The organism is Bacillus sp. RC252, assembly GCF_044909215.1.
GTDB classification, from domain to species: domain Bacteria; phylum Bacillota; class Bacilli; order Bacillales; family Bacillaceae_G; genus Bacillus_A; species Bacillus_A mycoides.
The window spans coordinates 115,343-173,013 of record NZ_JBIYDV010000009.1 but is presented as its reverse complement, the minus strand read 5'-3'; the positions used below and the strand labels follow the sequence as shown (position 1 = coordinate 173,013).

Below are 57,671 nucleotides of genomic sequence, written 5' to 3'. Positions count from 1 at the left end.
AAACAGGCGCGGGATCTTACGGAACAAGAAATGATATCGCAATTATTTGGCCACCAAATAAAAAGCCGATTGTTCTTGCTATACTTTCTAATCATGATAAAGAAGATGCTAAATACGATGATAAACTTATTGCAGACGCAACCAAAGTCGTGTTAAATACCTTAAAAGCTACGGAATAAATGATAATAGGTTAAAAGTTTTCTATTTTAGGCGGGTGTTTTCATCAAATAAAAATTTGATAGTGTCCCTAAAACATCTGGACTTTAATAGCCAACTAAAAAATGCAAACAAAAAGACCTTTAATCAGTCGTTTTGTTTGCATTCCCTTTTTCTAAAACCACAGAAAAGATAAGTACTATAGTTAACACCATAATAAACCTTACTTCACTTCCATCACTTACAAAAAATGAATACAAAGTATAAATTAAAATTAATATCCCATAAATAACTTTGTGCAATGAACTCCCCCCTTTTTGCCCTATATATTTTAGTGTAAAAATTTAATTCAAGCCCTATATCAAAATGAAAATAAAAAGCACCTGTGATATACACAAAGTGCTTTTCTCTTGTCAATTTATCTATTTTCACTATATTTATCTATTTTCTTTTTATAACTCAAAGTTCTTCGAATCGTACTTTTCTAGAATATGCTTATCTGTCTGTACATCTTCAACATTTGCTCCACCTGCTAATAATCTCCTATACTTAAAAGAGTGCCCTGTTAATACTGTTGTAATCATTTTGTATTGCCCTCCTTTTGTTTGATTACTTGTATCATAAAACAAGTATCTGAAGTTGATATGTAGTCTATCTAGAGTGTATGTAAATTTAAAAAATCTCTAATAAAATGCTTATGTTGTAACGTTACCACCAAAACTAGTGCTTCAAACACCATGATTTGAAGAGATAGTCCCTCATGTTCTAGCCTCAATTCCTCCTACAGTTCTATATTCAGTAAAACTAGTTAATCCCTATAATATAAAAAGAGCACCACTTTTTGGATGCTCTTCGTCATAACTATATATTATTTAATTTCCTTCTTTTGTTGGTACCATTTTTCCTTCTTGAGAGTCTGTGCCCTCTGTTCTTTCAACAGTTTTTGCATGTTCTGGTTTTTCAGGGGCTCCCATTTCAAATCCAGATTGAGAATCTGTACCTTCTTTTGTTGGTACCATTTTTCCTTCTTGAGAGTCTGTACCCTCTGTTCTTTCAACAGTTTTTGCATGCTCTGGTTTTTCAGGGGCTCCCATTTCAAATCCAGATTGAGAATCTGCACCTTCTTTTGCTGGTACCATTTTTCCTTCCTGAGAACCTGTACCTTCTGTTCTTTCAACAGTTTTTACATCTCCTTTAGGAGTTGCTGGCACTGCATCTTTAGATAAATCAAAGTTTTGTGAGAAAGACGTTGTTCCATCTGCACTTTGTGTAATTACTTGATTTGAACTATCTTCATTTGACTTTAAATTGTCCATTTTCGCATCATCTGCACCTACTGCACCTCCCGCTACCAATCCTGTACTTAAAAGTGCTCCTGCTAATAATGTTTTAATCATTTTTCATTACCTCCTGTTTATTTGTAATATTCATCAAAAAAGTATCTAGAGTTAATGTTTTAGTCATTATCTTTATCTACTTGCTTTTTGATTACATTTAGCATAAGACAAGAATCTATAGTTGATATGGACTGTATCTGGAGATTATGTAAAGAAAAATAGATGATCAATTGTATATCCTAATGGATGCTTAGACAAGATTGAAACTTTATATGAGTTTGAACAATTGAGTTCCCCTTTGTTTTTTGGTGTGAGGTTTTTAACTGGAGTGAAGTGAGGGACTAACCTTTTCTAATATGAAAGCAAACTTTTTATTATTACATTCAAAACACTGTAAATAAAGATGTTAAAAATAAATGAACAAAAAACTACATCTCATTGATGTCCACCCCCCTCAGAAGTATGGAAGGGAATTAAATATAATCCTCCCCTGTCTTTATGCATTAAGATAGAAAAAATTATAAAGTGAAACTTTAATCAGTGGGGGTTTTGTTCATCCCCCACTGATTATTAGCCTTCACCAATCGGGCGTTTACGGGCAGTCGATCTCCCACCTAAATTCTTTGCTCCACCTGAATTTTGAGGTGGGAGTTTTACTGCCCGGCAAATAGCGGGATAAATATAGACTTAAATATTTTTTTGAAAGGATATTGTTTAACAAACATAAAAAAGAGCTAAGGCTGTATGAGAACCTTAGCTCTTTTTTATGTTTATTGTTTATTATATAAATTATTTAACGCTACAAGTCATAACCAGCTATCATATTACCAACTGAAATACCACCAGGTCCCCCGGGTGCTCTCCCTCTAAAACAAATGACAAGCCACCTCATGCCCCTTCGCAATCTCGACCATCTTCGGTACTTCCTGGGCGCATTTTTCAGTGGCGAATTTACACCTCGTTCTGAATTTGCAGCCGGATGGTGAGTTGAGTGGGCTTGGTACTTCACCTTGCAGAATGATCCGTTCTTTTCCTGTGTTTGTTGGATCTGGTTCTGGCATGGATGAGAGTAATGCTTGTGTGTATGGATGTGCCGGTTTTGTGTATAGGTCTTCGCTGTCGGCAATTTCTACTATGTTTCCTAAGTACATGACTCCGATTCGGTCTGATATGTGTCTTACCATGGATAGGTCATGTGCGATGAATAAGTATGTGACGCCTGTTTCTTCTTGGATGTCTTGCAGCATGTTTACGACTTGTGCTTGGACTGAGACATCTAGCGCTGAGATTGGTTCGTCACATAGGATGAAGTCAGGTTTTACAGATAGTGCGCGTGCGATGCTAATACGCTGTCTTTGGCCTCCGCTAAATTCGTGCGGGTAGCGATATAGGTGTTCTTCTTTTAGGCCTACTTTTTTGAGCAGGTCTAGAATGATTTCTTTTCTTTCTTCCGCTGTGTAAGATCCGTGAATGTTCATCGGTTCGCTAATAATTTGGAATACATTCATTGTCGGGTTTAATGATGCGTATGGATCTTGGAAAATGATTTGCATTCTTTTTCTATATTCTTTTAGTTCACTTTCTTTTAGATCTGCGATATCTTTTCCATCGAATAGGATGTTACCTGACGTTACATCGTGTAAGCGAATGATACTTCTTCCTGTCGTTGATTTTCCGCAGCCTGATTCTCCTACTAGTCCGAATGTTTCACCCTTTTTTATTGTGAAGCTAAGATCATCGACTGCTTTTAATTGCTCTGTTTTTCTACCGAATAGTCCTTTTTTAATAGGAAAATACTTTTTTAAGTTCCGAACTTCAATTAAGTTTTCTTCATGCATGGGAATCACCTACTATTTCATCGTTTAGCCAGCACATAGAGCGTCTTCCGTTTCCGATTTCAAAATATGGTGGACGTTCTGTTTCACAAATGTCCATTTTATGTGGACAACGCTCTGCGAATGGGCAACCTTTCGGCGGGTGTAGTAAGTTTGGCGTTACACCTTGAATTGGCGCTAGTCTTTCTTTTACGCCGTTCGATATTTTTGGCAGAGAGTTTAATAGCCCTTTCGTATATGGATGATTCGGTGATTGGAAAATATCAAGTACATGTCCTTCTTCCATAATAAGCCCGCCGTACATAACGATGACGCGTGTACAGTTTTGCGCAACAATTCCAAGATCATGCGTGATGAGCAATAACGACATATTCGTTTCGTTTTTTAAGTTTTTCATTAAGTCTAGTATTTGCGCTTGTATCGTTACATCAAGCGCTGTCGTCGGTTCGTCCGCAATGAGAAGGTCCGGATTACAAGACATCGCCATCGCAATCATAACCCGTTGTTTCATACCACCACTTAGTTCATGTGGATATTGTTTTACCCTTTCTTCCGGTGAAGAAAGACCAACTTGTTTTAACAAGCTGACCGCGATATTTTGTGCTTCTTTCTTTTTCACTTTTTGATGCCGAATAATTACTTCCGTCATTTGCTTTCCAATTTTCACAACTGGGTTTAATGCCGACATTGGATCTTGAGAGATAAGTGAAATTTGATTTCCTCTAATAGAGCGTAATTCTTTCTCCGATTTAGAAAGCACGTTTTCATTTTGAAAAAGAATCTCTCCTTCTTTCACTTTCCCTGGCGACGTAACAAGAGCCATAACGGATTTCGCCATAACGCTCTTTCCGCTCCCCGATTCGCCAACAATCCCGACGACTTCACCCTTTTTCAAACTAAATGAAACGCCGCGAACCGCTTCTACTTCGCCGTCTTCTATGAAAAAAGAAGTCTTTAAGTTTTTTACTTCTAATAGTTTTTCAGACACGCTTTTCACTCCCCCTCACTTAAAGCATTAGTTCTCATGATGAGCCCCTTTTGGTGCGAAAGCTTTTTTCAACGCTTCACCGATTACGTTAAAACTTAGTACTGTTAATAAAATAAGGAACCCTGGGAAGAGTGTTAAATACCAAGCTTCACCTATATACCCTTGCGCATTATTTAGCATGCTGCCCCAAGAAGAATCTGGTTCTCTAATACCTAAACCTAAGAAGCTAAGTGATGATTCCATTAAAATCGATGTCGCAATTGTTAATGTCGCTGCGATTATAATGGTTGATAAAATGTTAGGAATGATGTGTCTTACAATAATCATCAATGATTTTTGTCCAGATACTTTTGCATATAAAACGTACTCACGCTCTTTTACAGATAACGTTTCTGCCCTTACAATACGTGCGGTGTCCATCCACGTTAATAATCCGATAATAAGAACAAGCGTTGTAATTCCTGGTTTTAAATACGCATTTAATAACAGCATTAAAAAGAATGATGGAATTGACATTAAAACTTCAACAATTCGCATTAAGAAGTTGTCTAACTTTCCACCAAAATATCCACTTATTGTTCCTACTGCGGTCCCTATTGTAATGGAAACAACCATCGCTAGAAAACCAACCGCAAGGGAAACTCTTCCGCCATATAACGCTCTCGTTAAATAATCCCTTCCGTAATCATCCGTGCCGAACGGATGACTCATACTCGGTTCTTGTAAACGATCTGGAATCGACATTTTACTAGGATCGTACGGTGATACGAATGCGAAAAGAGACGCGATTGTTAAAACACCCAGTATAATAACTCCCATTACTACAAACTTATTTTTCGTAAAACTATTTTTTATCGTTTGAAATCTCCTATTGTTCATTCCATCACCCCCTCATTCGAATGCGCGGATCTACTACGCCATATAAAATATCAGCAATTAAATTACCGAGAATTAACATGAACGATGATAATAATGTGATTGCCATAATAATTGGATAATCAAATCTAAAAATAGCATTTACCCCGAGTGAACCAAGTCCCGGCCATGAGAATACTGTTTCCGTAATGAACGCTCCGCCTACTAAACTTGGAATGGATAATCCGAAAATTGTAATGATCGGTATTAATACGTTCCGAAGTACGTGATTAAATAAAACTGTTTTCTGTGAAGCACCGTACGCATATTGAATTTGTACGTAATCTTCCTCTAATTGCTGAATTGTACTTGAGCGAATATATCTCATATAAACAGAGATGTTTTGGAACGCTAGCACCATGCAAGGTAAAATGCCGTGCTGGACAATATCCCAGAAGGAATCTTGACCGACTGTGCGCATACCCATACTCGGAAGCATGTTCAATTTTAAAGAGAATAAATAGATTAATAGTAACGCGAACCAAAAGACTGGCATTGAGATTCCCACATAGGAGATGAAGTTCACAATGCGGTCAAAGAACGAGTTCTTTTTCACACCTGTAAATAATCCAAGCGGTATTGCGATTACAAATGAGACGAGTAAAGATGATCCCATTAACCCGATTGTTGCGGGTAATCTTTCTGTAATAAGTTCTAAAACAGGACGATGGTTTTGAAGTGAGTATCCAAAATTCCCTGTTAAAATATTTTTTAACCATAAAAAATATTGCACGTAAATCGGCTGATCTAGTCCTAAACTTTTGCGAATACGTTCAACGTCAATCGGACTCATATTCGGCGTTACAAAGTTTCGAACGGGATCGCCCGGCGCTAGTTTTATTAATAGAAAAGAAATAATAGAAATAACAAATAAAAGCGGAATCGCATTTAAAAGCCTCTTTGCAATTACTTTATACACAAACTTCCCCCCTCAAGATAAAGTGAAACTTTAATCAGTGGGGAGGTTCATCCCCACTGATTATTAGCCCGAACCAATCGGGCATTTACAGGCAGTTGATCTCCCACCTCACTTCTTTGCCTCAGTTGACTTTCGAGGTGGGAGTCTTACTGCCCGTTAAAGCGGGATAAAGAAGCTGATTTTCACCAGCTTCTTTACAGTTTCTTATTTCACTTCATAAATCTTCGATAGATCTTCAAACATTGTAACTGGAATTGCTTTTGCTTCTTTTAATCCATCAAACTTTTTATCTACTGCAATAACTGCTTTCGGATATGCGATTGGAAGATAAGGTAAGTCTTCTCTAGCTGTATCTTGGATTTTATGGTATAGCTCTGCGCGTTTCGTTTTATCTGTTTCAACCGCAGCTTCTTCCCATAACTTATCGAAGTCAGCATTTTTATAACGTGCATAATTGTATTCTGCATTACTTAAGAATAAGCTCTTATATGAATCAGGCTCTGGTCCCATTATGTAACCACCGAATGTAATGTCATATTCTTTATTCTCTTTATCTAAGCCTTTTTCACTTGCTGCACTAGCATCTAATGCATTCAGTTCAACTTTTAAACCAACTTCTTGTAATTTTTGCTGTGTATATAGCGCTAAGCTTTCCATAATTTTATTATTCGTTACATACATAACGCGTACTTTTTCTTTATCTTTTACACCAGCTTTTGCTAATAAATCTTTCGCTTCTTTCTGATCATACTTATACTCTTTAATATCTTTTGCATAATACATAGCGTCTGGCGTTAAGATTGAATTTGCCGGTTCTGCAAATTGACTAGAAACGAACGCTGAGTTAATCATTTCTTTCTTATCTAATGCATGCGCAATTGCTTGGCGCACTTCTTTTTTCTTCATAAGGTCTGTATTAAAGTTATAAGCTAAGTAGAATAATCTACCTTCAGGGAATGTGACCATTGAGAAGTTCCCAGTGCTATCTAATTTCTTAAAGTCTTGCGGCTCAATCATTTTCATATTGATTTGACCATTTTGTAGTGAAACGTTTGCCGTATTACGGTCTTTTACAACGCGGTACACGACAGAATCTAATTTCGCTTTCCCAGCAAAATAATCATCGAATCGCTCTAAAGCAACATATTCATCTGATTTAAACTCTTTTAATTTAAATGGACCTGATCCTACAGGTTGTAGGTTTTTCTTACTCTTCACTAAATCCGCCTCACCTTCAAATACATGTTTCGGAATTGGGAAGAAGTCATTCATAACCCCTTCGAAAGATGCACTTACTTGTGGTAAAACGAATTGAGTCGTTAGCTCATCCACTTTTTTCACCTCAAGCGGCTTTCCTTTAAAAATAAAGTTTTCACGGCTTGAACTATTTTGCTTCTCATCTAGAATAGATTTGAATGTAAATACAATATCATCTGATGTAATTTTCTTACCATCATGCCATTTCAAATTATCTTTTAGTTTTAACGTCCATGTTAATTGATCCTCTGAAGGCGTAAAGCTCTCAGCAAGAACAAATTTTTTCTTACCGTCTTCCATATGATACAGCGGTGCATATAAAGCTTGCTGTATCGTTAATGACACTCGATCATTCGCATAAAGCGGGTTCATCGTATCTGGATTATCACTAACACCAACTGTTAACGTTCCTCCATCTTTCGGAGTCCCTGATTTACTAGTTCCTGCTTGCTTCGAAGAATCTTTCTCCCCTGAGCAAGCCGCTAATGCAATAAGTAATAGTAGGACAAATGGTAATGCAAACAACTTCTTCTTCATATTTCGACCCCTCTCGACTATTTACACCTATAAGAAAACTCGGAATTAATACCGAGTTTTCTTATAGGTTTTAAATTACCACTACCCGTATGTATTGTCAAACTTTTTCGCAAAGATAGACAGTTTGAAATCTATTAATGAATTCTTGCGATAAAGTGAAACTTTAATCAGTGGGGGTTTGTCCATCCCCCACTGATTATTAGCCTTCACCAATCGGGCTTTTACGGGCAGTTGATCTCCCACCTAACTCCTCCGCATTCGCCGAATTTTGAGGTGGGAGTCTTACTGCCCGTTAATGCGGGATAAAATATATTTATGCGGATGATAAAATAAAAAGACCACGAATAGATGGCCTCGTAAAATGCGTTGAAAAACTAGCAGCCTATAGGAAATTCCTCTGAAATGGTTGTTATATATAATTGAAAATGTAGAATGAGATTAAAGATAAAAAAACATTTTTAGGAGGTTATCATGACATTTGATGAATTGAAAAAAAACAAACCAACAACCCCATGGGTTGAGCATGATGAAGATGGGGAGTTTTTCACTGAAGAAAATATAAGTGCAACAAATAAAGTTCTCGACACTTACATTAACAATTTAGAGCTATTGGGTGAGAATCCAACCGAAGTCGAAATAATGCAAGTCGTTAAAGAGGTAGTTATTAAAATAAACGAATTAAATATCGAACATGACTATTTTATCGAAACAATGGAAAGAGAGGATCTCTATGAATTTATCGATGCAGCTGCACGAATAGCTGGCTTAGAATCTGAAGAAGACATAACAGAAGAATGGCGAGAATGGTAAAAAAGCTGCATACTTGATGTCTAAATTTACTCCTTCATAAAACTTTGTCCCTTATTCTCCAATTGGAAAATAAGGGACAAACAAAGACAACTCCAATAGAATCCAATACTGCTATTTTTCTAAGTTCTTCTTCTCTAACTAAAATTAATCTATTTTCCAAACTCATTTCTCTAATCAATTACCAAGGTGTTTTGAACATAAATATCTTATACCCTTTAACATCTGTACATTCAGAGTATTAAATAAACAGAAAAACAGCCGACTATTTGTATAAAAGTCGGCTGTTTTCTTATAATTCGAGCTCTCCAATGCGAAGAAGCTCAACAACTGCTTGTGAACGTCCTTTAACCCTAGCTTTTGCATTGCATTTGAGATGCAAAAGCGTATTATAAGCAAAAAGAACACCACAATCTCAACACACTTTCATATACAAAAATATTTGAATCGCCAAACAGAGTAACTTATCCCCCAAATTAAAAAGACCACCAAAAGGCAGTCTCACAACTCAATCCTAGTACCAACTCCACACTCCACCGCTTTTTCATACAAATACTTCGCAACGATAATATCCACTACCGCCAAACCAACTGATTTAAAAACAGTAATCTCTTCATCGTTCTCTCTACCAGCTTTTTCCCCGCTTATAATTTGACCAAGTTCGGCGTGGATGTCGCTCGCTTCAAATAAGCCTTCTTTTATAGGAACTTGAAGGTCACCCGTTTCTTCTAGTGCTGCCTCTTTTGATTCGACTACTACTTTGTTTGCGTTCGCGATGGCATGGGATGGTAGTTCTTGCATGCTCGGTCTAAATGAACCGACAGCGTTTATGTGGACGCCTTTTTGTAGTTTTTCTGAGAAGACTGGTGTGGATGCATTCGTTGTTGTGACGATGATGTCTGCTTCGCTTATTGCTTCATTTGGATTTGTGTAAACGTAAGCCGGTTTGCTGAATTTTTCTTGTATATATTGCGCAAATGTATACGCTTTTTCTTCTGTTCGGTTGTATAGGATGATTTTTTCAATATCCCTAACGGCGAGTACAGCTTCTGCAATTCCTTTCGCTTGTTCACCTGTTCCGATAATACATAAGGTTTTTGCGTTATGGCGGGCTAAATGTTTTGTCGCTACTCCTGATAAGGCGCCTGTTCGAATCATCGTTAAGTACGATCCTTCTAAAAGTGCGAGTGGTTCTCCCGTTTGAAAGTCTGATAGCATAACGATCCCGTTTATCGTTTTCTTTCCTATCTTTTTATTATGCGGAGCTACCGTTACTACTTTTAAACCGAGCGCTTCGAGTCCTTCCGCTACTGAAGGCATAATTAATGCGGTATTTTGCTCGTTCGCAAATGGTAATGAGCCGCGAATTGGTGTGATCGTTCTTTCTGCTGAAAATTCTTTTAAAGCAAGCGCCGCGTATTCAATGACTTCCTTCATATTTACTAAGTTTCGTTGTTCGTTCGCGCTTATGACTAGCATATCTTTCCACCTCCTCCTCTTATCCCGCATTAACGAGCAGTAAGACTCCCACCTCAAAATTCAGCTTGAGCAAAGAAGTTAGGCGGGAGATCAACTGCCCGTAAACGCCCGATTGGTTCAACTAATAATCAGTGGGGATGGACAAAACCCCCACTGATTAAAGTTTCACTTTATCCTAACAAAAATCCCCGATTCAAATCATCTCTCGGGTCTACAACGAACTGATGAAACCCTGTAATAAATGCATTCCCCGTTACTTTCGGAATGACAGCTTCATATGTATCTACTGCGGTTACCGACAATACTTCTCCTTCGAATTTCCCGTCAGTAATGCATTCGTGGATGAACATCTCTCTTTTTTGTAAGGCATCTTTTTCAAAAAGAGTTGCGATTCTTGCGGATGTTCCTGTACCGCAAGGGGAACGGTCTACTTGCCCATCAGCAAAGATCGTTACATTTCGTAAAGTGGCATCTTTTCCTTTCGGTTCATCTGAGAAAATAACGCCGTATATTCCTTTTAAACCTTCTTCAAGTGGATGTTTTACTTCCATTTGACTTTCAATATAATGTTTAATTTTACCGCCCCACGTTTGAATTGCAGCTAAATCTTTGAAATCGACTTTCAAACCAAGCTCTTTACTATCCACTACAGCGTAGAATGCTCCGCCAAACGCAATATCTACTTGGAATTCATAGTCATCTATTTTGATAGGAACGTCTTTCTTATATACGAACGAAGGAACGTTTTCAAATGATACTGACTCTACTTCGCTCCCGTTAAATTTTGCGTACGCAATGACTTCCCCGGCAGGGCTATCAATAATAAATTTTTGTTTTTCACCTGTCACTTCAAACATACCTGTTTCAATTCCAACTGTAATAACAGCGATAATTCCGTGACCACACATCGTACTCCAGCCTTCATTGTGCATAAATAATACGCCAAAATCAGCATGAGGACTTGCGGGCGGAGTAATGATACAACCGTACATGCCGTGATGTCCTCTCGGTTCATACATAAGAACCTCGCGAAGATGATCCAAATGTTCCATGCAGTATGCGCGTCTTTCTAATTGCGTTTCTCCCTTTATCTCTGGCACTCCGCCCGTAATGATTCGAAGTGGTTCCCCAGCTACGTGAGCATCAATTGTCGTGTACACTTTACTAACCTTCATTTCTATCTCTCCCCTATATGTTAATACTATTTTCATTGCAAGTATCATGCCAACGCATAGAGTATAAAGTGAAACTTTAATCAGTGGGGGGGCTTCATCCCCACTGATTATTAGCCCACACCAATCGGGCTTTTACGGGCAGCCCGACCCACACCTAGATCCTTTGCTTTCGCTGAATTTTGAGGTGGGGGTCTTACTGCCCACAAATAGCGGGATAAATCTGTATAAATTTTAAAAAAAAGCATACACTACTGTCTACTTTTTTATACAGTAGACAGTTAGCGACCATTAAGCTACAACCAGCCCCGCCCGGGCATCCAAAACTAAAAAAATCCCCCAAAAACCTCGGGGGACCCATCAAACCCTAACCGCCACCACATCCGGCACTTGCCTTACAATCTCCTCACCAATCTTTATGCTAGCCGTTGCAGCCGGAGACGGTGCGTTGCAAATATGCAGGGAATTGATGCCAGGGATAATGCAGAAGTCATCAACCATATTTCCGTTTGATAAAATGGCTTGTGCTCTTACACCTGCATGTGTTGGCACGATATCTTTCTCTGTAAGTTCTGGTATTAAGCGCTGTAAGCTTTTTAGGAATGATTGTTTACTAAATGAGCGCACCATTTCTTTTATGCCTTCTTTCATATTTGGCATCGCCATTTTCCAAAAGCCTGTGTATGTCATTGTTTCCATGAAGTCTTTTATATCAAAGTCTGTTTTCGTATAGCCTTCGCGTTTGAAGCTTAATACGGCATTTGGTCCTGCATGTACGTCTCCGTTTATCATTCTTGTGAAATGAACACCTAGAAATGGGAATTCTGGATTTGGAACTGGATAGATTAAATGTTTTACGAGATGGCGTTTTTCTGGAACAAGTTCGTAATATTCACCACGGAACGGAACAATTTTCATATCCGTTAATATGCCTGTCTTTTTCGCAATACGGTCACTATGTAAGCCGGCGCAATTAATGAGAAATTTCGTTTTAAATACACCTTGATTCGTTTCAATTGTTACAGCGTCTTTCTTCTCAGTAATACGCCCCGCCGCTGTTCCTAAATGTACTTCTCTCCCACTTTCCTGAATTAAGCGAGCAAATGCATAACTTACGCCTTTATAATCAGCAATTCCGCAAGAAGGAACACGGATTGCCCCAAGTCCCTTTACATGAGGTTCAATTTCAGCTAATTCTTCCTTGCCTATTTTTTCAATATGTAAATCGTTTTGTAAGCCTCTTTCATATAAGTTATGTAAAAGAGGAAGTTCGTCCTTTTCTGTAGCGACAATTACTTTCCCGCACATGTCATAAGCGATGTCATTTTCTTTACAAAATTGAACCATAGCTGCGTTTCCTTCTTTGGCAAACTTCGCTTTATAACTCCCTGGTTTATAATAAATTCCAGAGTGAATTACTCCGCTATTATGTCCAGTTTGATGATGTGCAAGTTCCTTTTCTTTTTCAATGATCGCGATTTTCGCACGAGGGAATTTTTTCGTTAAAGCCATTCCCGTTGAAAGCCCAACAATTCCTCCGCCAATAATTATAAAGTCATACATCCTACTTCCCCCTTAATATGATGAAAGGCAGGCCTTTTTTAAGACCCGCCGTACAAACTTATTTAGAAAAACAACCACGTTGACGCATTAGTTCTCTATATAAATCTTTATTTTTTTCAAATGCAGCTCTTCCGTGCATCCAAAATAAGTTGTTTAAAAGAACTAAGTCACCAATTGGTAATTTCAATGCATGTGTTGCTGGTGAGTTTTCAACAGAATATGATAAGTCTTTCAGATAGTTTGCTTGTTCAATATTATCTGGATAAGCGAACTGATCAATAAAGCAAATACACGGTGCGTTATTTACATCAAAAAATGTTTCACGATAGACGATTTCTTGCGCATTTTTACTTGGTGGTGCTTTATACGTAACTTTAACAGATGCGAGTGAATGATTTCTAAACTTTTGAAGGTCTTCCCAATCGTCTAAATGTAGTAAACGTGATTCCCCTCCTACTGCATTTTGCTCTTCAATTTTCATCATAAGAAGCCAATCTGTCGGCTCATCAACGAATGTACCGTCTGTATGCAGTGTAAACAATCGGTACGCTTGACGAAGGTAAGAATCACTACTATCCGTATCTTTCACATTAAATCTAGCATAATACGTTCCTGTCATTGCATCAAAGTTTGGCTCCCCGATTAAATGTGTTAATGCTGTTGCAAATTTCACGTAGTCTGCTGGATCTGACGTTTCACCTTGTACCCCAATCGTAAATCCACCCGTTTCACGGTCATGAATAATACCGCGAATGTTATCCATAAATGATTGCCCAAAAATCTTTCTCATTCCATCCGCAAGATTAAATCGAGAATAAGGAATATATTGCAGTGACTGCTCTGAATGCTCTTTTACCTCTTCAAAAAACTGCTTAAGCAATTGCTGGTTTAGCGTAATATGATATAAACGTTTATGCTCTGGATGAGGAGCAATTTCATACCCCTCATATTTCTTTGCAAATTTCATCTTCGCATTTTGTTCTGTAATAATCGACATTTCAATTCCTCCCTAATTTAAATATGAAGAACTTATTGACGTTTTTTACAGACAGTTATCCTTATCTTCTTATGCTGAGATTCGGTCTTACTGCCCTAACATCGAAAAAGCCAGTCATACGTATCCACGACATAAAATCGTAGAAACGTACAACTGGCTCATAATTACGAGTGTTCTTTAATCTCTTAAAGTACAATAATAATAGACAGTTTGTATGAAAATATTTGTAAAACAGGAAAGCAAGATCGAATATAGAGAAGGCTAATTTCTCGTATGGATCTTATCAATTAAATAATAATTCAAAATATTCTAACTGTCAATTCGTTTTTTATTATTTTCTCTACATACTTTATACATTTTAAAAATCCCCTTACTTTCTACGCACCCTCTTTTTTTCATCTCTTGTTTTACAACTTACACTTCATTTAACTTTTTCATAGTTCTTGCCTCCTCAATAAAATAAGCGAGTCGTATCTCTTTAAAAGAAATACAACTGGCTCTCGTTTATGGTTGTAAACTAGATAGTTTTTATGGTGTTGTTTCCTCGTACTCTCCCCTGGGCTGTTCATCATTTAAATAACTTACATATTGGCGATGTAAATCTTTCACCGCACTGACGATAGCATTTTGCGCTTTTCCTTGATAATGGTCCGTAATATTTTGAACGATTTCTTCAATACCATCTTGCAAACTATGCCCTCTCAACATTTGAGCGACGAAGTCTCTACCGTGCTCTGTCGCAAGCGTACATGACGCTTCAATAATAACGTGATATTTATGATCTGCCTCAATTGTAATCGTTAATGTTTCATACATACTGCGAACAGCCATCCCTTTCGGAAGTCTCGAATGTCCTGCCATAAAAAATGTCCCTTTACGCATATTTCATCCTCCGTTACTATGTTAAGAGCCAGAAAAACAATGTACACATTTGCATTGAATTTTACTACCCTTATCCTTATAGCTCGTACTTCTGCTAAAGAAGCTCAAGTGGAAAGAAGTTACTCTTTTCATTTTCAAACATAAATCCGGGCTTACAGCGAGGCTAATCACTGTCATCCGATAATAAGTTAATCATATTAAAAATAAACTGAATATTCAATATTGAATTCCGCAAATTTCATGAATAAAAAAAGAAAATTCTCTCGCCCCGGCACATATACTGTTCAAAAGAAAAAAGGAAGTGGTCTCATGTATTACGGAACGAAAGGCTGGTACGTAGCTGAGCTAAAAAAATTAGGTGTTCGCTATCATGAAGGACGAAAACTAGAAAGTTACCGCGCACACGTATTACGCAATTTATTAATCGCACAACAAGAGACAACGAAAGAAGAGTAATTTGATATCGGTTGATTCTCTGAATATATCAGCGATTCGACATAAAATATCGACTTATCAACAAATCCCGCCAAATCATCCCTCCATTCCACCAACCAATCACACATCAATACAAACCAAAAAAAGGTCACCCAAACGGGTGACCTTTCTTTCTTATTCACAAACAAGAATTTGTCTAGAAAATGATCCTTTTCTTGTGATACAGCGATCTGTAATTTCAAATCCTGCTTCATGGATCATGTCGTCCATTGTTTCCATCGTGACAACGACTACCTTTTTTGCAATGCGGCGCGCACTTGAGAGAATGGAGAACTGGTCTTCTGGTGTTGCGTGCGTAAATAGGTCGTACGGCATATCGATAATTGCAACGTCGTAGTTCTCAGTAATTTCTTCAATTGGACCTTTTGTTACTGTTCCTTCAAACCCGAAATGTACGATGTTTTTTCTCGTTCCAAGAACTACAAGTGGATTAATATCTCTACCAACGATGTTAATTCCCATAGAAAGTGCTTCTACTACTACTGTTCCTATTCCGCAGCACGGGTCAATCGCTCGTACTCCATCTGGGTTTGGTACAGCGATATTTGCGACAGCTCTAGCAACACGTGTGCTCAGTGATGTCGAATAGCTATGTGGTTTTTTTATGTGATGATACCAAACCGGATCACTTTCTACATAGTGTCCGAAGTACCAGCGTCCTCCAAGAGGAACAATCCCGAATACACGCTCTGGATTACGAACATCCGCTTCTCCTTCAATATGCATACCGAGGTCTCGTTCAATAAGGCGTCTTTCTCCATATTCAATTTTATTTTCTTTACCAAGATCATTGATTTTAACGAAGATAACTTTGAATGTCGCTCCTGCTAAATCAATTTGTTCCACTTGTTCTAAAATGCTTTCTAAGTCGTCCCCTTCATACATAACCTCGACGCGCTCTTTAATAAACGGACTTCTACTCGGAGCAATCTTGACTTCACTTTTTAAAATATTAACGTGAGACTCCATCCCAAAGAACGAGCGCATTTCCAAGTAACATAAAGCACGCTCCTCTTCGCGAAATGCATACGTATATATACATGCAGGTGTTTTACTATGATTACTCAATCTATTATCATCCTTTATCGTTTAAAATTGTTATGATCACAATTACTCGAATACTTTTTTACGTAAAATTAAATGATATCATATGCTCGAAATAAAGAGAAACCTTTATAATTCATTTAATAAATAAAAGAGACTGCATCTCAGCAATCTCTTCTATCATTCTCTCTATTTATTAACGGTACGAAGATACGTCATTACCCATTGCTTCGTAGTAATCTAAAATACCTTGATAAATAGCTTCTGCTGCACTTTGTCTCTGTTCTGGTGTAGCAATTTTATCTGCATCGTTTTTATTATCTACAAATGCTAATTCTGCTAATACAGCTGGCATCGTGTTTTCTCTAATTACATATAAATCGCCTTTCTTCACACCGCGATCTTTTGTTCCAAGTGCATCTACAAGACGCTCTTGAATTTTCTCTGCTAATAAACGACTTTCTGATACATTCGGGTTTGTCCCTCTTGCTGTCGCTGATTCATAGTAGAATGTTTCTGTACCTTGTCCATTTTTACTTTCCGTACCATTACCATGGATACTTACAAAGATATCCCCATTATTTTTTTGAGCAAATTCTACACGTTTCTTTAAAGAATCAGAAGCACTTGTTCCTGGACGTGTATCATCTGTACGAGTGAATAACGCAGTAAACGGTGTCTTTTTCTCAAATATTTTCTGTAATCGTAATGATACATCTAATACGGTTTGACTTTCTTTCTCATAATAACCAGGATTCCCTGAGTCAATTCCCCCATGACCTGGATCAATAATAATCGCTTTACCTTCTAGGAAGTTACCTTGCTTCACTGGGTTTAATTGATTTTTATCCACCCATTGGAAGCCAGCTCCCATACGGATACGAATCCAGCTATCTTTCTCTTCAATAACAGTTACTTGTTGTGCTTTATGTGTGCCTGCCACTGTAGACGTATGTGAAGCTTCTTGATATGTAGTGAATTCTTGATTAATAGACTCTGTTTTTTCTTGTAATGGTGTCCACTTCTCACCTTTACTTGTTACAACTTTCAACCAACCATCCGCTCTTTGCTCTTTCACTTCAAGCATTTGTGGCTTATGTTGAGTGTCAGTAATACCAGATGATAACGATGCCTGATGATATGTAATAAAGTTTCTGTTCATATACATTCTTTTCGATGTATTTGTTTTATTTTTATCTGCCATCGCGATGAACTGAGCTGCTTCAGCACGACTTACAGTACCGTCAGGCTTCCAACCATTTCCTGTACCCATTGAAATCTCTAAAGCTACTAAAATATTAGCTTGTTTCTTACCCCAATGAGGTTCTAAATCATTAAACTGTGTTGGAAGTTCTCCAATAATTTTCTTGTCTAATGAATATGCTTGTACAAGCATAGATGCCATAGATGCACGGTTAATTTGGCTTGATGGATTGAATTTTCCAGTACCATCTCCACTAATTACACCTGCTTTTTCTACCGCAGCAATATATGGTGCTGCCCAATGATCTTGCGAATCTTTAAAAGATGGTTTCGCTTTTGGATCAATTGGTAAACCAAGAACTACCGCTAATATTTTTGCAGCTGATCCTTTATCTACTGCTTCAGATGGAGAAAACGTTCCATCTGGTTTTCCATCAAGTGCTTTTTTCCCTACTAAATAGTCAACCGATTCCTGCGCCCATGTAGGAACATCCGAAAACTTTTTCCCTGCTGCGAAACTACTAACTGGAGACGATAATAAACTTGCGGCTAAAATACCAGCCGCGACTGCACGATACTTCATAAAAAATAATACTCCTCTCAAAAATCATTTACAATAACACGTAATCTTAATATACAAATTATAACAAATTCGAGCAAAAAAAAATTAGTGCTCCTCTATCATTCTATAATACTAGAATTCTGTAGTAAACCTACTTTCTTAATATTGTACAATAAAATACAATTAAAGTATTTTTTATGCACAAAAAAGTGGCTGATTCATAGAATCAACCACCCTCTCACTATTCTACTATCATTTCTGATAACGCATATGCATAAACAAGTGCTTCTGTATGTGCAATCGAGCTTTCATGCGTACGCTCAAATGCGTGAGAAGAATCAATACCAGCTCCAATTAATGCATGTTTCACATCAAATCCAGCGTGAATCGCAGCTGATGCGTCTGATCCGTAGTAGGGATAAATATCCACTTTATATTCAATAGCATTCGCTTTCGCCAATTCAACTAAATGCTTACGTAAAGCGTAATGGTATGGACCGCTAGAGTCTTTCGCACAAATGGATACTGTATATTCATCAGATGTTTGTCCATCACCTAACGCTCCCATATCAACTGCTAAATATTCTACCGTTTCTTCTGGAATATTTGAGTTTCCACCGTATCCAATTTCTTCATTATTAGAAATTAAGAAATGTGTTGTATATGGCAATGTTACCTTTTCATCTTGCAATCTTTTAATTAATTTTAATAGAATTGCTACACTTACTTTATCGTCTAAATGACGTGATTTTATGTATCCACTCTCTGTAATTTGAACGCGTGGATCAAATGAAACGAAGTCTCCTACTTCAATTCCTAACTCACGTACTGCATCTGCTGAAAAGACACGCTCATCAATACGCACTTCAATATTTTTCTCATCACGCTTCGCTTCCCCTGCATCTTTGTACACATGGACAGAAGTTTGATGCATTAAAATTGTGCCTGTATATTTCTTACCGCTTGACGTTTCAATTTCGCAATATTCTCCTTCTACAGAGTTCCAGCGAAATCCACCAATCATAGATAGACGAAGACGACCGTCAGGCTTAATTTCTTTCACCATTGCCCCTAACGTATCAACGTGTGCAGTTAATAAACGATGCTGCTCATCATTCTTTCCTTTAACCGTTAAAATAAGAGCACCTTTATTATTACGCTTCGTCTCTACATTCCACTCACTTACATAGTTTTCAATAAAATTAATAATTTTCGCCGTGTTTCCAGATGGACTTGGAATAGAGACAAGCTCCTTAATAAGTTCCATCGTTTCTTTCGTATGATGTGCCATTGTCGTTTCCTCCTCATTCTCTCTACTATTTAGTATAGCGAAATTACGATAAAACCTCTACTCATATAGTTTAATTTTCTAAATTATAGTAAAATTTAGTTTAGTAAGTAAAAAGGAGATAACAAAAATGAATGTAACGAAAAAACATGTACATATTGCACTTATTTGGTTTTTATCATCATTACTATGTTTACAAGTTTCTTATGTCTTTCACACTACTACTTCTATTGCAATCGGCTGGACATTAACAGCTATCTTCTTAATCGTTAGCCTAATTGCAGGAAAAAAGCACAGTGCTACTGAGTAAGCTGTGCTTTTTCTATAAAACTACTCTTCCGAAACGTCCATCAAATAAATCCCTCTTGTAAATCCGCCGCGCTCTTCTTCTTTTTTCTTACGAAGACGCTCTATATCTTCAATTGTTGCACCTTCTGCGCGAGCTAATGAAATAATAACTTCAAGTGCATCTGCAAGTGAATCTAGCGCATGTTCACGCTCTTTCATTGAAGCAAATTCACGAATTTCTTCTGTACCAATTTTCGCTAATGCTTGTATGTAAGCTTGTCCTGTTAATTTTTGTGCTGTATATGTTTTTCCAGACATTAAAATTTTCTCCGGGACACGGTCTCTTACTAATTTGTTATAAGTTGACATCACTGTTCCTCCTATTTTTAATAACACCCAAGCTCTGCCTTATAGAAAAACCACTCTTTTTCCACACAAGCACTTAACATATCAATTCCTGATCCGTGCGCCTTTACTACCGGAAAGAAGTAATGCTCTGGTTCTTCTTTCTTATCGCCGTATAAGGTCCCGTACTCATCAGGAATCGCCTCTTTTTTCACATCCCGTTCTTTCTTCACTTCACCAGAGAAAGCAACAGCTGGATGTCCCTCAAAGAATAATGCAGTCCGTACCGCAAGAGATGGTGTACTATGCAAAGCATAATATATAAGTAAAATAATAACGATAACACCGATAATTTTCTTCATTTATTACTCCTAAAAAAAGTGCTAACACAATTATACTAAAATGTGTTAGCACTTTCTTCCCTTTATCTCGAATTAACGGGCAGTAAGACTAATAATCCGCGGGGGATAAACAGATCCCCACGGATTAAAGTTTCACTTTATTCCCCTTTAAATGCTGGTAAACGTTTTTCTAGAAAAGCAGCAATACCTTCTTTATGGTCCGCTGTTTGTCTCATCGCATATTGACCACGCTTTTCGAGCTGAAGCGTTTGTTCTAAATTAGAACGATTTACTTCACATAAAATTTGTTTCGTTTGAATCATTGCCTTGATTGGTTTTTGTAACCATTCATTAATTTTTTGCTTCACAGCCGTTTGGAAATCCTCACCGATTACTTCGTCAATTAAACCGATATCTAGCGCTTCTGTCGCTGATAATTTCTTCCCTTCCCAAATGATTTTCTTCGTCATATTTTCACCGACGCGCTTTTGAAGGAAGAAATGGCCACCACCATCTGGAATTAAAGCGATTCCAATAAAGTTCATCGCAATAACTGATGATATATCTGCCATGACATAATCAGCCGTTAATGCGATACTTAATCCAAGTCCAGCAGTCGGCCCATGAATTGCACTAATAACAAGCTTCGGCATCGTATATAACGTCACAACGATTTCAGAAATTGTATTCATGATGCCTTCAAACTTACTTTCATCATTACTTGAAAGCATTGATTTAATATCTCCACCCGCAGAAAAACCACGGCCACTTCCACACAACACAACAACGTGAACAGAACTTTCCGCCACTTCTTTCAACTTTTGTAATAACTCTTTTAACGTTGGTTCATCTAATGCATTTAAAACCTCTGGACGATTAACCATAACCGTTGCTACGCGCCCTTCATATTTCACAACAACAGATTCTGTTTTACTTGTTACTTCCATTATATATACCCCTCTTTTCCACATAAAGATTATACTTATATAATTATAGAAAGCATGTTGAAAATCCTTCTTTTTTCTTAATTTTCTGTCTAATATTCTCGTAATTTGTATATATCTCCGTATAAAACATACAATTTCGTTAAAAAATATAGAAATTAAAGTCGGTTTATCCATGCTTTTCGTCTATTTACCATTACAATGAAATGGTGTATTCTTAAGTTTGATTCAAAAAAAACAAATATTGAAATTCATTCGCCTTATTATGTAAATAAGGCTTTTATCCCCATCTCTTGGGTATTGAACTAAAGGAATGAAGAAATGGAGGAATATATGGTTAATAAGTTGAAACAAACGGATAACTACTTCCCGCATTTCCTATTGCTATTCATTGTGTTTCAACCAATTTTAGATTTATTAACGTCTTTTTCAATCTATGTATTACACATGAGCGCAACAGTTGGAATCGTAGTCCGTTTCGCCTTTATGCTTCTTGCATTAGGTTATCTACTTCTTCATAGAAAACAACATGGGGCGAAAAAGTACATTCTCTATTTATGCCTACTCGGGATCGTACTAGCAATTGGTCTTGTAAATAATATGATGATTAAATATCCAGTTTCATTTGGCGAAGAAGTGAAATTTATTTTAAAGAGCATATATCCAATTGTGCTACTGTTTGGATATATTATCGCCTTTAAAGAATTAAAAAATAAAGAATATGCATTTCATAAAATCATTACATATTTCTTATATGCAACTTTAATTTTAAGCATCACACTAATTGTTGCGATGCAAACTAGTACAGATTTCCCAAGCTACCCTCACTCAAAGATTGGTTCAAGAGGTTGGTTCTTTGCTGGGAATGATTTAAGTTCTATTTTTGCAATTATGTTCCCAATCGTAGTGTTATATTCGATTCATAAAACAACTTCTTTCTCGAAAATCTATTACTGGATTCCAACAATACTCGCGATGTATGCAAGTATTATGGTCGGAACTAAAGTAGGATATGGTGCAATTGTTCTAACGCTTGGCGTGGCACTTTTATTCTCATTCATTGAATATATGGTTCATCGCAAAAAAGAAGGAAAAGGATTCACATATCTCGTAAATACAGTTGTTGCCGCTATTATACTAGGAGGTTTAATTGCCCTTACACCGCATACTCCTATCGCAAAAAATATGGGCATCCACATGCAAATATACGAATACAAAAAATCAGTACAAGAAGAAAAGGATAGAAAAGAAGGAAAAATAATTAAAGAAGATCCTGACGCAGAGAAAAAACATGCAAAAGGTGAACTAACAGACTCTGAGGTCAAAAGTTTAATTTACAGTGATCGCGATAAGTTTTTAAAAGTATACAAACAATACTATAAAGACGCACCACTATCACAAAAATTATTCGGAATGGGCTATGCTGGTAACTATACGGTTAAAATTAAATTAATCGAAATGGACTTCCATGACATATTCTTTGCATTCGGAATCATCGGTTCTCTTATTTACTTCATACCATTCCTTTACTTCGGTATTAAATTATTACTCAGCATCATAACAAACTTTAAGAAAATATTAACTGTGAAATATATGCTACTAGCTAGTGCCGTTATACTATCACTTGGAATTGCCTTTATGTCCGGTCACGTACTAACAGCGCCGGCCGTTAGTATTTTCTTCGTTGTTATACTCGCTTACTTAATTGTTGATTTAGAGGTAGAATAAAGTGAAGCAGCCATCAGATCTCGGTGGCTGCTTCATTTTGGTATACAGTCTACTCGGCAAAGAATAGACCACATTTATGATCTATTTTTTATTGAAAAGACGCCTGAATCCCCTCCAACACCTCATCAATATTATCCTTCGTAATAACAATACCGAAGTCTTTCGGGACGTTGCTATCTTCCTCATTTACAACTTTATGCGCAATCAACTTTCCAACTTCCGGTCTGAAATGATGCCCATCCATATAGTTATCTAAATTCGTTGTAACGGAATTAAGATACATGAAATGGTGCACTTCTCCAAATACATCTACAGCGTCATGAAGCCATTTTTTATAATCTTCCCATCGCCCTGATTGAATCATCGTACGGAACAGAGGCTCTGAAACAGGCGTTGTAAAAATATAAAACTTCGTGTTCGGATTATGAGCCTTTACTGTTCCTAATATTTCTTTCATATTTTGATACTCATAATTCCCGCCGTAAATCTCTTTACTAAACTTATCTACTTGCGCCGCTATTTGCGCATCACGTTCTTCTTTCGTATAATCGCGCATCGATTTTATATTCTCTCGATTGTACCGGTCAAGATTCGTAATATGATGGGTGGAATTTGCAATTGTATTCTTTGAATAAGTAATCCCGTCCATACTTATATACGATTTAATCGGATACAATAAACTTTGCGCCTGATTAATATACGCTTCTGGTTTATCAAAACCAATTTCCCTATTTTTGTTCGTTCCAAGGAAATCTAAACCAAGTACAATAGACTCGAGTCCACTACCTTTTTGTTCTTTTGCATATTCAATATATGCATCATACTCACGCGGATCTGTACTGCTTACCGCATAATTAAATGCGTTTAACCCGGTGAAGTCATTCTCGTTAATAAAAGTCGTTCTACTACTTCCAAGTATAACTCCATCATATGTAAACGGACGGTACGTTATATAATTTGTTTTCTGTTGTCTCTCGTTAAACCCGTACTGAACATCATTCCACTTATTTTTATGCGGGAATAACCAAAGTGAATCTATATAGCTATTAAATATCCCGACACCTGCCAGAGGAACAAAAACACATACAAAAACGAAAATAAGCCAATGTTTGTTTTTCATATTCTCCACCTAGAAATTAAAGTATAAAAACTCACTAATACTCGTTAAATGTAACACGCTATATACGAGCAATACTGCAGTAAATAAAGCAGTCCATACATTCGGACGGAATGAATCCTTTAACTGAATTGAATTTTTTAAGAAGAAACTAATACATAACGCTCCGAAAATATACGCTACCATTTTTGGATCTAATAAAGAGACATGGTACCCTTCACTAAATGAAACACCGTACTCTTTTAAAAATTGCAGCTTCTCTATTATAAATGCCGGGAATACGCTATTTGCTAATTCGATTCCATTTAGTCCGAACATTCCTTTTAACACTTTCACCGCATCATGCATCGATGTTGCCCTAAAGAATACCCACGTTATATTAATGAAGAAAAACGTAACGAACCAACCAGCAAAGGCTGGCATGCGCCCTCCTGCTTTACTCCATAAGCGATGAATAACAGAAGCCAAACCGTGCAAGAATCCCCAAAAAACAAATGTCCAACCAGCTCCATGCCAAAGTCCACTTATTAAAAATACAATCATAATATTTACGTATGTACGCGTAATTCCTTTTCGATTTCCTCCTAGAGAAATGTATACGTACTTCGTTAAAAACTGGCTAAGCGTCATATGCCAACGATGCCAAAAATCTTGTATATTCACTGCTTTATACGGTGAATTAAAATTTTGAGGTAATTTAATATTAAACATTAAAGCGATTCCAATTGCCATATCACTATATCCACTAAAATCAAAATACAATTGGAACGTAAACGCTAACGACGAAAGCCATGCTTCGACAAATGTTAATGATTGCTGCACATCAAACCCTTCATGTACAAGGGGTGATAATACATCTGCAATACCTACCTTTTTGAAAATACCAACTGCAAATACAAATATACCAAGAACAATATACTTCGATTGCCAGCGCTTTTTGCTACTATCCGCAAACTGCGGCATAATTTGTGCATGATGTACAATCGGCCCTGCAATAAGCTGCGGGAAAAACGTTACAAACAATGCGTAATCAAGAAAATGACATGCCTTCGTTTCCCCGCGATACGTATCTACTAAAAATGCAATCTTTTGAAACGTATAGAAACTAATCGCGAGCGGTAACGTTAATGATAATAATGTAAAATGAGTTCCAATTAATGCATTAACATTTTGCAAGAAAAAATCATAATACTTGAAATAACTAAGCATTCCTATATTAAATATTAACCCTACCGTTAAAAGAAGTTTACTCTTATGTTTTACGAGCCTCATTCCGATAAAGTAGTTCACAATGAGCGACACTAACATAAGCGGTAAATATTTCACATTCCAATAACTATAGAAAAATAAAGAGGCCGCAACGAGCCAAGCTTTCGCTAATGTAGCATGTCCAAATTTATTTAATAGAAAATATAAAAGAAATGCTATCGGTAAAAATAAAAAAATAAACTCAAATGAGTTAAATAACACACCATCTCTTCCCTTCTAAACAAATCACAACTTATTCATCTTATCTTATCCAAATAGTGAGTGTCAAAAGGATTCCGCTCCCCTTTTCTTCTATTATATAGGATAATCATTTCAATCGAATTATTAACATGATAAAATATTAAAGGCACTTTTATTTAAAAGAATATATAATAAAAATGTCGGTTTTTTGCACGAAATGTATTTTGAAAAAAGTGAGGAGAGTCCTTTGGTATTTAGTAGTTCTGTTTTCTTATTTATCTTTTTACCTCTCGTATTATTTTTCTATTTTATAGTGCGTGCCGAGCTACGTAATTTCGTATTACTTGCATTTAGTTTAATTTTCTATGCATGGGGAGAACCACGATTCGTCCTCTTAATGCTCTTTTCTATTCTTTTAAACTACTGCTTCGGCCTACTCGTGCATCATTATGATAAACGAAAAAATATGAAAGTCACATTTTTAATTATGGCTGTGGTCGGAAATATTTTATTACTTTCTTATTTTAAATATATTTCCTTTTTCACAGATATTTTGAATCAAACTTTACATTTATCTATTCATGTGGAACCTATTCCACTACCAATTGGAATTTCATTCTATACGTTCCAAGCGATGTCATACGTCATCGATATATACCGTAAAGATGGCGCAGTTCAAAAGAATCCACTTAACTTAGCACTATATATATCAATTTTCCCGCAGCTTATTGCCGGACCAATCGTTCGTTACAATATCGTTGCTGATCAAATTAAAACGCGCATCCATTCTTTTGAACGATTTACAGAAGGTCTCCAAATTTTCATTCTAGGACTAGCGAAAAAAATGTTAATCGCCAATCAAGTTGGATTTGTCGCAGATAAAATCTTTGCCTTACCACCGTCTGAAATGAGCGCTGGAACGGCTTGGATTGGTATTATTGCCTATACACTTCAAATCTATTTCGATTTCTCAGGATACTCTGATATGGCAATTGGACTTGGAAAAATGTTCGGATTTGATTTCCCGAAAAACTTCAATTATCCGTACATCTCAAAATCCATTTCAGAATTTTGGAGAAGATGGCACATTACACTAGGCTCTTGGTTCCGCGACTATATATACATTCCGCTCGGCGGAAATCGTGTTTCCAAACTAGCAAACTACCGTAACCTCTTCATCGTATGGGGATTAACCGGTTTATGGCACGGAGCAAGCTGGACATTTATCGCCTGGGGATTATATTACGGCTTTATTATCTCGATTGAAAAAGCTGGATTCGAGAAAATATTAAATAAGCTATGGAAGCCGCTGCAACATGCATATGTACTAATCATCGTTATGATCGGTTGGGTCTTCTTCCGAGCTGATAACTTCGCATACTCGTTCCAATATTTAAAAGCGATGTTTGGCATAGAGAGACAATCTTTCATCGATGACAACACCATGCTATATATACATGAATACATTATCATATTTATCATTGCCTTTATCGCAGCGACACCAATTTTGAAACGTGTTAAAAACATATTAGAACTTGCACCCAAAACGTATATATTCACGATGCAAGTTGTACGTCCTATATTATTACTAACATTATTTATGGTTTCGATTATGTATTTAATTAATTCGACGTATAATCCATTTATTTACTTCAGGTTTTAACTTATCCCGCTATTTTCCGGGCAGTAAGACCCCCACCTCAAAATTCAGCGAAAGCAAAGAAGTTAGGTGGGGGGCGGGCTGCCTGTAAAAGCCCGATTGGTTAAGGCTGATAATCAGTGGGGATGAACAAAAACCCCCCCACTAATTAAAGTTTCACTTTATGTAGGAAGGAAAAGTTATTATGAAAAAATTGGGGAACATCGTCCTATTTATCGGTTTTCTCACCATTATCTTTTCATTTGGCATATTATCGCTTCTCAAAACTGACCGAGCAGTTTCGCCCGTTGAAAATCGTCCGCTCGCTCAAAAACCAGCTCTTACAAAAGAAGCTGCCTTAAATGGTAGTTTCTTTAAAGACTTTGAGACATATACAAACGATCAATTAATCGGAAGAGATGATCTCATAAAAAATTATACACTTACCCAAATTAAAATGGGCAAGTCTCTCATTAACGATATTATTCTAACAGATGATAAATGGCTTCTAAAAAACCCTGCTTGGGCTACAAAATATAATGAGATTGACCAAGCTATGCCAGCTGTAAACGACTTATCTCAGTTTTTAAAAGAACAAAATATTGAGTTTTACTTTGCTTTACCACCGTCCAAAACGAATGCTTTATCATTTAAATTACCTTCTCATATTCACACATATGCACAGGAAAATTTAAATTACTTTCTAAATAAACTTCCTGCAGACGTAAAGCCAATTAAACTCATGGATTATTTTAAGAAAAACTATACAAATGAAGAAATACAAAGTATGTACTTTAAAACAGACCATCACTGGAATATGGATGGTGCCTTCTTAGGCTATCAATATATAATGAACACAATCGCAGAGCAATCTTCTATATATAAAGGAAAAGAAATAAAAAAAGAAGATTACACTCGTACGTGTGCTCCAAATAAACATCTAGTCGGAAGCTTTAACAACCAGCTTTACCAACTGATCGATGCGACTGGAGAAAAACTATGCTACTACACACCGAAAGACGGTTTCAACTTTACGAGCGTAGCTGCAAAAGATGTAAATGACACAGTATATCGCACATTAGATGAACTATACGGCGTAGAAAAACAAAAAGACACCATATCATACGCAGGCTATTACACAAACGACTATCCAGAAATCGTTATCGAAAACAACAATGCACCAAATGATGTACGAGCTTTAGTCCTAAAAGACTCATTCGCAAACGCAATCGTGCCTCACTTAGCACAAAGCTTCAAACACACATCTATCCTCGACCTTCGTCACTATCACGAAAAGGATGTATATCAATACATTAAAGACAACAATATTAACATGGTATTGTTTGTGTATAGTGATTCGAACTTGAGCGGTGAGATGTTTAAGTTTAAACAATAAAAAAAGCCTCTTGTAATTTTTTACAAGAGGCTTCTTTATATTATTTCCGCTATTTGCCGGCAGTAACAACTTAAACCATTATAGATTTCGACATTGTTATTATTTCACTTGTACCTTCTCTTTTTTAATCACTACCTTCAAATACAAAAAGGAGAAAGAGATAGGAAATTTCCCTCTATCTCTTTTTATTTAATGACAACGTACTAAATAAAAAGAGGATGTCCTCTAAAACTAAGATTCCATTCCTCTTTTTATAGACTCTTTTGCATGTAAGTCATTAATAATATATTTGGACGCTATGGAAATTTGCTCTCGCAATTCCTCTACTCTTTGTCCTAACGTTTCCTGTACATATTCTGTCTGCTCTAATTGTTTAATCGCCATACTGTGTAATGTTTCTGTCGTCCAGCCTCCATCCACATTCCCAATAATCGGCTGATTTACTTGTTGTAAAAACGAATCAATCTTCGGATCATATGAAATTCCAATCATAGGCGTGTTTGCAACTGCCGATAATATAAGAGCATGTAGTCTCATCCCTATTAAAAGAGAGCACTCTGATAAAATAGAGATTTTCTCGTGAATATCCATTTTATAAGGGAGCATGTGCGCTTCTTCTCCCATCAAATTAATGATATCCCTTGATGCATTTTGATCAAATGGTCCATGCATCGGTACAAATAAAATATGGTATCCCTCTTGCTTAAGCTTTTTAAGCGTATCTGCTAACTTCTTCATATAATCTTCTTTTGCATCCCAGTACCTTACACTAACCGCAACGACTTTTCCTTGCAGCGAATGTTTTTGAAGCCAATCGGATTTCTTTTCTTCTGGCTGACAAGCTAATACTGGATCTGGAACAAGTTCGATGTCTTTCTTAATACCAATTTCTTTTAAGTACAAAAAAGAGTCTTCATCACGTACTGATATATATTCAGCCTTTGATACATGCCATTTCACTAATAAACGATTTTGCTTCTTCGTAATAGGTCCGATTCCTTGGGCGTAAATATAATACGGCTTTTTCAAAAAACGAGCAAGCCGCATAATACCTGTATAATATAGAATACTCTTAATACTCGTCTTATCTTGTAAGAGACTTCCGCCTCCGCTAATTAAACCATTACTTCTCTTTATTTCTCGGTAAATCGCTCTTATATCCCAGCGGTTTACTGCTTCTACACCGTACATTTTCCTTGTATAGTTGGGGTCATTTGAAAGTACAACAAGCTCAAGAGTAGGATCCTCTTCATGTAGCGCTTTAATAATTGATTGCAAAATTGCTTCGTCCCCAACATTATAAAAACCATAATATCCTGATAAAACTAACCGCACTCTTAATCTCCTCCAACATTTCGCAATCAACTCTTTTTGTAATTAAACAAATTGTTATCCATTCCTTTCCGAGAAAGGCTTGATAACTTCAAATTGATTTCTTTCACAAACATCTAACAAGTCATACCTATTTATAATATTGTTCATTTTCTATAATAAACGATTTTATTTACGTAAAAATGGAATTTGTTCTTTCGATATCCAGTTTAGTTTAAGTGCACATATGCCATATAACACTGAAGCTATACTTAGCGCTACAGCACTATATATCATTGCTAAAATCCTGGAATCTGTCACATTGATTAATGTGGACACAAAGTATAATACTATACCTAAAATACTAGATACTCCAATCACAGCTAAAAATTTCCCTATAGCTATTGAATAGGAAAGATCTTTTCTAATATAAATATGATTTGCGATACAAATCATTATATAAATAATTAGAGTACTATACGCTGCTCCATTTATACCGAATTGGTTTACTAGCGCTATATTTAATATAATTTTCACGAAACTTGCACCGATGACAATCCATGCTGCTCGCATCGAACGATTAATCCCTTGCAAGATTCCTATTGATAATACCATAAGTGATGTGAAATACGAGCTACCAATTAAAATAGCTAACATGCCACTTCCTTTTGTATCTGTAAATAATGCAACATTAAGCGGTACTGCAAGCGCCATAAGCCATATCGTTATCGGCATTGTTAAAACGTGCGCAAATTCATTTGTACGTTTTACCGTCAGTTTAGCTAAAGCTATATCTTTTTTTGTTAAAGCAGCTGTTAATAATGGAATTAGCGGAAATACTATCGCACTTGCAAATACAACAATTAATTGCGTAAATGCAAAACCACGGCTATATATACCAAATTGTTCCTGAATCGTTGTAGAAGATTCATGTAATACATGTGGAATTGTTACAGAATCAACTAAATTTAAAACAGGCATCGATAACGCTCCAATTGCAATTGGAATTGAAACGCGGAGTATGTTTTTTGCGTTTGTCTTAAAATCTTGTAATGAATATGTTTCGCTCTTATAGCGATACGTGCTTTTTACATATTTCATTCGCAAATATATGAGTGACGTAATAACACCAAAACAAGAACCGATCATCGCTCCGCCTGTTATGATATCACTACCTTTATTCCAATATACAAATATATAAGCAATTGTTAGCATAAAGAATACGCGAATCAACTGTTCAATTACTTGCGATACACCAGTAGGTATCATATCTCCAAACCCTTGGAAATATCCACGGTACACTGCCATATATGGTGCAATTAATAAAGCAAACGAAGTAACAATTAATGCTAGCCTCGTCTCTTGCCCACCAAGCATATTTGCAATGCTACTCGATCCAATGATAATAATTAAAAATCCGAGCACCCCAAATATAACACCGATAATAGATGCTGACGTAAACAATTTAGCTATTCCGTCACGATCATTCTTTTCATGAAGATCAGCTATTAACTGGGATATTGCTAGCGGAACCCCCGCTACTGATAAAGTTAAGGCTATCATATATACAGGAAAAACGAGACGAAAAATCCCAAGCACTTCATCTCCCGCTATATTTTGCAATGGAATTTGAAAAAAACTCCCCACCACTTTCGATAGGAACGTTGTAATGGTTAAAATTGCAGCGCCTTTTACAAACTTTTTATTCATCTTCTATCTCTTTTCTTTCAAATATGATCTAAATAAATATCAAGTCAGTATTCTTGCTTAATCTAGAGAAACTTCACTCTATTTCATTTAGTTATCATACCAAATTTCTTATATATTGAATACTCTCGTTCCAAATATAATATGTACAAAATAAGATTATTTCCATCCTGTTTTCCCTTTAATTTACTACTTTTACTTATTCAAGATAAACCTGTAATATAATGTAGCTCTTGTCAGTAAGAGGAGGGTTTACAACATGATAAATTTAGTAAAAAATTCTCGAATTTCCCTTTCTTTAGAAAACGAGATACTAAAGCGCTTTGCATACGAAGAAGTTGAGAAAGTCGAAAAATCAGACGAAATAGGGCTTATTCAACCATCTTAAGTTTATGATTTCGTTAACCGTACACAATTAATTTGTGAAGGTAGCCATTTCTCAACGCGTGAATATAATTTGAAGTTAGACGATGTAATTGATGCTCAACGGATTTACAACATCCAGATATAAGAGTTTCTCACATAAACAACACATATCCAAATAAAAAGAGCCCTCACACTCTACAATACAGTTCATGTGAAGGTTCCTATTCCTATATTGTCCCAGCTTTCAAAAACTGCAGTTTCTCTTTTTGCTCATCATTCGCCATCATTACTATCGTCTTTTCAACATGCGGATGTACATGTTCAAGTGTCACACTCGCTCCTGCTTTATTCGATTGCTCAACAAAGTTTAATAACGCCATAGCTCCTGATACATCCATATAATGTACATCTTTCATACGCAAACTAACTGGTGACTTCACATCTTGTAAAGAAGCAAAAATACGATCTACTGATAGAAATGAAAGTGGTCCCTGAATCGTATACGTCGCTTCTTTTTCTTTTATAATAGAAGCTTTACGTTCTTTACACTTCACCATGTATATAATGAAAGAAAGAATAATACCAAACGCAACAGCAACCATTAAATCGAATTTCACTGTCACAACCATCGTCACGAACATAACAATCACATCACCTCTTGGTGCTACATGTGCTTTCTTCATGCTTTCCCAATCAAACATCCCGATGCCAGTTAAAATTAAAATACCTGATAATACAGCAAGCGGAATATATTGTACCACTGAACCGAGTCCCATAATGAAAATAAATAATATGACACTATGCATACAAGCCGACAGTGCCGTCTTCCCCCCGCTTCTTATATTGACGATAGATCTAACAGTTGCACCTGCTCCTGCTAATCCACCGAACAAACCACTCGCAATATTGCCAATACCTTGTCCGATTAACTCTTTATTACTTTTATGACGTGTCCCCGTCACATTATCCATTACGACAGACGTTAATAACGAGTCAATTGATCCTAGTAAAGCAATACTAAGTGCTGGTAATACAAGTGCTAGCATGCCATTTGCGTCTAAAGTCGGTACGTGAAGAGATGGCATCGCCTCTGGAATTGCACCTATCTTTTCAATCATCTTATTTAAAGACAGAGTTCCTACAACTGGTAAGTTTACCGTAATTCCTTGTAGCATAGAAGAAAATAACGGCAACGTTACTGTAACACCTACTAATGCTACTAAACTTGATGGAATGGCCTTAATCCATTTTCCAGAAACAATCATTACAATGATCGTTAATAACACAAGCAGAAAGCTATTTTGTACGTGCTTCATTTCACCTAAAATAATAATCAGTGCAATTCCGTTCATAAACCCTGAAACAACAGGATACGGAATGTAACGAACGTAAGAGCCGAGCTTACATACACCAAATAAGATTTGAAATAACCCTGCCATCATAAATGCAATAAAGCTTGCTTCTAATCCGTGAGTTGCAATAACGCCTGTTGCAATAACTGTAATCGGCCCAGTAGGACCCGTTACTTGCCCCGGTGTACCGCCAAATAACGCCGCAAACAAACCTGCAAAAATTGCACCATACAATCCGACCAGTGCTCCCTCAGACGTTCCCGTTGCAGCAATACCAAATGCAATCGCTAGCGGCAAGGCAACAATCGCAACAGTAAACCCTGCTAAACATTCCTTTGCTATTTTTTGAAACATATAAATAACCACCTTCTTATAAAGTCCATGTTCCATTGTACATCTAAAACAAATCATTCGTTAGCGTATTTCTAAAAAACTCTTTACAGTCTCGTGAAGTAAACGTCTACATTTACAAATAGCCTTCCAAAGTCAAACTAAAAAACAGCAATATGACGAATCTACCTTTGGAAACAAACTTGACTATGCTATAATGAACAAATTAAATCTTTTACTATATACTTGGAGGCACTATGCTAACTTTTGAAGAAAAATTATCAATTATTGAATCTTTCCCGGAATTAGAAAGAAAGAACGTATCATTAAAACGCGTAAACTTTCACTTTGAAGAAAGTCGTTTAGATAAAAAGAACGTTGTATATCATTTACACCCAAACGGAAACGGATTTGTATATGCATACTTCATTAAAGGTTATAAAACAGATGCTAAAGGTATGATTAACATCCGTGAGTTTTCAGAAGAAGAACTGCGTTCATTAATTGAAAAAGTAATTGAACGTCTATCACAGGAGCCAGAGGAAATTATAGCACCAATGGAACCTGCTGCCGAAGAGGAATGGCGTAACGAAGACGGTCATATCCTAACTCTTATTCAAGAGGATGACATGTGGAATGTTTACGCTGGCGTAAACTTAGACGGTACATTCAACTCTTATCCAGAAGCTGCGGAATACCTTGATGAAGAAGGTTTCTCACGCAAGTAATAAAAATGCCTTTCCAAATTTGGAAAGGCATTTTTTCATTATTTTTTCATACCTTTTAACGACTCTCTCAGCACAAATTTTTGCAACTTCCCGCTCGCATTACGAGGAAGTTCATCTACAAATAAGTAATGACGCGGACGTTTATAGTCGGCTAATTCATCACTTTCTTTGCAATACATTTCTAAATCAGCTTCTGAAATATTTTTATCTTTCTTTACAACGACCGCAACGACACGCTCTCCCCATAGTTCATCTGGCTCACCAAGTACTGCAACATCTAATACACCAGGATGACTATGAAGGAAATCTTCAATTTCACGTGGATAAATATTAACGCCTCCGCTAATTACCATATCATCCACACGATCTGCGACGAATAAATAGCCATCTTTATCGAAATAACCTAAATCACCCGAGTGATACCATCCTTTATACATCGATTTTGCATTTGCTTCTTCTCGGTTATGATAACCAGCCATCATAGTTGGACCGCGCAAAATAATCTCCCCAACTTCATAAGGAGGCAATACATCATCTGGCTCTGCTGGTGCATCTTCGTTCGGTTTAACAATTCGAATTTCATGGCTAAAGCACGGCGTTCCTGCTGAACCAGCTTTCGTAATTTGATCCTCTTCTACGAGAAACGCAACAACTGGTCCCATTTCTGTCATTCCGTAAATTTGAACAAGATCAATATAAAGGCGCTCTTTACATTCCTTCACTAGCGCCGGTGCCATTGCAGCTCCACCGTATACACCGATTTTCATTGAAGTTAAATCATACTTAGTTAGATCTTTTTGCAGTAACATATTCCACATCGTCGGTGCTGCAAAAAACGTCGTAATCTTCTCTTCTTGAATGGTATGTAATACTCTATCCGTATCAAAATGATGTAAAATAACATTCTTTCCGCCAACTTGAATGCGCGGTATGATTCCAGCATTTAACTCGCCGCAATGATATAAAGGTGCTACCACAAGCCCGGCGCTATCCCTGTTATATTTTATGAAATACGTACAAATCATACTATGCTCAGCCATATCACGATGACGATGTAGTACGCCTTTCGGATGACCAGTCGTTCCGCTCGTATAAAGCATAGAACAAAAATCCATTTCATCGACTACAATATCTACTTTTTCAGCTGATGCTTCATTTACTTTTTCATGGTAAGAACTAGCATAGGAAGGTGCATCGTCTTCCACGTACCAAAAAGACGAATTTGGAAAATCTCGTTCAATCATAGCAACTGTTGATTCGACTGCTTTTTCAAAGACAACTACTTTCGAGGCTGCATCTTGGAGGATATACGATAGTTCTTTTGCTTTTAAGCGGAAATTAATTGGATTGAAGATCGCGCCAATTTTCGCACAGGCTAAGTAAACGTTTACAAATTCACGACAGTTATATAGGTAAACAGATACACAATTTCCCTTTCTTACTCCTTCTTTCAATAGAGCTTGCGCCGTTTTATTTATTTGCTCATCCCACTGTTTATATGTCCAACGAATATTTTTTTCTGGTTCTACTAACGCCTCTTTATTCGGATATTTGCCAACTGTCAAATCAAAAATTCTCCCTATCGTCATGTACATGCCAACAATTTCCCCCTTTTCTCTTTCATAAATCTATCATTTCGTCTATAAGTAGACATTGTCCTCTAATAATATGACTAATTTTTCTGATTATTATCGACATAGTTTTACAAATGGACCGTTTGATGGTAAATGAAATTATATCGGCGATTTTTTGAATATATCGAACGCAACCAAATTTATATCAGCTATTTTTCGAATATATCGACTTACCGACAAAAACTGACAATATAAAAAGAGGCTGTTCCAAATCGGAACAACCCCCTTCTTCTTACACGAATAGCTCTTCTAAAATTTTCAGTTTATCTTCTGTATATTTCACGAAGCCATCGTTATATGATTTTGGATCTTTCGGATTCGCAAAGTGTGTAATTGCTCCTGTTTGTGGGTGAACAAATTTACTTGATGCCCCGCAACCAAGTCCGATAATCGATTGTACTTCTTCCATAATAACAATATTGTAGATACTTTCTTGCGTCGGTATTGCATACCCAACGTTTTCTAAGTTACCTAAAATATTCTTTTGACGATATAAATAGTATGGTACGTAATTATGGTTCTTCGTCCACGCTTCCGCCTCATGCATCATCGCAGTAATTTCTTCGCGACCTGCTACTTTATATTTACGTTTGTTTTGCGTCATTTCAGAAGCACGTTTAAATGATAACGTATGAACTGTTAACGATTCTGGCATTAACTTTTCTGTTTCATCTAACGTATGCTTGAAGATGTCTAATCCTTCACCAGGAAGACCAATAATTAAATCCATATTAATATTGTTCATTCCCATTTCACGTGCTAAATGATACTTCTCAATCGTTTCTTCTACAGTGTGATGACGTCCAATTGCCTTTAGTGTCTCTTGATGGTATGACTGCGGATTAATACTAATACGGTCAATGTTCCATTTATTTAACACTTCTAGCTTTGCTGGTGTGATTGTATCTGGGCGACCTGCCTCAACTGTTACTTCACGTACATCTTTCACATCAGGGAAAGCTTGGTACATTTCTTCATACAACATATCCATCTCTTCTGCTGTAATACTCGTCGGTGTACCGCCGCCGTAATAAATCGTCGTAACTGTAACACCTTTTTCTTTTAAAAACTTACCAATTTCACGAACTTCATAATGTAACCCGCCTAAGAACGAATCAACTGATCCTTGGCGTCCGTTAATTGCATAAGCCGGGAACGTACAGTACGCACATTTTGTAGGACAAAACGGAATACCGATGTAAATACTTACTTCTTCTTTCAAACGGTATAAATCCGGAACAACCGCTAATTGGCAATCAACAATACGCTGAAGAAGTTCAATTTTCTCTTCATGAATTAAATAACTTTCACGAAGTTCTTTATGCGCTTCTTCTTTTGACATACCATTTTGAAGCAGCTTGTGAAGAAGTTTCGTTGGGCGTACCCCAGTTAATATTCCCCAGCTCTGTTCAAGTCCAGTTAGCTGTTGAAGTACAGAAAGATATACGTAAGAAACAACATGTTTCACTTGCTTCATACGTTCTTTTTCTTCTGTGAAAGCAGATAAATCTTTTGCGAATGTTTCTTCATATACATTTCCGGTTGCAACATCTGTTAAACGAGCCGATGCTGTCACATTACCTTCTATCTGTATATCAACGATAAGATTTGCTTCTTCTTTCTCAAACCCTATCGTGCTCTCTTCAAAAAATAAACCGCCAATATTTTGTAGCGGACGTAAAAAACGATCATCTTGTAACGCTTTAATTGAAATTAACAACATTATCACCTTTTCATTTGCAAACTCTCTTTAGTTTACTTGAAGGGCGTTTGAAGGTCAATACAGAAGGTTTTACCTTATTTCTTCTATTAAAAACTTAAAGGCATAAGAGATAACATTTCTCTTATGCCTTTTATAAACCTATTAGCTATTTTTAATCATAAATCTTAAACGTATTCCTAATAACACCAGAATTACACCTATAAATGGAAGGTAATCCGTATTATGCCCTGTAGCTGGAAGTTTTTGATTATTAGAACCGCCTTGTTCTTTTTCTGGTAAGTTAGGCTTTTCTACTTCTTCGCCTGGGCTTTCTGTTCCTTCACCTGGCTTTTCTATTCCTTCACCAGGTGTTCCTGTTTCCCCACCTGGTTTTTCTGTCTCTCCACCTGGTTTTTCTATCTCTCCACCTGGTGTTTCTGTCCCTCCACCTGGTTTTTCTGTCTCTCCACCTGGTTTTTCCGTCTCTCCACCTGGTTTTTCTGTCTCTCCACCTGGTTTTTCTATCTCTCCACCCGGTTTTTCTGTCTCTCCACCCGGTTTCTCTGGACCTTTTCCTGTTTCTTTTTCATTGGTAATTTGAAGCTTTATAACTTCTACTTTCTCATTAGAAATCGTAAATTCAATTCCCTTATCAGATAAATTATATCCTCCTGGAGCCTGGACTTCTTTTAAAACGTAATCTCCTGGTTCCAGTTTCTTCGAAGTTGCTTTACCATTTTTATCTGATGTTAATGTGTCTATTTTTATTCCATCTTTCAGAATTTCAAACACTGCACCTTCTAATTTTTTATCTGTATCATTAGCATCTATCTTTGTAATTTCTACTTGACCTGTGATTTTTTCTTTCACTTTTTCATTCAATACTTCTTGTTTTGCTACTTCATTTGCTACAACATTTACTTTTACTGTAACTTCTACCGCTTTGTAGCCTTCTGGCGCTTTCGTTTCTTCTAGCGTATACTTACCTGGCACTAAGTTTTCGAATGTCACAACACCATCTTTATTCGTTGTTTTCGCTTCTCCAACTACTTGACCATTTTCGTTTTTTAGTCTGAATTCTGCGCCTTCTAGAACTTTTCCACTCTCTGCATCCTTTTTGATTACTTGTAAGCTTCCTAGTTCTTTCGCATTTTCTACTTGTACTTGTACTACTTTGTTTGCTTCCACAACGACTTCAATTTCTTCTTTTAGTAATTTATATCCTTTTGGAGCTTTCGTTTCTTTTAACGTGTATTTTCCTGGTTCTAATTTTCCAGAGATGACTTTACCTGTTTTATCTGTTTGTAACATCTCTACTTTCTTACCATCTTTATACACTTCAAATTCTGCGTCTGATAAAAGCTTCGTTTTATCGTTTGCATCTACTTTTACGATTTCAAATTGACCAAGGCTCTTACTATTCGTTACTTTTACATCAACAACTTTTTCACCGTCGACTGTTACATGAATTACTTGTTTTGTTAGCTCATAACCTTCTGGTGCTTTTGTTTCTTCTAACGTATACTCACCCGGTACTAGTCCTTCTACTTTAACCGTTCCAGACTTATCTGTTGTAATTTTTTCTTTTACAACATTTCCTTTAGCATCTTTCAATGTAAATACTGCGCCTGCTAAACGTTTCGCTTGATCTTTATCATCTGTTTTAATAATTTGTAGAGAGCCCAAGAGTTTTTCATTTTCTGCCTCTACTTTTACTACTTCTTTCTCATTTTGAATTGTTACTTTCCATTCTTTATTTGAAATCTTGTAACCTGCTGGTGCTTTCGTTTCTTTCACTGTGTATTCACCTAATGGTAATTTCGGTAACATCGCTTTTCCACTCTCATCAGTTTTCAACTCTGCTACCTTTTTACCATCTTTATACACAGTAAATTCTGCATCTGATAATAGCTTCGTTTTATCATTCGCATCTACTTTTACGATTTCAAATTGACCCAGAACTTTTTCGTTCATTACTTCCTGTTTTACTACTTCATTTGCTACAACATTTACTTCCACTTTTAATTCTACCGCTTTGTAGCCTTCTGGCGCTTTCGTTTCTTCTAGCGTATACTTACCTGGCACTAAGTTTTCGAATGTCACAACACCATCTTTATTTGTTGTTTTCGCTTCTCCAACTACTTGACCATTTTCGTTTTTCAGTCTGAATTCTGCGCCTTCTAGAACTTTTCCACTCTCTGCATCCTTTTTGATTACTTGTAAGCTTCCTAGTTCTTTCGCATTTTCTACTTGTACTTGTACTACTTTGTTTGCTTCCACAACGACTTCAATTTCTTCTTTTAGTAATTTATATCCTTTTGGTGCTTTCGTTTCTTTTAACGTGTATTTTCCTGGTTCTAATTTCTTAGAGATTACTTTACCTGTTTTATCTGTTCGTAATGTATCTATTTTTTCACCATCTTTATACACTTCAAACTCTGCGTCCGATAATAGCTTCGTTTTATCATTCGCATCTACTTTTACGATTTCAAATTGGCCTGTAGCTTTTTCAGCGATTTTTTTATTCAACACATCTACAGTCACTGTTTTATTAGCAGCTACATCAACACGAACTGAGCTAGATGATAGTTCATAACCTTTTGGTGCTTCAACTTCTTTTAATGTATATGTTCCAACTGGAAGTTGTTTTGATAAAGCTGCACCTTTACCATCTGTAATAATTGTTTCAACAACATTTCCATCTTTATCTATAACATCAAATTTTGCACCTGGTAGAAGTTGACCAGATTCACTATCTTTTTTCAACAATTTAAATTGACCATTCTCTACTTTTTTCGTATTCTTCATAACAATTTCAATTACGTTTGTACCATTAATTGTTACTTTTACTGGTGTATCAACTTTTATATATCCTTCTGGTGCACTTATTTCTTTTACAAAATAGTCACCAAGTGGTAAATCCTTGACTTCAGCAATACCCTTTTCATTCGTTGTAACAGTAGCTACAACATTATTGTCTTTGTCTATAACATCAAATTTTGCATCTTTTAAAACAATGTTTTCATCGTTTGCATCAACTTTTTTAATTTGTAAATTTCCTTTTTCAACTGATGGATTTTTCCATTTCGGCCAGTTAAATTTAAAATTGTGAACCTCAAACCCATCTCTTTGGTGTAATCCCCCAACATAGGCTTGTCCATTAATAGAACCACCCTTTGTCTCTACAACAGCATTTGGAGCAAATACACTTCCTACTACGCCATATCCTTTTGTTGATATTTTTGTAGCATTCGGAAACGCCCAAATTACTTTACTAGCTAACTCAGTAAAAGGTGAATTAGGATCATATGCTTGTGATGTATTAATTAAGTCTGTTGCCATCCCAGTATTTTTCGTATCGTACAAAATTGCACCGCTACCAAAATTCACTTCTTCTGCGTCTGAATAAATAACAATAAAGTCTTTGTTATTTACATTCGGAAGATAAACATCTTTTACATCAAATGTTTTCTTTCCTGTTAAGCCTGAAGAAACATAAATATTAGGATTGTTTACATCCTCTCCGATGCCAAAACTCATATTAGGTTTTGGTTTATCAGTATGTAATTGACTCGCATTTCCAATTACACCATCAACGTCTTTTCTAAATTCTTTGAACTTGGCATCAATCTCTGCTTGCTCTTTATAAGAGATACGGTCATAAGACGACTTCATTGCACCTTCTGGGTCACCATCTTTTGTCATCGCCACTGTTCCATCTTGAATGATTACTTGTCCTGCTCCCGCTTTCGTAAATTGACCACCTAGTAATAATGATGGATATCCTTCATCTTTCCATGTTGCTCCAGCTAAGTTGTTTGCTCCAGTTGCAGCCGCTACGACTGTATAACTTGATGCGTTCATGTTCTTTTGAACAGCCATCGCACCCTCAATATCCGCACTCGTTGCACTATGATCACCAAAAATGATTGCGTTATAATAAGATGTATCGCCTAAACCTTTTAATTCTGTTGTAGCTGCCTCCGCTTTATACGGTAAATGGATTAAAAAATTCATACATACTAACAATATAATTATAAAACTACTGCATATCTTTTTTACTTTTTGACTTAATGATTTCCTCAAGAAATTCATTCCCCCTTTTCAAATTTCAAAAACTTATAACAAGAAGTACATTTCAGATGTACTTAAAACCTATTCATACTAATTTACAAATAATCCATTTAAATAAAACAAAGAAGCTCTACAACTAATTGGCGAAACTACTACAATTCATTTTTGAGATAATACGTGAACTAAACTAACATGCTGAAGTGTTTTTACGTACGGGAGCTCAATAAAATTAACTCGAAGAATATTTCATGTGGTGTAACTATTTTGGCAACATCATCCACTCTACAACAGTTTTCTAAAGTATTCAAGTGAATTGTATGGATTACAGACACAATTCCTCGCCTGAAACGCTTTCATTTCTTATTGGAATATTGATTTAAACTTTTCAAATAAAGTCGACAAAAAAACGTAGCCAAAAAGCTACGTTTTTCTTTCATCGTTTCGGTGTATGTTTATGATTCTTTAAAAATGGAAGTGGGAATTGCTTACGAAAATGCTCTTTAATCATATACTCTACGCCGTTCTCAGTATTAGAACGTGTAATCCAGTCTGCGGCTTTCTTTAATTCTACAGGAGCGTTCCCCATCGCTACCCCAAGCCCAACATTTTCAATTACCTCTAAGTCTTCTACGCTATCTCCAATCGCAACCATTTCACTAAGGTTAATATTTAAATGCTCCCCAAGTAATTGTAAACCACGTAGTTTTGATACATTTTGAGGGAGAATTTCTATACGTCTCTCATCACACTCAACGTACTCCACATCTTGAAATGCCTTTCTTAACGTATTCATCCCTCTTTCTTTTTCACCTTTCGTATGGAAAACAATATCAATTTTTGGTGCAGCTACTGGATGATCACGCAGTGCATCTCCTAGCGAATCTACAAATTGAACCGGATAAAATAATGGATCTGCGCTTGATAATACAGTACGCGCAATTAAGTTTGGTGTATTTCTCTCACGATTCCCAATTGAATATCGTTCATGAGAAATGCGAACATTACAATCAAAATGCTCTAACACTTGCACGATATTAAAGGTTTTCTCTTCAGATAATCTCCTTTGAGCGAACGGCTTATCTAACGATGCTGAAACGAAAGCACCGCCATGCGTAACTAATATAGAATCTAATTTTAACGCCTTCGCTATTTTATGAGCAGATTGAAAATTACGATTCGTAAACAATGTAACGTATACATCTTTTCTTTTCACAAAGTCAATTGTCTCCCGTAACCCTTTTGCGATTTTTCCGTTGTTGTATAGTAGTGTCCCATCTATATTAAGAGCTAGTAAGCGATAAATCATGTCGCACTCCCCCTCTTCGCTGTTGTACTCTATCCATAATTTATGAAATAAATGTAGTAAATAGAACGAGTTAGAATTACTACTGAAAATTTGGTTTACTATATACATATACAACTGGCAAAGGAGATAGTACAATGCAGGCACCTCCTTCTTTTTATGAAGGCGATACGTTAGAGGTCGCAAAGAAGTTACTCGGACATAAACTCGTTCATATTGTAGACGGCGTAAAGCGGAGCGGAATTATTGTAGAAGTAGAAGCATACAAAGGTCCAGATGATAAGGCCGCTCATAGTTACGGCGGAAGAAGAACAGATCGAACAGAAGTAATGTTCGGTGCACCCGGACATGCTTACGTATATTTAATTTACGGCATGTATCATTGCTTTAACGTAATTACAGCACCAATCGGCACCCCGCAAGGAGTTCTCATTCGTGCTCTTGAACCTGTAGATGGAATCGAAGACATGAAACTAGCGCGTTACAACAAAACTGACATTACGAAAGCTCAGTATAAAAACTTAACAAATGGACCTGGAAAACTATGCCGCGCACTCGGAATCACTTTAGAAGAACGCGGGGTATCATTACAAAGTGATACATTACATATTGAGCTAGTTCCGGAAGAAGAACATCTATCATCCACACATAACATAATAGCTGGCCCTCGTATTAATATTGATTACGCAGAAGAAGCCATTCACTACCCATGGCGGTTTTATTATGAAAAGCATCCGTTTGTTTCAAAATAAAGAAGCTATCCTATAAGTAAGTGAAACCAACTTATAGGATAGCTCTTTTTTCATAATTCATCACACGTCGAAAAGCCGAAATCCGGGATCGGATTTCGGTTTTGTTTCTATAAAAGAAACCGTTGTTCCTCCAACATTTCCAAATACAGTTCATCTCCAAAGAGAAAATCTTAAAAGCATTATTTTTTTAATGCATAATAATTTTCCAAATTGAATTTCGACAGAACGAAAGTTCCTGTTGGCGTTAAAAGTTGTGACATAGATTGTATGACCTGCGGTAATTTCGCTGGCTCAATGGGATGTGATAGTAGGATGTACTGGAATTTTTCATCTATAAATACCTCATGTAACTTGTCATACGCAGCAGAAGTTGTAGGAGCTACCCTATTTGCAAGAGCTGCCGCTTTTTCATTACTTTCTGCTCCGAATAAAGAAACTGCCTGATAACACCCTTTCATTTTTAATAAAGTGGCACCACATCCAGCTCCTATATGAAGAATATTTACTTTATCAGGCGCAAATCGCTCTAAAATCGCTAGTAAATCACAATGAATGTATAAACTTTCACCATAAAATCCCCATTTTTCATACAATTTTATATTATTCGCATGTAAACAAACAGAAAATTTAACACTATCTTCTTTCCATGAGACACTTCCGTAGTGATGAATAAATGTATCTTTACATAAATACAATTTATAACCTTTTTCAAACATTCTTAGTGACAAATCATCATCTTCATAATTCCCCGGTGTAAATCGTTCATCTAATAATCCAACTTCATCTAACACTGATTTTTTTATAAGCATACAGAATCCGATTAATTTCATACGTTCTTCCCATTTATCTTTATCACTTTGATTATATAAAGTTGCAAACCTCTGCATTCCTTCAATATCTTTATAAAAAGTTTGTATAGCAGTATAGTAAGCGGCATTATTAGTTACGGGCCCTACCGCTCCAGCATCCTTACTTTCATATAAACACCGAATTAAGTTGCTTAGCCAATTTTCAGTTACGACCACATCATTATTCAATAATAAAATATTGTCACCTTTTGCCTCTTTAATTCCCTGATTGCATCCCTTTGGAAAACCCATATTCTCCGCATTTTCCACTAGCATAATATCCGATTGTTTTTGTAACCATTCTACAGTACCATCTGTTGACGCGTTGTCCACAACTATTAACTCATACTCTTGTTCCACTGTATAAGTTCTAATACTTTGGATGCATTCTTTTGTATATTGTAATTGGTTATGAGTCAATATAATTATACTTGTGAGCATGAATCAAACTCCTCTCAGCAGCCAAAATGATTATCTAGTATTATTGAATATTATTTTTCCGATAAACTATCAAAATATTTTCTATTATATTCAATGCTTGGATTATTAGGTATGAACTGTGCAGCTTGTTCGTTATGATAAATTGCCTTTTCATATTCTTTTATTCGATCATAACAAATACATAGTTGAATATGCGGCAACCATGTATGACACTCTTCTCGGACAAACGGAGAATCCTTTGGCCTGGGCCCGTCAATTGCTGCATGGTACCAATATATCGCTTTAGAATATTCCCCTTGTTGCAAAAATACACGTCCTAAGTGGCAACAAAGTTCTCCTCTAGGCGTGTCATACGTAAATGATTGCAAACAAGACTGTATAGATTTTTTTAAGTCCCCCAATTCTAAATAACATTCGGCTCTTTTTAAACAAGCTTGAATGTTATCTTCAACCCAACCCTTTTCTTCATCTAAAAACCTAGAATACCCCTTAACAGCCTTATCAAATAATCTGTGATCCTTACATTCATTTGCATAATAGTACACATCGCGGGGGCTAAACTCTTTTCCACTCTCAAGATGTTTTTCATATATTTTCAAATTACGATTAGTATATGCTTTTTCTTTTTTATGACTTACCCCTACGTCACTATTTATAAGATTTCCATACACCTCTAAATATTCATGAACAAATCCATACCATTGAAAATTTTTACTTCTGTTGACTAATCGATATCTCCTTAAAGAATGTGTTGGATTTCCTTCTATATCAAAAGTTAAATAATATTTCATAGATACTGCATCCGTACTACGATCTAACGTATGTTTTAACTGCAACAATTTCTTTATATCTTCCGTATCTATTATGTCATCTGCATCTAGCCAAAGAATATATTCTTTTGTAGCTTTAGAAAACGCAAAATTTCGTGCCGCTGAAAAATCTTCAATCCATTGAAAATCATAAACTTTCGCGTCGTACTTCTTCACAATTTCTTTTGTACCATCTGTTGAACCTGTATCTACAATAATAATTTCATCCACAACACTTTTAACCGATTCTAAGCATTTTGATATAGTTTGTTCCTCATCTTTTACAATCATGCATAAACTAATAGTAATGGAGTTTTCCATCATATCCCCCCTATCCTTTTGATGTATATGTTTGGAGAGAAATTTATATTTCTTTTGCTTCAAAATTGAGTTTTCATTTTACAAAAGAAACATAATGAGGCGGTGCAGTGAAATTGGATAGGGGAATTTCACTCGAAGATTGCAAATCAATGAAAAAAACCGAAGCCTGAACAAGACTTCGGTTCTTTATATAGAGAATACATAATTTCGATTCCTTTTTACTCCGCACCTTCCGCGGCCGCAATATCATTCTCTAAGTTTTCTCTTGATAATTCCGCCGCCATAAAATCAGCTGTTTCAGGAAGTGCTAAATGCATATGAGCTTTTTGACAAATTTGGATCGTACAGTTTTCTACAACATAGTCGAAAACATGTCCGCCACCGCTTCTTTCATTATCAATGTAATGTAAGTGGAAACCAGCTACACCAATACCTTGTGCGTAATCTGGTGTCCAAAATCCAGCTAGCGTACCTTCTGTATCTTTAAATGAAAAGATCGGTTGTGATTTCGTCACTTCAACGAGCGGCGTATACGGTTTTTCTTGTCTTGGAACAGTTCTCGTTCTTACTTCACGGAACGTACCATCCATTCGAATCGCATAAAATAAGTTTTTACTTGGCATTAATTCATGTAATAACGCTTCCACTTCTTCACGATTCATCGGATGCTCTACCGTATAACTCATTTCTTTTTCAAAAAACGTTACAGTCGCAAACGGTGTTGTTTCCTCTGGCTCTACTTTTTCTGCGGAGCCGTCTGAACGTAAATGGTAAAATTCGTTATCAAACGCGATCATTTCACCATCTAATTGATCAAATGTGCCGATGCCGAAATCACCACGTTCCTTCAATTCCTCAAAGCTAATCACACCATCATATATACCATCTAATAGCGCAAGCATTGTAGATGTTTGATATACTTCATTATTCGTTTTCGTTCTTTTTGCATCAATATCAATTAATTGCGCAACAGTCATCTCACTCATGCCCCCATTAGTTTAATTGGTTTGGTAATAGTTTTTCGCTTAATTTAATGTTGTCACGATAATCGATTGGAATATCAACAATGACAGGGCCTTCTGCTTCTAACGCTTCTCTCAATACACCTTCTAATTCGTCTGGTGTATTGACACGAAGACCTAACGCCCCGAAACTTTCCGCATATTTCACAAGATCGACATCGCCAAACTCTGTAGCTGATGTTCTGCCGTATTTCATCATTTGTTGGAACGCAACCATATCGTACGTACCGTCTCTCCATACGAGATGGACAACCGGAGCATTTAAACGTACCGCTGTTTCTAATTCCATCGCTGAGAATAAGAAACCACCGTCACCTGACACTGAGACTACTTTTTTACCCGGTTCTACTAAAGTAGCAGCAATTGCCCAAGGAAGTGCAACACCTAACGTTTGCATACCGTTACTAAATAATAGTCTACGTGGTTCATAAGAACGGAAACATCTTGCCATCCAAATAGAATGGGAACCGATGTCACATGTAACGGTTGTATCGTCACTAATTAAAGAACGAAGTGTACGAATGACTTGAAGTGGATGCGTAACACCTTCTGAAGCACGATTTGGAACTTCTGCTTGCTCTGATAATTTCGCGCGTAATCGCTCTAAAACTGCTTCTGATTTCGTATTTAATACAAGCTTCGGTAATTTCTCCGCAATGCTATTTACAGTTAAAGCGATATCACCAATTAATTCACGCTCTGGTTGGTAATCATGGTCGATATCTGCTTGGTGGTCATCAAGATGGATAATCGTTCTGTCGCCAAGTTTATTCCAGAATTTCGGATCGTACTCAATTGGGTCATAGCCGATAGATAAAACAAAATCCGCTTCTTCTAGTAAAATATCACCTGGTTGGTTACGGAATAATCCAACGCGGCCAAAGAAATGATCTTCTAACTCACGTGAAATTGCACCAGCTGCTTGATACGTTTCAACAACAGGAAGTTCTGTATCCGCAATTAACTCACGAACTGCTTTCGTCACTTCATTGGTGCTTGCTCTCATACCGAGTAAAATAACTGGTAATTTTGCTGATTTTATTTTTTCTACTACGTATTCAATATGATTTGTGGGAGCGATTCCAAGCTGTGGCTTAGAAAGCGCACCAATAGACTCTACTGTCGTTTCCGCAGTCATAACGTCTTGCGGAAGACTTACAAGTGTTGCTCCTGGATTTGTAGAAGTAGCACTTCGAAATGCATTAGTAAGTGCTTCTGGTACATTATCAGGATGCTCGACTTCTACGCTATATTTAGTGATTGGTTCAAATAATGCAGCATTATCCATGGATTGATGCGTACGTTTTAATCGATCTGTACGCGGAACTGCACCAGCTAAAGCAACAACGGGATCACTCTCCGCATTCGCAGTAACAAGACCTGTCGCTAAATTTGATGTCCCTGGTCCTGAAGTTACAAGACATACGCCCGGTTTCCCTGTTAATCTACCAATAGCAGCTGCCATAAATGCTGCGTTTTGTTCATGACGACAAACAATTAACTCTGGTCCTCTTTCTTGCAGTACATCAAATACAGAATCAATCTTCGCTCCTGGAATACCGAAAACATGTGTAACACCTTGTTTAATTAAACAATCAACAACAAGATCTGCTCCTCTTGTTTTTGTTTTCACGTCGTTTGCTTTTACACCTGTACTCAAACTAATCATTCCTTTATTTCATAATGTGTGTAATAAAGATTTTTAATTTCACCTAGTTAATTAATGTGGTGAAGTATTGTTTATCATTATATTACAAATGCATTATTTTTCCAACAATATGAATTTGACAGTTTTTTGACAACCTCTAAGGAATACGCTTACAACCCTTTGTTTATCCTAAAATAATATTTTTATATCTCCTCTAAAAATGCACGAAAAAATTCCATCTAATCACAGTATTAATAAGATTATAGTACCTTGCAAAGAACACTACTAAATGATATATTTGTAAATATTGAAATACCCAATAATTGGAACGCACCTTGTAATTCGTATCCCCCTTTTCAAAAGATAGGATTCTCAGCTGTAATTCATCATTTTATAAAGGAAAGTGATTGTTATGAACAAAAGTGAATTTTTGGAACAACTTAGTTCTTCCTTGCGGAATATGCCTAATGCAGAAAAGAAAGATATTATTTCAGAGTATGAAACTCATTTTATCAGTGCTAAACAGGATGGGAAATCTGAAGAAGAAATTTCCAGAAAACTAGGAGACCCTAAAACTATTGCTAAAGAACTTAATGTTTCATATGCAATAAACAACGCTGACAATAAACGAAGCTTCAAAAATATGATAACCGCACTATTTTCTGTTATGAACTTAAGTGTTTTAAACTTTGCCTTTATCATTATCGCCTTTTTCGTACTACTCTTTTTATTACCGATTCTTCTAGCCCTTATAATTGCCACTCCATTATTAATCATTTCACCTATTTTATTAATAGGGTTAGGATTTTTTAACGGTTTTCATCAAATCAGTTATTCCGATGTTTATAATGTGTTCATCGCTTTTTGCAGCGGTTTACTCATATCCGTAATATCTTATCAAATGATAAAACATATATACGCACTTTTAGTAAAATATTTGAAATGGAATGTAGCTATTTTACAAAGATAATAATGAATGTAAAAGGAGATTAATATGAAAAAGTATATTTTATATCCACTCATGTTACTTACAATTTTATTTCTATCAGCTTGTTCAAACAGTAACCAATCTAATGAAAAAAACGATGTACAATCCATTAAAGATGTTACGGTTAAAATTCCAGAAACTATATTTAGTTCCTCAAAGAAAAATGAAAATATTAATGAAAACGAAATGAAACAAAATATAAAGACTTATTTAGATTATAGCGGAGAGTTATGCGAAAACATCGTTCCCCTTTCATCAGCCATGTCTGATGAGAATGTCACTGAATCCGACCGAGAGAAATTAAAAAAACTAATAAATTTAGCGAAACAAAATGATGCGAATTTCCATGATTTTATTAGTAACAATACTATACCTGATGATTACAAAAAGCCTTCGAAAGAAATCTATGAATTTATTTCATCGTCTACAGCACTTTCAGTAGAACTAGATCAAGAAATAGAAAAAATCGCTCAAGATGGTAACTTATTCAAGACCGATTTTTCTTTTACAAAGCGCTTTGAGAAAGTTAATGGTAGAAAGCAAAAAGAGATTGAAAAGTTTTTGAAAGAAAAAAATATTAAAACTGAGTATTTCAATAAATAATTATATATGTAAAAGAGAAATTGAAAGATACATCATATATTCCCGTCAAAATAGTCACTAACACATGGCTATTTCGGCGGGGATTTTTTTGTGGAAGGACTATCAAATTACCCACAAAAAAAAACGCCCCCATACTAGGAGCGTCTTCCATCATTACGCTTGTTGCGCGCTATATAATTCTTCAAGTGGCTTCATGATGATTTTGTTAACGTCAGTGATAACGATGTTTAAACGTTGCTCAGTTTCCATTAACTTTGTGATTTTTGCATCTTGTTGAATGCGAGTTACAACTTCTTGTGCTTTTTGGTTATCTTCTTCAGTGATTTCTTGGCCTTGCATCATTTTTTGTTGTAAGCCAAGTTGCATCGCGCGGAACTCTTCGAATAAGTTCTTTGACTCTGCATCTCCTTGTACTGCTGCGTAGCTTGCTTTTAATGTTTGGAAATCTTCGTTTTCAGCGATTGTTTTTTGTAATTCATATGCAACATCATGAATGTTTTTTGTCATTTTATTTTTCCTCCTTTAGAAGGCTAGCGCTTTTCGCTCACACTGCCTTTTAAGTGCATTTACATACGCACCTCTTCTTACCATATCAAACTATGCATGAGATGGGAAGAAATTTCACTTTTATTTCTATACACCCATCTTTATTACTTAAGGAACAAGAGTAACAAGCCTTGAATAAATCCAATTGCCCCCCCTAATAACGCCCCTAAATATGTAATCATTTTTAACTCATTTTTTGTAATGGACAATACGAGATCTTCTAGTCTCTCTGTTGAAAATGTAGATACTTCCTGCTGGACAATTTCCGCAAGCTGTAGATTTCCCAATATACTTCCCACATTTTCTGTTCCCCACTTCAAGCCTTTCTCTACTGCGCTAGGGACCACTTTTTCAACGATTGTTTCTCGAACTGGCTCACATACTTGCTGAACAGACTGATTTAAAAATCTACTCACTGTTTCCTCTACTTTAACCGCTGACAATATGGAGTTCACAATCATTTCTTTCTCTACGAACGTTTCTAATTCTTTTACGTCTCTTCCTTTTAACTTTTCCCACTCTTTTTGCAGTACATCAGTTAACAGACGCTCTGTTCCATCTTGTCCTAAAAACTTAATGACTTCCGGCTGCACGCGATCAACTAAACTTACATTCCCTAAAAACATACCAACTAAGTTAAGCATCGTCCCGCGAGAAGCGAAAAAGTCATCAATCATTTTTGAAAGGCGTTCCTTTCCTTCTTCACTTTCCAAAAAGCTAATTCCTCTTTTTAAAATAAAAGATGCTACATTCGGAATCGCATTCTCTACTTTTTCATGAACAGAATGAGGTAACGCCTGTTCCCATGTATATGTATAGTGCTCTGCTAAAAATGCATGAATTTTTTCTCTAATAACATGCTCGATTTTCCCGATCGCCTCTTCTTCTACATGTTCTAAATTCCATTTTTCTAACATATCCCGTAACGACTGTTCATTTGTAATTACTTTATCAACTTCCACTTGTGTCCAGCGAATTAAACTGGTTTGAAACTCTTTATTTGTTAGTTTTTTTCCGATTCCTTCTGGTGTTAACAAATGGTCTACAACCATTTTACCTAATTGAACAGCAAGCTCATCACGGCGCTTCGGAATTAACCCTGGCGTAAATGGAACCTGAAACTTCCCAATATAAATCGGACGATGAGGACGAAATAACATTTTTATCGCTAAATGATTTGTGTATCCTCCAATAATTGCCCCGAGCCCTGTCGTTATTAACATATTTAACCATATATTCATCACAATCAACCTTTCACTTCTCCAAAACTATAGCATATCATCATACGGACAAAAGTATAATGGTATAAAAACGTATTTGCAATATATAGCTTCGCCTATAATGCAAACATCTTATTACTAAAGGAGTGATTTCGTTGGTTCTTGGTCTTTTAACTTCCGGGCTCCATCACGAGCAAACGTATTACACCGAAATCGCTAAGCGAGCTCGTCTTTATCATAACGTCGTTGCCCAATTCACACCGTTTAGCATTGATTCAAAGACAGATCTTGTTTCTGGTCTTATTTACGATACAGATACAGGAAATTGGATAGATCAAACCTTTCCCATTCCTTCATATATATATGATCGTTGTCATTTCAAAGAGGATGAGGAATTCCAACAAGCAAATGCGATTATTCATTCATTACACAAACGTTCTTCCACTACCTTTTTAAACAACACACTTATTAACCCAAGCGATTTACACAATCTTTTTCTTACTAATAAACGTCTTTCCCCTTACGTACCAAAAATAATAAAAGGAACAGTACAAGGAATTTTTAAATTACTACTAGAAACAAGAGATATTATTATAAGACCAATCAATATACACTCCAATGAAAATTTATATCGGGCCACTTACAAAAATAAAACATTTCATATCGATACAATAAATGAACAACATCATACTTCTACTCAATTCAAACGAACAGATAAATTTATATCATGGTGCAAATCGAACATACACTCATTCCGTTATATGATTCATCCAATGTTACAACCTCCAAATCAACTATCATATCCGATTCATATTCGAACCATTATGCAAAAAAATAAAGAACAGAATTGGAAAGTGCTCGGTCAATTTATACAAAAATCTTCATTCCCAGCACAATTTTTACTTTCAGCAACAGAACGTTCTATGTTACATCCATTTTCTAAAATTAAATATTTACTTTCTCCAACTGGCGTTCAATTATTAAAAGATGCTTTACATGATGTTGTAAATGAAGTGTTTAAAACACTCGATCAGTCCTATTCTTCATTATTTGAACTAGAGCTTTCTACCATTATGGATCAAAAAGGTGCCATTTGGCTTATGTACGTCAATACGATGCCATCTTACGATGTTTATACTAGGTACAACGACGAACTGGCTGAACAAATTTTTCATGGTCCATTAAAGTTTAGCCGATTTACACCATAACGAAAGGAGGAAATCCCCGTTGAAAGAGCACATATATACATTAAGTATTTCAGATGAGCATCCAAATAGTATTACTTTACCTTACGTTTTTTCTATTACACCACCAATTACATCCTTTTTCTTTGGCTTACGTTATATTACATGTGAAAATATTAAAATTCATTATTCATTCACGCGAGAAATTATTATTGGCGAACAGATTGCAGCCGATCTTTTACTACCGCATTCAGCAACAATCCATGCCTTCTTACACAATCAAACCATTGTTTTCGGCCCATTAATCGGGATTTTCACAACTGGCTTTAACGATGATTCTAATTCTCCTTTAGGAAGTCGTTCCATCTCTCTCAGTGAGTTATTAACACCACCATTCACATTGCAGCCATTTGTATTTGTCTTTGGCATTCAACATATAAACTGGGAAGAGGAAACAATTGAAGGGTACTTCTTTCAAGAAGGAAAATGGGTAAAAAACAAAATCCCTTTACCAAATGTCATTTACGACCGATTACCAAATCGGCAAGCAGAAAATTACAAACCTATCGTAAGAGCAAAAAAACGTTTAGAAAGCGACTATGGGATTCCGTGGTTTAATCCGGGATTTTTCAATAAATGGGAAGTGCATCAACTTTTAATGAAAGAAGATTCAATTAAACCATTCTTACCAAATACAGAAGTATTTCAACATTTTGAACAAGTAGAACGACTTCTCGGTACGTATAAGTACATTTATATGAAACCAATACACGGTAGCTTCGGAAGAAATATTCATCAAATACTCTATTCTCAAACTGATAATTGCTACTATTGTCGTTATCGTGAAAATGAACAAAACAAACTAAGAAAGTATCAATCATTAGAAGCCCTTCTTAACCATGTGTTAAAAGGACATGATTTAAAAAAGTTTATCGTACAACAAGGTATCTCACTGCTCCGATTCGAAGGGCAACCCGTCGATTTTCGCATTCATACAAATAAAAACCATTTTGGTAATTGGGTAGTCAGTGCAATCGTCGCAAAAATCGCCGGCAAAGGTAGCTTAACAACTCATGTAAATAGCGGCGGTGATACGAAATTACTTCAAGAACTATTTCCTGATTCAACAAAGCAAGTTCAAATTGAAAATAAACTAAAACAAACAGCCTTACAAATCAGTTATGCACTTGATGGGCAAGTAACCGGGAACATTGGAGAAATTGGTTTTGACATTGGTTTAGACACCACGGAAAACCCGTGGCTATTTGAAGCAAATTCTAAACCGGGGCGAACTGTATTCCAAGATGAAAAGTTAAAAGAACAAAGTGAACTTACGCGCCAATTATTTTATGAATATGCCATCTATTTAACTGAACACTCTTTGCGCGATACGAAAGAAAAAATGTCACAAATAAAATCAGATCCTTCGTCACATACCGAAAACATCCCTTCCCCTATGATTAACTCACAAATACAAAAACAAAAACTTCCACCTCCTTCATAAGGTGGAAGTTTTTTATTTAAACGAGCTTCACTACAACTTCAGTTTCCACATTACATACTCCGCAATAAAAAACATGATTGCAATACTCCTGTGAATTATTATGTGTTAAACCGTCTACTGCACTTAATAATTCTTGATCCATATATGCACTGTAATCATCTATGTAATCTACAGTTTTCCCATAATCTTGGAGTATACCTTGGCAATTTTGACAAGAATATGTTTGTGATTCTAGCGCGTTGCAAAGCGGGCAAATTCCCATCATGATTCCTCCATACGTTATCGTTTAAAAACAATTAAAAAGCCCTTTTTTTAGATTGAAGAGAGCATCTAGCCGCGCATAGACGCGGTCAGTTCCTTTTTCTACCCTACCCTGGGTTAAAACAGAACTATGCAGTTGCTCCCGATTTAATTTTCATTTTACTAAACTGGAATTTGTCTCACTTTAACAAATCATAAGTTAAGTAAGCCAAGCTGGTTATACAAAGAAAAAAACGCATATGATTTCGCTCTTAGTTTAGCCTTCTTTCTTAAAAATACAACGATTACTCTTATTTCATAATTTACGAAATGATGAAATATTTTTTTACAAAATTTACAAATTATTTTTTTGTATATCTTTCTAGGTAACATCCATACTATGAGTACAAACTTAATTACCGATGGATTAGCGCCAAACGGGGCGATAATCTGGTTCAAATCCAGCTAGTCCAACCAAAAAAATTTTTATAACTCTAAGGAGGATATATTCCTATGGCAAACCAAAGCTCTTACAATCAATTAGTAGTACCAGGTGCAACAGCAGCAATCGATCAAATGAAGTACGAAATCGCTCAAGAATTTGGTGTACAATTAGGAGCAGATTCTACGGCTCGCGCTAACGGTTCTGTTGGTGGAGAAATTACAAAACGTCTAGTTGCAATGGCTGAGCAAAGTCTTGGCGGATTCCAAAAATAAATATATATGGCAAAAAGGTCTCAGGGCATATGCCCTGAGACCTTCCTTAATTTACTGCAACATTTGTAAAAACTTCTTCGTTCGTTCTTCTTTTGGATTTGTAAATACATCTTCCGGTGTACCTTGTTCGACAACGACACCGCCATCCATGAAAATAACACGGTTCGCAATTTGATGAGCAAAGCGCATTTCATGCGTTACAATGACCATCGTCATTCCTTCTTTAGCAAGTTCTTTCATAACCTTTAAAACTTCTTGAACTAGCTCAGGATCAAGTGCTGACGTTGGCTCATCAAATAGTAAAACTTCCGGCTCCATCGCAAGCGCACGAGCGATTCCAACACGCTGTTGTTGTCCACCTGATAATTGGAACGGATATAAGTCTACTTTATCCGCAAGACCAACTTTTTCAAGGAAATAGTTTGCTTTTTTCTTCGCTTCTTCTTTCCCCATCTTTTTCACTGTAACGAGCCCTTCCATTACATTGTGAATTGCTGTTAAATGAGGAAATAGATTATGGTGTTGGAATACCATACCTGTTTGCGTACGAAGATTTACAATATCTTTCTTCGATACTTTTTGAGAGAAATCGAGCTCTTTATTGCCGATGCGAATGTTACCAGCGTTCGGCGTTTCTAACACGTTGAGACAACGTAAGAATGTCGTTTTACCAGATCCAGATGGCCCGATAATAACAACCACTTCGCCCTTCTCAACTGATAAGTCTATATGTTTTAATACGGTATTATCTCCGAAACTTTTTTGTAAATGTTGAATTGAAATCATAAAAACAAAAACTCCTTTTATGAAAGGGTTATTTTAGAGTATAACGTTCTGAACGTTTTTCTAATATTTGTTGCACAATAGATAATAAGAAGCAAATTACCCAATAAATTAGACCTGCTTCAAAATAAACAATTAAAAACTCATAGTTCATTGCCGCAATTTCCTGCGCTTTTCGGAACATTTCTGTTACTAAAATTAACGACGCTAATGACGTATCCTTCACTAAACTAATAAATGTATTCGAAAGCGGCGGAATTGATACGCGTGTTGCTTGTGGTAAAATAACACGTTTTAATGCTTGCGGGTATGTCATCCCAATTGTGTAAGCTGCTTCCCACTGTCCTTTCGGGATTGAAAGGATAGAAGCACGAATAATTTCAGATGCATATGCACCTACATTTAATGAAAATCCAATAACTGCTGCTGTATACGGCTCAACTTCAATATTAAGAGTTGGAAGGCCATAGAAAATAATAAATAACTGTACAAGAAGTGGCGTTCCGCGAATGATAGATACATAGATACGAGCAATCCATTGTAAAATACGACTACCTGAAATACGTGCGAGCGCTGTTAACGTCGCAAGTATAATACCGATAATAAATGTAATAAGCGTTAACGGAATTGTCGTAAAGACAGCTTCCTTCAGCATAGGCGCGAAGGAAGTCTGCATAATATCTATCCAAGTAGACAATCGATCTGACATCAATGCGCTACTTAGATACATTTTCACCGAACCATTTTTTCGTTATTTTATCGTACGTACCATCTTTTTTCATATCTTCTAACGCTTTATTTACTTCTTGTACAAGTTTGTCGCTACCTTTACGGAATAAGAATCCACTTTGTGAC

Annotated in this window: 52 protein-coding genes and 2 pseudogenes (2 of these 54 running past the window's edge); 15 read left to right on the top strand and 39 right to left on the bottom strand. The window is 36.3% G+C overall.

Annotated features, from left to right (window positions below; all coding sequences use genetic code 11):
* Positions 1 to 179, top strand: the 3' portion of a protein-coding gene (blaIII, locus tag ABH960_RS15320) for a class A beta-lactamase BlaIII (protein ID WP_404446292.1). 769 nt of this gene lie to the left of the window's left edge; the window shows 179 of its 948 coding nt (coding positions 770–948); its start codon lies beyond the left edge, outside the window; it ends in the stop codon at positions 177 to 179.
* A 120-nt stretch (positions 180 to 299) separates the two neighbouring features.
* On the opposite strand, the gene ABH960_RS15315 is transcribed toward blaIII, so the two are convergent.
* The 8 genes from ABH960_RS15315 to ABH960_RS15280 all read right to left on the bottom strand — a co-directional run bounded on the left by ABH960_RS15315 (position 300) and on the right by ABH960_RS15280 (position 7,944).
* Positions 300 to 458, bottom strand: coding sequence for a hypothetical protein (locus ABH960_RS15315; protein ID WP_002087303.1), 159 nt, complete (start codon positions 456 to 458; stop codon positions 300 to 302).
* Between the two features lie 150 nt (positions 459 to 608).
* Complete coding sequence (locus tag ABH960_RS15310; protein ID WP_404446289.1) at positions 609 to 740, bottom strand: hypothetical protein; 132 nt, start codon at positions 738 to 740, stop codon at positions 609 to 611.
* Positions 741 to 1,028: 288 nt separating this feature from the next.
* A complete protein-coding gene (locus ABH960_RS15305; protein ID WP_404446286.1) occupies positions 1,029 to 1,553 on the bottom strand; it encodes a hypothetical protein in 525 nt (174 codons plus the stop codon).
* Positions 1,554 to 2,359: 806 nt separating this feature from the next.
* Complete coding sequence (locus tag ABH960_RS15300) at positions 2,360 to 3,331, bottom strand: ABC transporter ATP-binding protein (RefSeq protein WP_002087305.1); 972 nt, start codon at positions 3,329 to 3,331, stop codon at positions 2,360 to 2,362.
* Positions 3,324 to 4,316: an ABC transporter ATP-binding protein gene (locus tag ABH960_RS15295; RefSeq protein WP_404446283.1), complete on the bottom strand. Its 993-nt coding sequence runs from the start codon at positions 4,314 to 4,316 to the stop codon at positions 3,324 to 3,326. The genes ABH960_RS15300 and ABH960_RS15295 overlap by 8 nt, the downstream gene beginning before the upstream one ends.
* Before the next feature lie 27 nt (positions 4,317 to 4,343).
* Entirely contained in the window at positions 4,344 to 5,195 is an 852-nt protein-coding gene (locus ABH960_RS15290; protein WP_002035185.1) for an ABC transporter permease, read from the bottom strand.
* 4 nt (positions 5,196 to 5,199) lie between these two features.
* Positions 5,200 to 6,150: an ABC transporter permease gene (locus tag ABH960_RS15285; protein ID WP_002035186.1), complete on the bottom strand. Its 951-nt coding sequence runs from the start codon at positions 6,148 to 6,150 to the stop codon at positions 5,200 to 5,202.
* A gap of 204 nt (positions 6,151 to 6,354) precedes the next feature.
* Positions 6,355 to 7,944 carry an ABC transporter substrate-binding protein gene (locus ABH960_RS15280; protein WP_404446279.1) on the bottom strand — a complete coding sequence of 530 codons (1,590 nt, stop codon included), beginning with the start codon at positions 7,942 to 7,944 and terminating at the stop codon, positions 6,355 to 6,357.
* Positions 7,945 to 8,415: 471 nt separating this feature from the next.
* Between ABH960_RS15280 and ABH960_RS15275 the strand changes: the two genes are divergently transcribed.
* Positions 8,416 to 8,754 carry a hypothetical protein gene (locus tag ABH960_RS15275; protein ID WP_404446276.1) on the top strand — a complete coding sequence of 113 codons (339 nt, stop codon included), beginning with the start codon at positions 8,416 to 8,418 and terminating at the stop codon, positions 8,752 to 8,754.
* 289 nt (positions 8,755 to 9,043) lie between these two features.
* Here the strand turns inward: ABH960_RS15275 and ABH960_RS15270 are convergent.
* The 6 genes and pseudogenes from ABH960_RS15270 to ABH960_RS15245 all read right to left on the bottom strand — a co-directional run.
* Positions 9,044 to 9,141: pseudogene (locus ABH960_RS15270) on the bottom strand (hypothetical protein); the annotation flags it as partial.
* A 111-nt stretch (positions 9,142 to 9,252) separates the two neighbouring features.
* Positions 9,253 to 10,230 (bottom strand): ornithine cyclodeaminase family protein, encoded by a 978-nt coding sequence (locus ABH960_RS15265; protein ID WP_404446273.1) that lies wholly within the window; start codon positions 10,228 to 10,230, stop codon positions 9,253 to 9,255.
* Positions 10,231 to 10,400: 170 nt separating this feature from the next.
* Entirely contained in the window at positions 10,401 to 11,453 is a 1,053-nt protein-coding gene (locus ABH960_RS15260) for a proline racemase family protein (protein WP_404446270.1), read from the bottom strand.
* A gap of 309 nt (positions 11,454 to 11,762) precedes the next feature.
* Entirely contained in the window at positions 11,763 to 12,965 is a 1,203-nt protein-coding gene (gene lhgO / locus ABH960_RS15255) for an L-2-hydroxyglutarate oxidase (RefSeq protein ID WP_404446267.1), read from the bottom strand.
* A gap of 58 nt (positions 12,966 to 13,023) precedes the next feature.
* Entirely contained in the window at positions 13,024 to 13,962 is a 939-nt protein-coding gene (gene glaH / locus ABH960_RS15250; protein WP_215571412.1) for a glutarate dioxygenase GlaH, read from the bottom strand.
* 528 nt (positions 13,963 to 14,490) lie between these two features.
* Entirely contained in the window at positions 14,491 to 14,844 is a 354-nt protein-coding gene (locus ABH960_RS15245) for a DUF3870 domain-containing protein (RefSeq protein WP_404446263.1), read from the bottom strand.
* 240 nt (positions 14,845 to 15,084) lie between these two features.
* On the opposite strand from ABH960_RS15245, the gene ABH960_RS15240 reads away from it, so the two are divergent.
* Positions 15,085 to 15,300, top strand: coding sequence for a YflJ family protein (locus tag ABH960_RS15240; protein ID WP_003187606.1), 216 nt, complete (start codon positions 15,085 to 15,087; stop codon positions 15,298 to 15,300).
* A gap of 153 nt (positions 15,301 to 15,453) precedes the next feature.
* On the opposite strand, the gene ABH960_RS15235 is transcribed toward ABH960_RS15240, so the two are convergent.
* The 3 genes from ABH960_RS15235 to ABH960_RS15225 form a co-directional block, all read right to left on the bottom strand.
* Positions 15,454 to 16,407 carry a TRM11 family SAM-dependent methyltransferase gene (locus ABH960_RS15235; protein WP_219301356.1) on the bottom strand — a complete coding sequence of 318 codons (954 nt, stop codon included), beginning with the start codon at positions 16,405 to 16,407 and terminating at the stop codon, positions 15,454 to 15,456.
* A gap of 172 nt (positions 16,408 to 16,579) precedes the next feature.
* Positions 16,580 to 18,169 (bottom strand): N-acetylmuramoyl-L-alanine amidase, encoded by a 1,590-nt coding sequence (locus ABH960_RS15230; protein ID WP_404446260.1) that lies wholly within the window; start codon positions 18,167 to 18,169, stop codon positions 16,580 to 16,582.
* 220 nt (positions 18,170 to 18,389) lie between these two features.
* Positions 18,390 to 19,439 carry a M42 family metallopeptidase gene (locus ABH960_RS15225; RefSeq protein WP_404446257.1) on the bottom strand — a complete coding sequence of 350 codons (1,050 nt, stop codon included), beginning with the start codon at positions 19,437 to 19,439 and terminating at the stop codon, positions 18,390 to 18,392.
* Positions 19,440 to 19,566: 127 nt separating this feature from the next.
* Here ABH960_RS15225 and ABH960_RS15220 point away from each other — a divergent pair, with 127 nt between their 5' ends.
* On the top strand, positions 19,567 to 19,746 hold the full coding sequence (locus tag ABH960_RS15220; protein ID WP_001103322.1) for a hypothetical protein: 180 nt from the start codon (positions 19,567 to 19,569) through the stop codon (positions 19,744 to 19,746).
* Positions 19,747 to 19,766: 20 nt separating this feature from the next.
* Here the strand turns inward: ABH960_RS15220 and ABH960_RS15215 are convergent, their stop codons facing one another.
* The 3 genes from ABH960_RS15215 to ABH960_RS15205 all read right to left on the bottom strand — a co-directional run bounded on the left by ABH960_RS15215 (position 19,767) and on the right by ABH960_RS15205 (position 21,357).
* On the bottom strand, positions 19,767 to 20,093 hold the full coding sequence (locus ABH960_RS15215) for a nucleoside triphosphate pyrophosphohydrolase (RefSeq protein ID WP_000109207.1): 327 nt from the start codon (positions 20,091 to 20,093) through the stop codon (positions 19,767 to 19,769).
* A gap of 17 nt (positions 20,094 to 20,110) precedes the next feature.
* Positions 20,111 to 20,431, bottom strand: a complete 321-nt coding sequence (locus ABH960_RS15210; RefSeq protein WP_404446254.1) for a hypothetical protein — start codon at positions 20,429 to 20,431, stop codon at positions 20,111 to 20,113.
* Between the two features lie 137 nt (positions 20,432 to 20,568).
* Entirely contained in the window at positions 20,569 to 21,357 is a 789-nt protein-coding gene (locus tag ABH960_RS15205) for an enoyl-CoA hydratase (protein WP_002010905.1), read from the bottom strand.
* A 330-nt stretch (positions 21,358 to 21,687) separates the two neighbouring features.
* On the opposite strand from ABH960_RS15205, the gene ABH960_RS15200 reads away from it, so the two are divergent.
* A complete protein-coding gene (locus ABH960_RS15200; protein WP_404446250.1) occupies positions 21,688 to 23,082 on the top strand; it encodes an O-antigen ligase family protein in 1,395 nt (464 codons plus the stop codon).
* A gap of 88 nt (positions 23,083 to 23,170) precedes the next feature.
* Here ABH960_RS15200 and ABH960_RS15195 read toward each other — a convergent pair whose 3' ends face one another.
* Together ABH960_RS15195 and ABH960_RS15190 are read right to left on the bottom strand one after the other, a co-directional pair.
* Positions 23,171 to 24,202 carry a hypothetical protein gene (locus ABH960_RS15195; RefSeq protein WP_404446247.1) on the bottom strand — a complete coding sequence of 344 codons (1,032 nt, stop codon included), beginning with the start codon at positions 24,200 to 24,202 and terminating at the stop codon, positions 23,171 to 23,173.
* Between the two features lie 9 nt (positions 24,203 to 24,211).
* The gene (locus ABH960_RS15190) at positions 24,212 to 25,669 is read right to left on the bottom strand and encodes an MBOAT family O-acyltransferase (protein ID WP_060752223.1); all 1,458 of its coding nucleotides are present in this window, start codon (positions 25,667 to 25,669) and stop codon (positions 24,212 to 24,214) included.
* Between the two features lie 226 nt (positions 25,670 to 25,895).
* On the opposite strand from ABH960_RS15190, the gene ABH960_RS15185 reads away from it, so the two are divergent.
* Positions 25,896 to 27,311 (top strand): MBOAT family O-acyltransferase, encoded by a 1,416-nt coding sequence (locus ABH960_RS15185; RefSeq protein ID WP_113936685.1) that lies wholly within the window; start codon positions 25,896 to 25,898, stop codon positions 27,309 to 27,311.
* A 181-nt stretch (positions 27,312 to 27,492) separates the two neighbouring features.
* On the top strand, positions 27,493 to 28,683 hold the full coding sequence (patB1, locus tag ABH960_RS15180) for a secondary cell wall polysaccharide O-acetyltransferase PatB1 (RefSeq protein WP_404446243.1): 1,191 nt from the start codon (positions 27,493 to 27,495) through the stop codon (positions 28,681 to 28,683).
* A 231-nt stretch (positions 28,684 to 28,914) separates the two neighbouring features.
* Here the strand turns inward: patB1 and csaB are convergent, their stop codons facing one another.
* Both csaB and ABH960_RS15170 read right to left on the bottom strand, forming a co-directional pair.
* Positions 28,915 to 30,018, bottom strand: coding sequence for a polysaccharide pyruvyl transferase CsaB (gene csaB / locus ABH960_RS15175; RefSeq protein ID WP_002186624.1), 1,104 nt, complete (start codon positions 30,016 to 30,018; stop codon positions 28,915 to 28,917).
* A 165-nt stretch (positions 30,019 to 30,183) separates the two neighbouring features.
* Positions 30,184 to 31,704 (bottom strand): putative polysaccharide biosynthesis protein, encoded by a 1,521-nt coding sequence (locus ABH960_RS15170; protein WP_328026271.1) that lies wholly within the window; start codon positions 31,702 to 31,704, stop codon positions 30,184 to 30,186.
* Between the two features lie 274 nt (positions 31,705 to 31,978).
* On the opposite strand from ABH960_RS15170, the pseudogene ABH960_RS15165 reads away from it, so the two are divergent.
* A pseudogene (locus ABH960_RS15165) lies at positions 31,979 to 32,206 on the top strand (hypothetical protein); the annotation flags it as partial.
* A gap of 88 nt (positions 32,207 to 32,294) precedes the next feature.
* On the opposite strand, the gene ABH960_RS15160 reads toward ABH960_RS15165, so the two are convergent.
* The gene (locus tag ABH960_RS15160; protein WP_404446239.1) at positions 32,295 to 33,773 is read right to left on the bottom strand and encodes a SulP family inorganic anion transporter; all 1,479 of its coding nucleotides are present in this window, start codon (positions 33,771 to 33,773) and stop codon (positions 32,295 to 32,297) included.
* A gap of 233 nt (positions 33,774 to 34,006) precedes the next feature.
* On the opposite strand from ABH960_RS15160, the gene ABH960_RS15155 reads away from it, so the two are divergent.
* Positions 34,007 to 34,477, top strand: coding sequence for a hypothetical protein (locus ABH960_RS15155; RefSeq protein WP_404446236.1), 471 nt, complete (start codon positions 34,007 to 34,009; stop codon positions 34,475 to 34,477).
* A gap of 38 nt (positions 34,478 to 34,515) precedes the next feature.
* Here the strand turns inward: ABH960_RS15155 and ABH960_RS15150 are convergent, their stop codons facing one another.
* From ABH960_RS15150 to ABH960_RS15135, 4 genes are all read right to left on the bottom strand, one after another.
* On the bottom strand, positions 34,516 to 36,072 hold the full coding sequence (locus tag ABH960_RS15150) for a fatty acid--CoA ligase (protein WP_404446233.1): 1,557 nt from the start codon (positions 36,070 to 36,072) through the stop codon (positions 34,516 to 34,518).
* Positions 36,073 to 36,343: 271 nt separating this feature from the next.
* Positions 36,344 to 37,834 carry a coproporphyrinogen III oxidase gene (locus tag ABH960_RS15145; protein ID WP_404446230.1) on the bottom strand — a complete coding sequence of 497 codons (1,491 nt, stop codon included), beginning with the start codon at positions 37,832 to 37,834 and terminating at the stop codon, positions 36,344 to 36,346.
* A gap of 141 nt (positions 37,835 to 37,975) precedes the next feature.
* Positions 37,976 to 41,899: an MSCRAMM family protein gene (locus ABH960_RS15140; protein WP_404446227.1), complete on the bottom strand. Its 3,924-nt coding sequence runs from the start codon at positions 41,897 to 41,899 to the stop codon at positions 37,976 to 37,978.
* Between the two features lie 421 nt (positions 41,900 to 42,320).
* Positions 42,321 to 43,193, bottom strand: coding sequence for a Cof-type HAD-IIB family hydrolase (locus tag ABH960_RS15135; protein WP_404446224.1), 873 nt, complete (start codon positions 43,191 to 43,193; stop codon positions 42,321 to 42,323).
* 134 nt (positions 43,194 to 43,327) lie between these two features.
* On the opposite strand from ABH960_RS15135, the gene ABH960_RS15130 reads away from it, so the two are divergent.
* Positions 43,328 to 43,942, top strand: coding sequence for a DNA-3-methyladenine glycosylase (locus tag ABH960_RS15130; protein ID WP_404446221.1), 615 nt, complete (start codon positions 43,328 to 43,330; stop codon positions 43,940 to 43,942).
* 179 nt (positions 43,943 to 44,121) lie between these two features.
* Here the strand turns inward: ABH960_RS15130 and ABH960_RS15125 are convergent, their stop codons facing one another.
* The 4 genes from ABH960_RS15125 to alsS all read right to left on the bottom strand — a co-directional run bounded on the left by ABH960_RS15125 (position 44,122) and on the right by alsS (position 49,043).
* Positions 44,122 to 45,231, bottom strand: a complete 1,110-nt coding sequence (locus tag ABH960_RS15125; protein WP_404446218.1) for a glycosyltransferase — start codon at positions 45,229 to 45,231, stop codon at positions 44,122 to 44,124.
* A 50-nt stretch (positions 45,232 to 45,281) separates the two neighbouring features.
* The gene (locus tag ABH960_RS15120; RefSeq protein WP_215576785.1) at positions 45,282 to 46,361 is read right to left on the bottom strand and encodes a tetratricopeptide repeat-containing glycosyltransferase family 2 protein; all 1,080 of its coding nucleotides are present in this window, start codon (positions 46,359 to 46,361) and stop codon (positions 45,282 to 45,284) included.
* A gap of 218 nt (positions 46,362 to 46,579) precedes the next feature.
* Positions 46,580 to 47,338, bottom strand: coding sequence for an alpha-acetolactate decarboxylase (alsD, locus tag ABH960_RS15115; protein ID WP_113936701.1), 759 nt, complete (start codon positions 47,336 to 47,338; stop codon positions 46,580 to 46,582).
* A 16-nt stretch (positions 47,339 to 47,354) separates the two neighbouring features.
* On the bottom strand, positions 47,355 to 49,043 hold the full coding sequence (alsS, locus tag ABH960_RS15110) for an acetolactate synthase AlsS (protein WP_113936702.1): 1,689 nt from the start codon (positions 49,041 to 49,043) through the stop codon (positions 47,355 to 47,357).
* 400 nt (positions 49,044 to 49,443) lie between these two features.
* Between alsS and ABH960_RS15105 the strand changes: the two genes are divergently transcribed.
* Together ABH960_RS15105 and ABH960_RS15100 are read left to right on the top strand one after the other, a co-directional pair.
* Positions 49,444 to 50,001 (top strand): HAAS signaling domain-containing protein, encoded by a 558-nt coding sequence (locus ABH960_RS15105; protein ID WP_404446213.1) that lies wholly within the window; start codon positions 49,444 to 49,446, stop codon positions 49,999 to 50,001.
* A gap of 24 nt (positions 50,002 to 50,025) precedes the next feature.
* Positions 50,026 to 50,622, top strand: a complete 597-nt coding sequence (locus ABH960_RS15100) for an NDxxF motif lipoprotein (RefSeq protein WP_404446210.1) — start codon at positions 50,026 to 50,028, stop codon at positions 50,620 to 50,622.
* Between the two features lie 153 nt (positions 50,623 to 50,775).
* On the opposite strand, the gene ABH960_RS15095 is transcribed toward ABH960_RS15100, so the two are convergent.
* Positions 50,776 to 51,129 (bottom strand): YlbF/YmcA family competence regulator, encoded by a 354-nt coding sequence (locus ABH960_RS15095; protein ID WP_088035249.1) that lies wholly within the window; start codon positions 51,127 to 51,129, stop codon positions 50,776 to 50,778.
* Positions 51,130 to 51,272: 143 nt separating this feature from the next.
* Positions 51,273 to 52,418, bottom strand: a complete 1,146-nt coding sequence (locus ABH960_RS15090; RefSeq protein WP_404446207.1) for a DUF445 domain-containing protein — start codon at positions 52,416 to 52,418, stop codon at positions 51,273 to 51,275.
* A gap of 125 nt (positions 52,419 to 52,543) precedes the next feature.
* Between ABH960_RS15090 and ABH960_RS15085 the strand changes: the two genes are divergently transcribed.
* Entirely contained in the window at positions 52,544 to 53,596 is a 1,053-nt protein-coding gene (locus ABH960_RS15085; RefSeq protein ID WP_002010850.1) for a YheC/YheD family protein, read from the top strand.
* Between the two features lie 19 nt (positions 53,597 to 53,615).
* Positions 53,616 to 55,076, top strand: a complete 1,461-nt coding sequence (locus tag ABH960_RS15080) for a YheC/YheD family endospore coat-associated protein (protein WP_404446204.1) — start codon at positions 53,616 to 53,618, stop codon at positions 55,074 to 55,076.
* Between the two features lie 16 nt (positions 55,077 to 55,092).
* On the opposite strand, the gene ABH960_RS15075 is transcribed toward ABH960_RS15080, so the two are convergent.
* Positions 55,093 to 55,338, bottom strand: coding sequence for a hypothetical protein (locus ABH960_RS15075; RefSeq protein WP_002087367.1), 246 nt, complete (start codon positions 55,336 to 55,338; stop codon positions 55,093 to 55,095).
* Between the two features lie 491 nt (positions 55,339 to 55,829).
* Between ABH960_RS15075 and sasP the strand changes: the two genes are divergently transcribed.
* Positions 55,830 to 56,033, top strand: a complete 204-nt coding sequence (gene sasP / locus ABH960_RS15070; RefSeq protein ID WP_000013349.1) for a small acid-soluble spore protein, SasP family — start codon at positions 55,830 to 55,832, stop codon at positions 56,031 to 56,033.
* Positions 56,034 to 56,084: 51 nt separating this feature from the next.
* Here sasP and ABH960_RS15065 read toward each other — a convergent pair whose 3' ends face one another.
* The 3 genes in view from ABH960_RS15065 to ABH960_RS15055 are tightly spaced (at most 28 nt apart) and all read right to left on the bottom strand, a layout consistent with a single transcriptional unit that may run on beyond the window.
* A complete protein-coding gene (locus tag ABH960_RS15065; RefSeq protein WP_002010843.1) occupies positions 56,085 to 56,819 on the bottom strand; it encodes an amino acid ABC transporter ATP-binding protein in 735 nt (244 codons plus the stop codon).
* 28 nt (positions 56,820 to 56,847) lie between these two features.
* The gene (locus ABH960_RS15060) at positions 56,848 to 57,546 is read right to left on the bottom strand and encodes an amino acid ABC transporter permease (protein WP_033706449.1); all 699 of its coding nucleotides are present in this window, start codon (positions 57,544 to 57,546) and stop codon (positions 56,848 to 56,850) included.
* Positions 57,533 to 57,671 carry the 3' end of an amino acid ABC transporter substrate-binding protein gene (locus ABH960_RS15055; RefSeq protein WP_002010840.1) on the bottom strand. The gene runs 659 nt beyond the window's last position, so the window shows 139 of its 798 coding nt (coding positions 660–798); the start codon falls outside the window, past its right edge; the stop codon is at positions 57,533 to 57,535. The genes ABH960_RS15060 and ABH960_RS15055 overlap by 14 nt, the downstream gene beginning before the upstream one ends.

What these genes read in the sequence shown, in the direction of transcription:
- ABH960_RS15310 (WP_404446289.1), bottom strand. Translation starts at nt 740, where the DNA reads ATGATTACAACAGTATTAACAGGGCACTCTTTTAAGTATAGGAGATTA.
- ABH960_RS15305 (WP_404446286.1), bottom strand. Translation starts at nt 1,553, where the DNA reads ATGATTAAAACATTATTAGCAGGAGCACTTTTAAGTACAGGATTGGTA.
- ABH960_RS15300 (WP_002087305.1), bottom strand. Translation starts at nt 3,331, where the DNA reads ATGCATGAAGAAAACTTAATTGAAGTTCGGAACTTAAAAAAGTATTTT.
- ABH960_RS15290 (WP_002035185.1), bottom strand. Translation starts at nt 5,195, where the DNA reads ATGAACAATAGGAGATTTCAAACGATAAAAAATAGTTTTACGAAAAAT.
- ABH960_RS15280 (WP_404446279.1), bottom strand. Translation starts at nt 7,944, where the DNA reads ATGAAGAAGAAGTTGTTTGCATTACCATTTGTCCTACTATTACTTATT.
- ABH960_RS15275 (WP_404446276.1), top strand. Translation starts at nt 8,416, where the DNA reads ATGACATTTGATGAATTGAAAAAAAACAAACCAACAACCCCATGGGTT.
- ABH960_RS15265 (WP_404446273.1), bottom strand. Translation starts at nt 10,230, where the DNA reads ATGCTAGTCATAAGCGCGAACGAACAACGAAACTTAGTAAATATGAAG.
- ABH960_RS15260 (WP_404446270.1), bottom strand. Translation starts at nt 11,453, where the DNA reads ATGATACTTGCAATGAAAATAGTATTAACATATAGGGGAGAGATAGAA.
- lhgO (WP_404446267.1), bottom strand. Translation starts at nt 12,965, where the DNA reads ATGTATGACTTTATAATTATTGGCGGAGGAATTGTTGGGCTTTCAACG.
- glaH (WP_215571412.1), bottom strand. Translation starts at nt 13,962, where the DNA reads ATGTCGATTATTACAGAACAAAATGCGAAGATGAAATTTGCAAAGAAA.
- ABH960_RS15245 (WP_404446263.1), bottom strand. Translation starts at nt 14,844, where the DNA reads ATGCGTAAAGGGACATTTTTTATGGCAGGACATTCGAGACTTCCGAAA.
- ABH960_RS15240 (WP_003187606.1), top strand. Translation starts at nt 15,085, where the DNA reads ATGAATAAAAAAAGAAAATTCTCTCGCCCCGGCACATATACTGTTCAA.
- ABH960_RS15230 (WP_404446260.1), bottom strand. Translation starts at nt 18,169, where the DNA reads ATGAAGTATCGTGCAGTCGCGGCTGGTATTTTAGCCGCAAGTTTATTA.
- ABH960_RS15225 (WP_404446257.1), bottom strand. Translation starts at nt 19,439, where the DNA reads ATGGCACATCATACGAAAGAAACGATGGAACTTATTAAGGAGCTTGTC.
- ABH960_RS15220 (WP_001103322.1), top strand. Translation starts at nt 19,567, where the DNA reads ATGAATGTAACGAAAAAACATGTACATATTGCACTTATTTGGTTTTTA.
- ABH960_RS15215 (WP_000109207.1), bottom strand. Translation starts at nt 20,093, where the DNA reads ATGTCAACTTATAACAAATTAGTAAGAGACCGTGTCCCGGAGAAAATT.
- ABH960_RS15210 (WP_404446254.1), bottom strand. Translation starts at nt 20,431, where the DNA reads ATGAAGAAAATTATCGGTGTTATCGTTATTATTTTACTTATATATTAT.
- ABH960_RS15205 (WP_002010905.1), bottom strand. Translation starts at nt 21,357, where the DNA reads ATGGAAGTAACAAGTAAAACAGAATCTGTTGTTGTGAAATATGAAGGG.
- ABH960_RS15200 (WP_404446250.1), top strand. Translation starts at nt 21,688, where the DNA reads ATGGTTAATAAGTTGAAACAAACGGATAACTACTTCCCGCATTTCCTA.
- ABH960_RS15195 (WP_404446247.1), bottom strand. Translation starts at nt 24,202, where the DNA reads ATGAAAAACAAACATTGGCTTATTTTCGTTTTTGTATGTGTTTTTGTT.
- patB1 (WP_404446243.1), top strand. Translation starts at nt 27,493, where the DNA reads ATGAAAAAATTGGGGAACATCGTCCTATTTATCGGTTTTCTCACCATT.
- ABH960_RS15170 (WP_328026271.1), bottom strand. Translation starts at nt 31,704, where the DNA reads ATGAATAAAAAGTTTGTAAAAGGCGCTGCAATTTTAACCATTACAACG.
- ABH960_RS15160 (WP_404446239.1), bottom strand. Translation starts at nt 33,773, where the DNA reads ATGTTTCAAAAAATAGCAAAGGAATGTTTAGCAGGGTTTACTGTTGCG.
- ABH960_RS15155 (WP_404446236.1), top strand. Translation starts at nt 34,007, where the DNA reads ATGCTAACTTTTGAAGAAAAATTATCAATTATTGAATCTTTCCCGGAA.
- ABH960_RS15150 (WP_404446233.1), bottom strand. Translation starts at nt 36,072, where the DNA reads ATGTACATGACGATAGGGAGAATTTTTGATTTGACAGTTGGCAAATAT.
- ABH960_RS15145 (WP_404446230.1), bottom strand. Translation starts at nt 37,834, where the DNA reads ATGTTGTTAATTTCAATTAAAGCGTTACAAGATGATCGTTTTTTACGT.
- ABH960_RS15135 (WP_404446224.1), bottom strand. Translation starts at nt 43,193, where the DNA reads ATGATTTATCGCTTACTAGCTCTTAATATAGATGGGACACTACTATAC.
- ABH960_RS15130 (WP_404446221.1), top strand. Translation starts at nt 43,328, where the DNA reads ATGCAGGCACCTCCTTCTTTTTATGAAGGCGATACGTTAGAGGTCGCA.
- ABH960_RS15125 (WP_404446218.1), bottom strand. Translation starts at nt 45,231, where the DNA reads ATGCTCACAAGTATAATTATATTGACTCATAACCAATTACAATATACA.
- ABH960_RS15120 (WP_215576785.1), bottom strand. Translation starts at nt 46,361, where the DNA reads ATGGAAAACTCCATTACTATTAGTTTATGCATGATTGTAAAAGATGAG.
- alsD (WP_113936701.1), bottom strand. Translation starts at nt 47,338, where the DNA reads ATGACTGTTGCGCAATTAATTGATATTGATGCAAAAAGAACGAAAACG.
- ABH960_RS15105 (WP_404446213.1), top strand. Translation starts at nt 49,444, where the DNA reads ATGAACAAAAGTGAATTTTTGGAACAACTTAGTTCTTCCTTGCGGAAT.
- ABH960_RS15100 (WP_404446210.1), top strand. Translation starts at nt 50,026, where the DNA reads ATGAAAAAGTATATTTTATATCCACTCATGTTACTTACAATTTTATTT.
- ABH960_RS15095 (WP_088035249.1), bottom strand. Translation starts at nt 51,129, where the DNA reads ATGACAAAAAACATTCATGATGTTGCATATGAATTACAAAAAACAATC.
- ABH960_RS15075 (WP_002087367.1), bottom strand. Translation starts at nt 55,338, where the DNA reads ATGGGAATTTGCCCGCTTTGCAACGCGCTAGAATCACAAACATATTCT.
- sasP (WP_000013349.1), top strand. Translation starts at nt 55,830, where the DNA reads ATGGCAAACCAAAGCTCTTACAATCAATTAGTAGTACCAGGTGCAACA.
- ABH960_RS15065 (WP_002010843.1), bottom strand. Translation starts at nt 56,819, where the DNA reads ATGATTTCAATTCAACATTTACAAAAAAGTTTCGGAGATAATACCGTA.
- ABH960_RS15060 (WP_033706449.1), bottom strand. Translation starts at nt 57,546, where the DNA reads ATGTATCTAAGTAGCGCATTGATGTCAGATCGATTGTCTACTTGGATA.